42 protein-coding genes and 5 tRNA genes (1 of these 47 running past the window's edge) are annotated in these 57,671 nt (G+C 41.1%); 22 read left to right on the top strand and 25 right to left on the bottom strand.

Annotated features, from left to right (window positions below; genetic code table 11):
- The 11 genes from VJ786_RS06505 to VJ786_RS06455 form a co-directional block, all read right to left on the bottom strand.
- Positions 1-630: the 5' portion of an ATP-binding cassette domain-containing protein gene (locus VJ786_RS06505; protein ID WP_099365911.1), read on the bottom strand. Its footprint begins 189 nt before the window's first position; 630 of the gene's 819 nt are visible here — the first part of the coding sequence; it begins with the start codon at positions 628-630; its stop codon lies beyond the left edge, outside the window.
- Positions 631-781: 151 nt separating this feature from the next.
- Positions 782-2,377, bottom strand: a complete 1,596-nt coding sequence (locus VJ786_RS06500; protein ID WP_336557458.1) for a M28 family peptidase — start codon at positions 2,375-2,377, stop codon at positions 782-784.
- A gap of 15 nt (positions 2,378-2,392) precedes the next feature.
- The gene (rpiB, locus tag VJ786_RS06495) at positions 2,393-2,830 is read right to left on the bottom strand and encodes a ribose 5-phosphate isomerase B (RefSeq protein ID WP_099365909.1); all 438 of its coding nucleotides are present in this window, start codon (positions 2,828-2,830) and stop codon (positions 2,393-2,395) included.
- Between the two features lie 27 nt (positions 2,831-2,857).
- Positions 2,858-3,727: a twin-arginine translocase subunit TatC gene (gene tatC, locus VJ786_RS06490; protein ID WP_099365908.1), complete on the bottom strand. Its 870-nt coding sequence runs from the start codon at positions 3,725-3,727 to the stop codon at positions 2,858-2,860.
- A gap of 91 nt (positions 3,728-3,818) precedes the next feature.
- Entirely contained in the window at positions 3,819-5,180 is a 1,362-nt protein-coding gene (gene accC, locus VJ786_RS06485; RefSeq protein ID WP_099365907.1) for an acetyl-CoA carboxylase biotin carboxylase subunit, read from the bottom strand.
- Between the two features lie 4 nt (positions 5,181-5,184).
- Entirely contained in the window at positions 5,185-5,658 is a 474-nt protein-coding gene (gene accB, locus VJ786_RS06480) for an acetyl-CoA carboxylase biotin carboxyl carrier protein (RefSeq protein ID WP_099365906.1), read from the bottom strand.
- 66 nt (positions 5,659-5,724) lie between these two features.
- Positions 5,725-6,714, bottom strand: coding sequence for a beta-ketoacyl-ACP synthase III (locus tag VJ786_RS06475; protein ID WP_336557457.1), 990 nt, complete (start codon positions 6,712-6,714; stop codon positions 5,725-5,727).
- Between the two features lie 5 nt (positions 6,715-6,719).
- Entirely contained in the window at positions 6,720-7,658 is a 939-nt protein-coding gene (gene plsX / locus VJ786_RS06470; RefSeq protein ID WP_099365904.1) for a phosphate acyltransferase PlsX, read from the bottom strand.
- Positions 7,659-7,764: 106 nt separating this feature from the next.
- On the bottom strand, positions 7,765-7,956 hold the full coding sequence (gene rpmF / locus VJ786_RS06465) for a 50S ribosomal protein L32 (protein ID WP_099365903.1): 192 nt from the start codon (positions 7,954-7,956) through the stop codon (positions 7,765-7,767).
- Positions 7,957-7,970: 14 nt separating this feature from the next.
- Positions 7,971-8,513: a YceD family protein gene (locus VJ786_RS06460; RefSeq protein ID WP_099365902.1), complete on the bottom strand. Its 543-nt coding sequence runs from the start codon at positions 8,511-8,513 to the stop codon at positions 7,971-7,973.
- Between the two features lie 74 nt (positions 8,514-8,587).
- Positions 8,588-9,238 (bottom strand): epoxyqueuosine reductase QueH, encoded by a 651-nt coding sequence (locus VJ786_RS06455; protein ID WP_099365901.1) that lies wholly within the window; start codon positions 9,236-9,238, stop codon positions 8,588-8,590.
- A 123-nt stretch (positions 9,239-9,361) separates the two neighbouring features.
- On the opposite strand from VJ786_RS06455, the gene VJ786_RS06450 reads away from it, so the two are divergent.
- The gene (locus tag VJ786_RS06450) at positions 9,362-10,429 is read left to right on the top strand and encodes a hypothetical protein (RefSeq protein WP_099365900.1); all 1,068 of its coding nucleotides are present in this window, start codon (positions 9,362-9,364) and stop codon (positions 10,427-10,429) included.
- Here the strand turns inward: VJ786_RS06450 and VJ786_RS06445 are convergent.
- The 11 genes from VJ786_RS06445 to VJ786_RS06395 all read right to left on the bottom strand — a co-directional run bounded on the left by VJ786_RS06445 (position 10,406) and on the right by VJ786_RS06395 (position 32,746).
- Complete coding sequence (locus tag VJ786_RS06445) at positions 10,406-11,260, bottom strand: transglutaminase-like domain-containing protein (protein WP_099365899.1); 855 nt, start codon at positions 11,258-11,260, stop codon at positions 10,406-10,408. The genes VJ786_RS06450 and VJ786_RS06445 overlap by 24 nt on opposite strands.
- Positions 11,261-11,296: 36 nt before the next feature.
- Positions 11,297-11,956, bottom strand: coding sequence for an ABC transporter ATP-binding protein (locus VJ786_RS06440; RefSeq protein WP_099365898.1), 660 nt, complete (start codon positions 11,954-11,956; stop codon positions 11,297-11,299).
- A 292-nt stretch (positions 11,957-12,248) separates the two neighbouring features.
- Positions 12,249-14,645: an FtsX-like permease family protein gene (locus VJ786_RS06435; protein ID WP_099365897.1), complete on the bottom strand. Its 2,397-nt coding sequence runs from the start codon at positions 14,643-14,645 to the stop codon at positions 12,249-12,251.
- Positions 14,638-17,040: an ABC transporter permease gene (locus tag VJ786_RS06430; protein ID WP_336557456.1), complete on the bottom strand. Its 2,403-nt coding sequence runs from the start codon at positions 17,038-17,040 to the stop codon at positions 14,638-14,640. The genes VJ786_RS06435 and VJ786_RS06430 overlap by 8 nt, the downstream gene beginning before the upstream one ends.
- 459 nt (positions 17,041-17,499) lie before the next feature.
- Positions 17,500-19,896 carry an FtsX-like permease family protein gene (locus VJ786_RS06425; protein ID WP_336557455.1) on the bottom strand — a complete coding sequence of 799 codons (2,397 nt, stop codon included), beginning with the start codon at positions 19,894-19,896 and terminating at the stop codon, positions 17,500-17,502.
- Between the two features lie 353 nt (positions 19,897-20,249).
- The gene (locus VJ786_RS06420) at positions 20,250-22,703 is read right to left on the bottom strand and encodes an FtsX-like permease family protein (RefSeq protein ID WP_099365894.1); all 2,454 of its coding nucleotides are present in this window, start codon (positions 22,701-22,703) and stop codon (positions 20,250-20,252) included.
- Between the two features lie 249 nt (positions 22,704-22,952).
- A complete protein-coding gene (locus VJ786_RS06415) occupies positions 22,953-25,352 on the bottom strand; it encodes an ABC transporter permease (RefSeq protein ID WP_099365892.1) in 2,400 nt (799 codons plus the stop codon).
- A gap of 246 nt (positions 25,353-25,598) precedes the next feature.
- Positions 25,599-28,004 (bottom strand): ABC transporter permease, encoded by a 2,406-nt coding sequence (locus tag VJ786_RS06410; protein ID WP_099365891.1) that lies wholly within the window; start codon positions 28,002-28,004, stop codon positions 25,599-25,601.
- 216 nt (positions 28,005-28,220) lie between these two features.
- Positions 28,221-30,578 carry an ABC transporter permease gene (locus tag VJ786_RS06405; RefSeq protein ID WP_099365890.1) on the bottom strand — a complete coding sequence of 786 codons (2,358 nt, stop codon included), beginning with the start codon at positions 30,576-30,578 and terminating at the stop codon, positions 28,221-28,223.
- 189 nt (positions 30,579-30,767) lie between these two features.
- A complete protein-coding gene (locus tag VJ786_RS06400) occupies positions 30,768-31,445 on the bottom strand; it encodes an ABC transporter ATP-binding protein (RefSeq protein ID WP_099365889.1) in 678 nt (225 codons plus the stop codon).
- A 47-nt stretch (positions 31,446-31,492) separates the two neighbouring features.
- Positions 31,493-32,746, bottom strand: coding sequence for an efflux RND transporter periplasmic adaptor subunit (locus VJ786_RS06395; RefSeq protein WP_099365888.1), 1,254 nt, complete (start codon positions 32,744-32,746; stop codon positions 31,493-31,495).
- Positions 32,747-33,036: 290 nt separating this feature from the next.
- Here VJ786_RS06395 and VJ786_RS06390 point away from each other — a divergent pair, with 290 nt between their 5' ends.
- The 4 genes from VJ786_RS06390 to VJ786_RS06375 all read left to right on the top strand — a co-directional run bounded on the left by VJ786_RS06390 (position 33,037) and on the right by VJ786_RS06375 (position 37,638).
- Positions 33,037-34,278 (top strand): TolC family protein, encoded by a 1,242-nt coding sequence (locus tag VJ786_RS06390; RefSeq protein ID WP_336557454.1) that lies wholly within the window; start codon positions 33,037-33,039, stop codon positions 34,276-34,278.
- Between the two features lie 15 nt (positions 34,279-34,293).
- On the top strand, positions 34,294-35,646 hold the full coding sequence (locus VJ786_RS06385) for a sigma-54-dependent transcriptional regulator (RefSeq protein WP_099365886.1): 1,353 nt from the start codon (positions 34,294-34,296) through the stop codon (positions 35,644-35,646).
- Between the two features lie 4 nt (positions 35,647-35,650).
- A complete protein-coding gene (locus tag VJ786_RS06380) occupies positions 35,651-36,970 on the top strand; it encodes a sensor histidine kinase (RefSeq protein ID WP_099365885.1) in 1,320 nt (439 codons plus the stop codon).
- A 128-nt stretch (positions 36,971-37,098) separates the two neighbouring features.
- Positions 37,099-37,638 carry a hypothetical protein gene (locus VJ786_RS06375; protein ID WP_336557453.1) on the top strand — a complete coding sequence of 180 codons (540 nt, stop codon included), beginning with the start codon at positions 37,099-37,101 and terminating at the stop codon, positions 37,636-37,638.
- Positions 37,639-37,667: 29 nt separating this feature from the next.
- Here VJ786_RS06375 and VJ786_RS06370 read toward each other — a convergent pair whose 3' ends face one another.
- Complete coding sequence (locus tag VJ786_RS06370; protein ID WP_099365883.1) at positions 37,668-38,837, bottom strand: BamA/TamA family outer membrane protein; 1,170 nt, start codon at positions 38,835-38,837, stop codon at positions 37,668-37,670.
- 287 nt (positions 38,838-39,124) lie between these two features.
- On the opposite strand from VJ786_RS06370, the gene VJ786_RS06365 reads away from it, so the two are divergent.
- From VJ786_RS06365 to VJ786_RS06295, 15 genes are all read left to right on the top strand, one after another.
- A tRNA-Thr gene (locus VJ786_RS06365) sits at positions 39,125-39,197 on the top strand.
- Positions 39,198-39,221: 24 nt separating this feature from the next.
- Positions 39,222-39,305: transfer RNA gene (locus VJ786_RS06360), tRNA-Tyr, on the top strand.
- Between the two features lie 54 nt (positions 39,306-39,359).
- Positions 39,360-39,432: transfer RNA gene (locus VJ786_RS06355), tRNA-Gly, on the top strand.
- A 106-nt stretch (positions 39,433-39,538) separates the two neighbouring features.
- A tRNA-Thr gene (locus VJ786_RS06350) sits at positions 39,539-39,610 on the top strand.
- Positions 39,611-39,682: 72 nt separating this feature from the next.
- Positions 39,683-40,870, top strand: coding sequence for an elongation factor Tu (gene tuf, locus VJ786_RS06345; protein WP_099365882.1), 1,188 nt, complete (start codon positions 39,683-39,685; stop codon positions 40,868-40,870).
- Positions 40,871-41,024: 154 nt separating this feature from the next.
- Positions 41,025-41,095: transfer RNA gene (locus tag VJ786_RS06340), tRNA-Trp, on the top strand.
- A gap of 25 nt (positions 41,096-41,120) precedes the next feature.
- Positions 41,121-41,315, top strand: a complete 195-nt coding sequence (gene secE / locus VJ786_RS06335; protein ID WP_099365881.1) for a preprotein translocase subunit SecE — start codon at positions 41,121-41,123, stop codon at positions 41,313-41,315.
- 23 nt (positions 41,316-41,338) lie between these two features.
- Positions 41,339-41,884 carry a transcription termination/antitermination protein NusG gene (gene nusG, locus VJ786_RS06330; RefSeq protein WP_099365880.1) on the top strand — a complete coding sequence of 182 codons (546 nt, stop codon included), beginning with the start codon at positions 41,339-41,341 and terminating at the stop codon, positions 41,882-41,884.
- A gap of 515 nt (positions 41,885-42,399) precedes the next feature.
- Positions 42,400-42,843, top strand: a complete 444-nt coding sequence (rplK, locus tag VJ786_RS06325) for a 50S ribosomal protein L11 (protein WP_099365879.1) — start codon at positions 42,400-42,402, stop codon at positions 42,841-42,843.
- A 22-nt stretch (positions 42,844-42,865) separates the two neighbouring features.
- Complete coding sequence (rplA, locus tag VJ786_RS06320; RefSeq protein ID WP_099365878.1) at positions 42,866-43,564, top strand: 50S ribosomal protein L1; 699 nt, start codon at positions 42,866-42,868, stop codon at positions 43,562-43,564.
- A 2-nt stretch (positions 43,565-43,566) separates the two neighbouring features.
- Positions 43,567-44,085 carry a 50S ribosomal protein L10 gene (gene rplJ, locus VJ786_RS06315; protein ID WP_099365877.1) on the top strand — a complete coding sequence of 173 codons (519 nt, stop codon included), beginning with the start codon at positions 43,567-43,569 and terminating at the stop codon, positions 44,083-44,085.
- Between the two features lie 80 nt (positions 44,086-44,165).
- On the top strand, positions 44,166-44,543 hold the full coding sequence (gene rplL / locus VJ786_RS06310; RefSeq protein WP_099365876.1) for a 50S ribosomal protein L7/L12: 378 nt from the start codon (positions 44,166-44,168) through the stop codon (positions 44,541-44,543).
- Positions 44,544-44,719: 176 nt separating this feature from the next.
- Positions 44,720-48,514, top strand: coding sequence for a DNA-directed RNA polymerase subunit beta (gene rpoB, locus VJ786_RS06305; RefSeq protein ID WP_367575541.1), 3,795 nt, complete (start codon positions 44,720-44,722; stop codon positions 48,512-48,514).
- A gap of 75 nt (positions 48,515-48,589) precedes the next feature.
- Positions 48,590-52,867 carry a DNA-directed RNA polymerase subunit beta' gene (gene rpoC / locus VJ786_RS06300; RefSeq protein ID WP_099365874.1) on the top strand — a complete coding sequence of 1,426 codons (4,278 nt, stop codon included), beginning with the start codon at positions 48,590-48,592 and terminating at the stop codon, positions 52,865-52,867.
- Positions 52,868-53,026: 159 nt separating this feature from the next.
- A complete protein-coding gene (locus tag VJ786_RS06295; RefSeq protein ID WP_257213696.1) occupies positions 53,027-53,704 on the top strand; it encodes an MgtC/SapB family protein in 678 nt (225 codons plus the stop codon).
- A gap of 41 nt (positions 53,705-53,745) precedes the next feature.
- On the opposite strand, the gene VJ786_RS06290 is transcribed toward VJ786_RS06295, so the two are convergent.
- Both VJ786_RS06290 and VJ786_RS06285 read right to left on the bottom strand, forming a co-directional pair.
- Complete coding sequence (locus VJ786_RS06290; RefSeq protein ID WP_257213695.1) at positions 53,746-54,393, bottom strand: bifunctional 4-hydroxy-2-oxoglutarate aldolase/2-dehydro-3-deoxy-phosphogluconate aldolase; 648 nt, start codon at positions 54,391-54,393, stop codon at positions 53,746-53,748.
- Between the two features lies 1 nt (position 54,394).
- Positions 54,395-55,384 (bottom strand): sugar kinase, encoded by a 990-nt coding sequence (locus tag VJ786_RS06285; RefSeq protein ID WP_099365873.1) that lies wholly within the window; start codon positions 55,382-55,384, stop codon positions 54,395-54,397.
- Between the two features lie 77 nt (positions 55,385-55,461).
- Here VJ786_RS06285 and VJ786_RS06280 point away from each other — a divergent pair, with 77 nt between their 5' ends.
- Both VJ786_RS06280 and uxuA read left to right on the top strand, forming a co-directional pair.
- Positions 55,462-56,283 carry an SDR family oxidoreductase gene (locus VJ786_RS06280; protein WP_099365872.1) on the top strand — a complete coding sequence of 274 codons (822 nt, stop codon included), beginning with the start codon at positions 55,462-55,464 and terminating at the stop codon, positions 56,281-56,283.
- 6 nt (positions 56,284-56,289) lie between these two features.
- Positions 56,290-57,462: a mannonate dehydratase gene (gene uxuA / locus VJ786_RS06275; protein ID WP_336557452.1), complete on the top strand. Its 1,173-nt coding sequence runs from the start codon at positions 56,290-56,292 to the stop codon at positions 57,460-57,462.
- The last annotated feature ends 209 nt before the right edge of the window (positions 57,463-57,671 follow it).

Genomic DNA, 57,671 nt, shown 5'->3' with positions numbered 1-57,671 from the left:
GCTTTTATCTAAAATTAATTCACCATGATGAAGGATCAAGAGGTGATCGAGCAGCTGATCGATATCTCGGATTTGATGGCTGGCAATGACCACTGTTTTTTCAGGAGTGAGGCTATTGGCCAATAGCCTTCTGAATATAGTTTTGGATGGGATATCTAATCCATTGGTCGGTTCATCCATCAACAGAACGGCCGTATTACAGGCTAATCCAAATGCCAGATGTACTTTTTTACCTTGACCTAAGGAGAGACTGCTTAGGTGACTATTAGGATCAATTTGAAATTCCTGTAAATAGTTTTCAAATTCGGTATAATTAAAATTGCTGTAAAAATTACCGTACATCCTACCGAAATCATGGACATACAAATAAGGCAGATTGGTCGTGTCTCCCAAATAAAATACCTGGTCGAAGTATTTCCCTGAACGTTCCTTGCTATTTATCCCTCTGAATTTAATATCACCTTCTTTGGGGAGAAGAAGACCTTCCATCAATTTGATCAGGGTGGTTTTTCCTTCTCCGTTCAACCCCAATAATCCGTAGATAGTTCCAGGTTGGAGATTTAAAGAGATATTTTTTATTATTTTTCTTTTTTTGGTATACCCATAGGATACCGAATTGACGGTTAACATAGGCTTATTGTTTTAGTGTATTAGTATGTTAGTACACTACAAATATAAGCTAGGATTTTTAATTTCCAAGAATTATTTAAAAAAAAGCTGTCCTGGAGATTTTCATTCCAGGACAGCTCAAAAAGCCTTTAAGGCTAAATTATCTTATATTTTATCTTCCGCTAGCAGGAGGAGGGGTTTTATCAACCACTAATTTTTTATCGCGGTTAGCGATTTCCCATGCCGTATGGAACACTAATTTCTCGCGTTTTGCCATCATAGGGAAGTTGATTTTATCTACCGTATCGTTCGGCGTATGGTAATCTGGATGTAATCCGGAGAAATAGAAAATCACTGGAATATTGTGTTTAGCCAAATTGTATTGGTCTGAACGGTAATAGATGCGCATAGGATCCTTTGGATCATCGTACATATAATCCAATTCCATCTGTGTGAAATCCTGGTTTGCTTTCTCATTGATCGCTTTCAATTCGGAGCTCAACATTTCTGATCCGATGGCATGGATATAATTATGGTTTCCTTCCAAATGTTTATTGTCGATACGGCCGATCATGTCCATATTCAAACAGGCTACCGTATTTGCTAATGGGAAAACTGGGTTCTGGGAATAGAAATCGGATCCAAGAAGGCCTTTTTCTTCCGCTGCAAAAGCCATGAACAAGATGGTTCTACGAGGACCTCTACCTGCTTTTTTTGCAGCTGCAAAAGCTTTCGCAACCTCCATCACACCTACCGTTCCAGAACCATTATCATCAGCTCCTGGAAAGAAAGTGCCATCTGGCAATACACCATCATGATCATAGTGACCGGAGATGATCAATACTTCATCCTTAAGGTCAGTTCCCTCGATAACACCTAGTACATTTGGATCGAATAGATTTTCTTTTTTAGAACCCATGCTCGCATTCAAGGATGCTTTCAGGACCGAAGAATTAGGTTTTTTTGTCGAGCTAACAGTTTGCTTGAATTTACTAATCGATGTATTGTTTGCAGCCAATATCTGGTTAGCAGTTGCTTCTGTAATATTTACTACTGGAGCTGCGGTGCTGTTATTTGTAGTTTCTTTATCTGATGATTTCAACCTGTAACTTCCGCTGGTCATTCTTGATCCAAAACGTTTGATCATTTCCGCTGCTTGAGAGTTAGCGGACAAGATCAAGGCTGGGTTTTGTTTCATGACTTCTTGAAGTCTTTTAGAACGACTGGTCGACCAATCCGATAAGGTGGAAGTTCCAGTGATCAATGAGTTTCCGGAGGCATCCATAGGTTCGCCTTCGTTGATGACCAAAACTACTTTACCAGCTAGATTCTGTCCAGCATAGTCACTATAAGATGGCGTATTAATTCCATATCCAACGAATACAATCTCTGAAGCATTGAAGTTTCTGAAAGCATTGGATCCTGTTACATAAAAATCTTTGGCATTGACCAAGGTTTGGTTGTTCAGGTTGAACTGCTCCACCACATATGAAGATTTAACAAGGTTCACAGGCTGATAATAAGAACCATTTACAGCTGGTTTTAAACCTAGTTCCTGGAATACCTTGGCGATGTATTCTACGGTCTTTTTACCACCTTCTTGCCCAGTTCCACGACCGGCAAATTCTTTCGAAGCAAGAATGGTAAGATGTGACTTTGCAGATTCTTCGGTTAAAAGGTCTGCATACTTCTTTTGAAGGGTATGTTGATTGACCGAACAGCTGAACAGCGTAGGGATCAACAAGGATACAAAAAAGAACTTTTTCATATGGTTTTATATTGGTTATGAACAGGAAATCTTATTTACGCGGTTAGCGTGGCGGCCACCTTCAAAGTCAGTGGTCACGAATGTACGAACAATACGTTTTGCTAGATCTAGATCGATAAAACGAGCTGGGATACATACAATATTAGCATCGTTATGCTGACGAGCCAATGCAGAGATTTCTTCCAACCAGCAGATTGCTGCACGGATTCCCTGATGTTTGTTCGCCGTAATGGCAACTCCGTTTGCACTTCCACAAATTAAGATACCCAAATCGTTCTCTTTGGTCTCTACACTGCTTGCCACAGGATGAGCAAAATCTGGATAGTCTACTGAATCTGCAGTACTCGGACCAAAATCTTGAACAGTATATCCCAATTCTTCCAAAAATGGAATCAAGGCTGCTTTGTAATCTACACCGGCATGATCACTGCCAATTGCTATTTTTTTAGACATAATCTATAAGTTATGGATTTCTATAATTTATGAATTGTAAAACTCTTTTTCTTCTTGTTCTTTTCGCTTCTTCACATTTGCGGAAACCATGATACTCACCTCATACAGAATGAACATTGGAGCACTCACAGTCAGTAAGGTCAGGATATCTGCCGTAGGCGTAATGATTGCTGCGATAGTTAAAATGATTAAGATAGCATATCGACGGCTAGCACGCATGAACTCTGGGGTCATAATACCAATCTTTGATAAGATGAATATCAGGATAGGTAATAGGAAGATAATTCCACAACCTAAGGTCAGGGTTGCAATGGTCGATAACCAGTTATCCGTTGTAAAGTTGTTATGGATCTCAGGACTTAGGGTATAGTTTGCTAAGAAATTGATGGATAAGGGTACTACAATGAAATATCCAAACAATGCACCTAAGAAAAATAATATGGTGGCATAAAATACGAACCCTTGTGCTGATTTTCTTTCAATTTTGGTCAATGCTGGTTTTATAAATAACCAAACTTCAAATAGAAGATAAGGAAATCCCAAGAACAAAGCAATTAATAAAGATCCGTTAATAGTAAGCATAAATTGGGATCCAACCTCTGTGGAAATTAAATTGAAATTTAAATTCTTAACGCAGAACCCTTCCAGGTTTAGGGCATCGCCCACTTTGCACATCATTTGATACGTCCAAAATTCTGGTTTTTTAGGCCCCATAATGATGGTATCAAATAGTTGTTCGAAATAAGAAAAGGAAATTATCGCAAATATGGAAATAGCAATTACCGATCGGATGATATGCCATCTCAGAACTTCAAGGTGGTCGAAGAAAGACATTTCTGCCTCAATATTCTTTCCTTTATCCTTGATCGCCTGTATAAGTTTGATATTCTTTGACATGTAATTTTTTTACGCGTAATTTAAGTCGTAATAAACAAAAATACCATTCTTCTGCAGAAGAATGGCATCTTTTGTATTTGTAAAGTAAATTTTATACACTTTCCTCATCAGGATACTCCGTAAGATCGAAAGTTTCCATGAATTTGGTGGTAAAATTACCCGCTCTAAAGTTCGGATCATTCATTAAACGCAAGTGTAATGGGATGGTTGTCTTCACACCTTCGATCACGAATTCGCTTAATGCACGAGACATTGTATTGATTGCTTCCTCACGTGTTTGAGCCACACAGATCAATTTCGCAATCATGGAATCGTAGTTTGGTGGAATCGAATAGCCCGAATAAACATGCGTATCAACACGAACCCCATGTCCTCCTGGAGAATGGAAATTGGTGATCTTTCCTGGTGATGGACGGAAGTTGTTGAACGGATCCTCTGCATTGATACGACATTCGATCGCATGCATGGTTGGCTCATAACTTTTTCCTGAGATAGGAATGCCTGCTGCCACTTTGATCTGTTCTTTGATCAAATCGAAGTTGATCACTTCCTCTGTAACCGGGTGTTCTACCTGGATACGGGTGTTCATCTCCATAAAATAGAAGTTACGGTGTTTGTCAACCAAGAACTCGATGGTTCCTGCACCTTCATATTTTACCGCTTGCGCACCTTTGATGGCTGCTTCACCCATCTTCGCACGAAGCTCAGATGTAATGAATGGGGAAGGAGCTTCCTCAACCAATTTCTGGTGACGTCTTTGGATGGAACAGTCACGCTCTGAAAGGTGACATACTGTTCCATATTGATCTCCGATTACCTGGATTTCAATATGGCGAGGGTCTTCTACAAATTTCTCCAGGTAGATGCCGTCGTTTCCGAATGCAGCACCTGCCTCTTGACGGGCAGAATCCCAAGCAGGTTCAAATTCTTCATCTTTCCAAACAATACGCATACCACGGCCACCACCACCGGCAGTAGCTTTCAAGATGATAGGATATCCGATCTCATTGGCAATTTTGATCCCCGATTTAACATCAGGAACCAAACCATCAGAACCAGGGATAGTAGGTACTCCTGCATTCTTCATGGTTTCTTTGGCCGAAGCCTTATCGCCCATGCGTTCAATCTGTTCCGCAGTTGCACCAATAAACTTGATGCCATATTCTGCACAGATTGCCGAGAATTTCGCGTTCTCCGATAGGAAACCATATCCTGGGTGGATTGCATCTGCATTGGTCAATTCCGCTGCAGCAATAATATTTGGAATATTTAAATAAGAATCTTTACTTGCTGGAGGGCCGATACAAACTGCCTCGTCCGCAAAACGAACGTGCAAGCTGTCGCGATCGGCTGTAGAATATACAGCCACGCTCTGAATCCCCATCTCTTTACAGGTACGGATGATACGAAGCGCAATTTCCCCTCTATTGGCAATTAATATTTTTTTGAACATATTTCTAGCTAGGATCTACTAAGAATAAAGGTTGATCGTATTCAACTGGTTGCGCATCATTTACTAAGATCTTCACAATCTTACCCGATACTTCCGACTCGATTTCGTTGAATAATTTCATCGCTTCAACAATACACAATACTTTTCCAGGAGCGATTTCATCGCCAACATTCACAAAAACAGCTTTGTCTGGACCTGGAGAACGGTAGAATGTACCGATGATAGGAGATTTCACAGTAATGTATTTTGAGCTGTCATCAGCAGCTGGAGCAGCCGGTGCAGCAGCAACAGGTGCAGGAGCAGCTTGTGGTGCTGCAACAGCAGGTGCTGCGGCAGGAACAGTTGCAGTTACATAAGTAGGCTCCTGATTTGTTTTTATTGTAATTTTGAAATCTTTTTCTTCGATTGATACTTCATTCACACCTGATTTTGAAACGAACTTAATCAGATCCTGAATTTGTTTGATATCCATACTCATATGCTAGCAGGTTTTGTTTAATTATTGTAAAAATGATTAGCTATAAAGGTAATAAAATCTATTGTATTAGTATGCCCATTTCAAATAAATAGAGCCCCAGGTAAATCCACCTCCAAAAGCCGCTAATATCAAATTATCGCCTTTTTTCAGCTTGTTTTCCCATTCCCATAGACATAAAGGAATAGTTCCACTGGTTGTATTTCCATATTTTTGGATGTTCACCATCACCTTTTCCTCAGGTAGTCCAGCGCGTTCTGTTGTGGCATCAATAATGCGTTTGTTCGCTTGGTGAGGAACCAACCAGGCCACATCTTCTGAGGTCAAGTTGTTTCTTTCCATCACTTCCGCAGCAACTTCCGCCATATTGGTAACCGCAAATTTGAACACTGTTCTTCCTTCTTGGTAAGCATAATGTAAGCCTGCATCCACTGATTCATGTGAGGCAGGGTACATAGAACCTCCACCTTTGATGTTCAGGTATTGTCCACCAGATCCATCTGTTTTTAAGATAGAATCGATTACACCATTTCCTTCTTCGTTTGGTTCCAGCAAAACTGCTCCACAACCGTCTCCAAAAAGGATACAGGTATTTCTATCTTTATAATTGACTACAGCTGACATTTTATCGCCACCTACAACCAATACTTTTTTGTGCTTGCCCGACTCAATGAACTGAGCTCCGGTAGTTAATCCGAATAAAAATCCAGAACAAGCGGCTTGTAGATCGTATCCCCAAGCGTTTTTGGCGCCGATTTTATCGGCAAGGATATTGGCAGTTGCTGGAAACAACATATCTGGAGTACTTGTACAGAAGATGATCAATTCAATTTCTTCAGCAGAGATTCCTCTTTTTTCCAATAATCCTTTTACTGCTGGAACGGCAAGGTCTGATGTTGCTTTTCCTTCGTCTTTTAAGATCCTTCTTTCGCTGATACCTGTACGTGTAACGATCCACTCGTCGTTGGTATCCACCATGGTTTCCAACTCTTTGTTCGTTAGGATATAATCAGGAACATAACCATTAACAGCTGTAATAGCTGCATGAATTTTTGACATATTTCTTAATTAAAGGCAGATTTGATCCTATCCACAAAGTTGGATGCAATCATATCTCTAGACAATAAAACCATATTCTTAATGGCTTCCGGAGTTGAAATTCCATGGCCAATGATTACAGGTGCATTTACCCCCAAAATCGGGCTGCCCCCATAACGTTCATAGTTAAACCTATCGAAAAATTCATCCTTAAACCCTTTTTTCAGGGTTACCACATAGAAAGACTCTGCCAGTTTCAACACCACATTACCGGTGTAGCCATCACAGACAAATACATCTGCATGGTCGCTGAAAAGATCACGTCCTTCCGCATTTCCGATAAAATTAATGTTGTTGTTTTCTTTAAGAAGAGCGTATGAGGCAATAGTTAGGTTATTTCCTTTTTCTTCCTCTTCTCCAATATTGAGTAGTCCCACTTTTGGAGAAGAAATACCATACACATGTTCGGCATAAAGGCTTCCAAGGATGGCAAATTGGTTTAACATTTCAGGTTTACAGTCGGCATTGGCTCCAACATCCAGTAGGATTCCAAAACCGCTTTTCAACTTCGGAACATTGGTTGCAATGGCAGGTCGCAGTACCCCTGGTACAGTCTTGACGCTGAACATCGATCCGACCAACATAGCTCCTGTGTTACCTGCCGAAGAGAACGAGTCGATCTCTCCGTTTTTAAGAAGTTCAAATCCCTTTGCAATGGAGGAATTTGGCTTTTGTGTGATCGCTTTAGTAGGGTGTTCATGCATACTAATCCCTTCAGGTGCATGAACGTAGTCAAATTTGGAGGGGTCAGAACCGGCCGCTTCAATCGCTTTTCTACAGGCCTCTTCATCTCCGAACAGGACAATTCGCTGTGATTCTTCCAATACTTTCTGCGCATCAATTGCGCCTTTTATGTTCGAATCAGGTGCGAAATCTCCCCCCAACACGTCTAATCCAATCTTCATTCGTTATTATTTATAATATTCAATAATACGCAAAAAACATCCCAAGTGAAAGTGAATAATATAAAAATATTACACTTTTTTGGGATGTTTACTTAGAAAGATGTCTTTAGACAGCAGCAGTAGTCTCAACGATTAATTTACCGTTATAGTATAAATTACCGTCTACTGTATAAGCGTGGTGTGGTCTGTGAACTGCGCCAGTTTCTTTACAAACTGTCAACCCTGGAGCTTCTGCTTTATAATGCGTTCTTCTCTTGTCTCTTCTAGATTTAGAAATTTTACGTTTTGGATGTGCCATTTCGTATTTTAATTTTAGTTATTTTTAATTTTTTTCAATGCTTCCCAACGTGGGTCAATGTTTTCATTATCTCCACCTGATGAATCATCCTCGTTATTTTCGTTTTCGATCCTGCTCAACATTTCTGGGTCGCAGGAAACGCCAATACCTTGTTCCGAACATTTCGTGTATGGTGGAACCGCGACATTGATATATTCATATAACAACGGCGCAATATCCAATTCGTAATCACTTTTGGAAAGCATGATGACCTCTTCGGTATCATCGTTCCAATCTTCTTCACTGAATTTGACCAATGCACGTTCCTTGATGTGAACAGGGGAGTCGAATGTGGATAAGCAAACATCACAAGTCAGTTCAATACTTCCTTGGATATCAAAATTTGCAATCAACATATTCTCCTGTTTCTGCAAGTCGACCACTACTTTCAGGTCGCCTTTTTTCACTAGGGAATGTTCGTAACATTCAAAGAACTTCTCATCAATTTCAAAGTCAAAGCTGTGTTTACCTGTCGAAAGTCCTGAGAAAGGTATTCTATACTGTTTTAGATACTTCACAATCTTGCATTTGAGCCTGCAAAAGTAACGATTAATTAAACATAAATGAAATTTATTTTAAAAAATCCTACAGGCTATTCGTAATAATTTTTACCAAGTTCAATTTTTGGACGATCGTTGGCCATACGCCATTTGTTAGTGTCCCGCAAAGAATAAGCACAACCGCAATATTCCTGCATATAGAAACGCTCTCTTTTGCTGATTTCCAGCATTCTTTCTGAGCCGCCTTTCTTACGCCAGTTGAAAGTCCAGTAATCCATATCCGGATACCTGGAAGCCGCTCTAACACCGCAATCATTGATCTGGTCCATGTTTTTCCAACGGGAGATACCCAAGGAAGAAGAGATGACGTCAAAGCCATGGGCTGCCGCATATTCTGCCGTTTTCTCAAAACGCATGTCAAAGCACATGGTGCAACGAATGCCTTTTTCAGGTTCATTTTCCATCCCTTTGGCGAGTTCAAACCAATGGTCCACATCATAATCTGCATCTATGAATGGAATGTTGTGTTTTTCTGCAAAGCGGATGTTCTCCTCTTTCCGAAGGTCATATTCTTTTCTTGGGTGGATGTTCGGATTATAGAAATAGATAGTGAAGTCTATTTTCGAATCAATCAATGCTTCCATTACCTCGCCAGAACATGGTGCACAGCAGGAGTGAAGCAATAATTTCTTGCCTTCATTCGGAAGCGTTAGCTTCTCCCTTACAAATTCTTTCTTCTCCATGTGACAAAACTATTCTGCAATAGTACAAAAAACCAAGTATTTAATCAAATTAACACTTCTTCACATGCGCCAAGGATTGCTGAAAGGGATATTTTTATACATTTGTAATATAATAGGTTCCCGATGAAACAAAGATTACTTTACGCTTTATTTATTTTGTTAGGTTTTGGATTGATTACTTCCTGTGAAATGGATGATGATGAACCCGCTAAAAGTACGTCCATTTCTAGGTTGTATATTTCCTATTCCAATTGGAACCCGAATGTACAAGGGACACCGATCAATAACATGGCGATTGTTTCCAATGCCGATTCTACCAATTTCGGAGATGCAAGGACAACATCCTTTTACCTTACCCCATCATCAGGTGGGTCTACCATTTATTTCCACCCGGCCGCGAGAACGGTATTCCATGCGTCCTTGAATATTTCTGCTGTGGATACCATTATCCATACCGCGACCATTGGAGAGACCGGTGCACCAGCAAATAATCGTAAAATAATGAGCAAATTGCTGATGAAGCCAAGAGGGTTGGTTTTCCATCCTCATTTGGATCGATTATATACTGTTCAGGTGAATGAAGGAAGTTCCTATGTGTATGTTTTTGATAGACCACGTGGGATAAACCAGGTCGTGATTCCTGCACAGACCATCGAACTGGCTGATCAGTTGAATGCCTGGGATGCCACCATTGTGAATTCAAAATTAATCCTTAGCCGTACAGGAAAGGATGGTGGATTGGATATTTTTGATAATCTTGTTCCACGTAGAGAACCATTGATCCCGAACTTAAGCCCTTCCAAAAGCTTGAAAATTGTAGGTACTTCCAATATCCAGGGGATTTCGATCGATACGGTCAACAACATGATGGCAGTAGCCGATTATCCGGATAACAATTCGGTAGCTGGGGCAGGTAGGATCTTGATATTTGATAATTTTACTTCCTTGCTGGAGGGTTCAGAGACGATTACTCCTTCCAGAATCATCACTGGAGCAAATACAAAATTAATTAGACCATCGGATGTGGACCTGGACTTTAGAAAGGATAGTAAATATTTTTATGTGGCAGATCCGGGATCTTCTTTAGTGTATCGATTTCTGAAATCAGCGGATGGGGATGTAGCACCTGAATCCCAATTTTCTAGAGCAGGATTGAATCCAGTGAGTTTATCCCTCGACGCTCGAAATTAATTGCAGCATCAATTCCACTTCTAGTTTTTTCTCGGCATTGTCCACATGGTCATACGCAGCAATCAGGTTGCGAAGCACTCTGCGGATAATCGCTAGGTTATCACAGGGCAAGGTGTATTCATCCGATAAGGGGAGATTCAGCTGCCTTAGGAAAGCAAATATATCCTCCTCCCGCATAATCTGACCGCGGTTGAATACATTGATATAGAAGAGTACCTTATCCTGATTATCTCCATCTGCATAGGCCAGAACAAAGTGCTTCGGAAGGTTTACCCCAAAAATAGGGATATCCAATTTTTGTGCTACCAAAGCATAGATACAGGCAAGGCTGATCGGATTCCCCTTTTTGCTCTCCAAGACTTTATGGATAAAGGAATTCTGAGGATCGTGGTAATTTGTGGTATTTCCTGATAGGCCAAATTCCCTAAAAATGATATTGTTCAATAATTTCACCTTTTCTACCGGGCTCATATCGTACATCAGATGATACCAGGCATTCCGGCGTAACTCGGCCAATTGCACATACACCTGTTCATCATTCAGGTTCGGATATTGATATCTATTGATGATCAACAATCCTTCAAGAAGATCTTCTGCATTATTTAATTTCCAGAGCTGTAGGTCGTTCTTGACCTGATCAAATTGAATCTTATGAACAATGTTTTCGATTCTGCTCTGAGAGAGGGGATCAAATGAGGACTCCCAAGAGCTTTCCAAGAGCGGAATAACTTCGGGACCACAGGTGATAAGTTTGTGTTCGATTTCTCGGAAAATATCCGTGTCCGGATCGTCCAAGAGATAAATTAGTGCCTTTATTTCTTTTTCGTTCACATTGAAAATTACAAAAATAAAGGCACAACTCAAAAATTATTTCAGCTGCCCATCCAACATATGGATAATTCTTTTGCCATATTCGGCATTCTTTTCGGAGTGGGTAACCTGAATGATGGTGACACCATCATCATTTAATTGTTTAAATAATTCCATGATCTCTTCTCCTTGTTTTGAATTGAGGTTTCCGGTCGGTTCATCGGCCAGCAATAAATTGGGGGATCCTGCTAATGCCCGGGCTATACCAACGATCTGTTGTTGGCCCCCAGATAATTGGGCGGGGAATAGGTCTTTTTTACCTACGATATTGAATCGATCCAACAGATCGCTGACGATACTTTTTCGTTCAGAAGAGGAGATGTTTTTATAGATCAATGGGGTTTCGATGTTTTCATAGACTGTTAGTTCATCGATCAGGTGATAGGATTGGAAAACATAACCCATATGGGACTGGAACAGTTGGGTCCGTTTCTTCGGTTTCATGGTTAAAACATCTTCATCCATGAAGAAGTATTTTCCTTCATTAGGTCCATCCAACATCCCGATGACATTGAGTAAGGTGGATTTTCCAGAACCTGATGGCCCCATGATGGAAATGAAATCACCTTCTTGGATGGTGAGGTTGATGTCCTTTAGGATGAAGGATTTGGTGCCTGCTACACTGTACCATTTGAAAATATGTTCTAATCTTATCATGTTTAAATTTAAAATTTTAATGTTAATTTTTTGTATTGTGGTTTTTGTTCCTCTTGCATCATTGGTACTTTCGCGTCATTGCGAGGTACGAAGCAATCTAACTAACCCTGTCATCCTGAGCATCGTCGAAGGATCTGTACGGTTGGTGGTAAACGTTCAGATACTTCGACTTCGCTCAGCATGACAAAAACGAAAGATTGCTTCGTCGTGCCTCCTCGCAATGACGAACCCCACTCAACCTCTCAAACCCTTCCAATACACCCTACACAACGCCACACCCTTCCAATACCACCTATAAATCCCTCAAAGTCTTCACGGGGTTTTGCAACCCAGCCTTTATCGTCTGTAAATTCACCGTAACTAAAGTAACCACAAAAACCAACAATGCCGCCAAGCCGAAAAACCACCACGAAATCTCTATCCTATAGGCAAAATCCTCCAGCCATTTATTCGAAAAATACCATGCTATCGGACTTGCAATCAAAACCGCCAAAAATATAATCAGCACATAATCCCTATTAAACAAGTTGGAAATACTCATAATCGAAGCCCCAAGCACCTTCCTTATCCCAATCTCTTTTGTCCGTTGTTCTACGCTTTGCAATATTAAGCCAGAAACACCCAAAGCAGAAATAAAAAGCGCCATTCCTGCAAACAACAAAAACAACTGGGCCTGTTTACTTTCCTTCACATACGTTTTTTCATACAGCTCATCCACCCAATTATAGTTTAAATACCTTCCAGGATAGAACTGATCCATCACTTTCTGTACCCCTTGCATGGCCAACCTTTCCTGCCCAGGTTTTACCTTGAGTAATATCCCTGCATAGGAAGTTAATTGATGTGCACTAATTACCGTAAATCCTATTTTCTTATGGAAAGACTCACTATGAAAATCTTTTACTATCCCAACAGGTATAACCTTCAAATCACGATGTATCTGCCCCAATTCGCTAATATTCAATTTCATGGCAGTACTTTCTGTCAGCAATACCTTCTTAATTCCATCAGTTTCTTCCCCTTCCACAGCATCTGGGTCTGCTATTTCCACATAGTCCGACTCATTTAAAAACCTACCTTTCAAAAGCTCCATATTCAAAAGCTTACCCAGATCCACATCGCCATTAATATAGTTTACCTGAATTTTATGCTCCGCATTGTCGGGGTCTGGGATGAATTTTGAAAAATTTCCTGACCCGTTACTTGGTGTCCAGCCTGATACACTAACCGTTTCTATGCCAGGTAAATTTGCCAATTCGTTCTTTACAGCAGCACTTTTCTCTCCAACGCCAAAATGACCTATACCCATGACATGGTCGACATTGATTCCCAAAGATTTTTCCTGAACCAATTTCAGTTGAGATTTGATCGTAATCAAGCCAATGATTACGATCAATGAAATGGAAAATTGAGTAATGATCAATGATTTCTTGACCCATACATCAATCACCTGCGATTTACTGATTTTATTTCGTAAGGCCTCTGCGGTATTCACCCTAGAGATGATAAACGCGGGATATATGCCGACAAGCACACTCAGCAACAAAATAGTGGGAAAGTACAGGGCAAGCATAGGAATTAATTGCGCTCTAACATAAGCTAATTCATACCCTAAGAATTTTTCCAATACCGGGAGGGAAAGAAAATAGAACAACAGCGAAATACATGCAGCGATGAAAAATAGCATAATAGTTTCCTTTAATAGATTTACTATCAAGCTGCTTCGCTTTGCCCCCAATATTTTATGTAGGTTGATCTGTTTGACCCTTTTTAAGGTTTTTGCAGCAAAAATATTGATATAATTGATGCAGGAAATCAAAAGTACCAGCGCTGCAACAGCCATCAATATTTGGCTTGCTTTTTTATTCCCACTGATGTTCGTTCCATCGATAGGTTCCATATACATCGCGGTTATTGGCTGAAGTCTGAACGATGTTTTGGAAGCCATCTCTGGACCAAGGAAATTAGCATACCACTGGCTTGCTTTTTTCGCCAAAGCATCTGCATCGGTACCCACTTTTAATTTCAAAATCTGTTGGCTAAAAAAGCCCCATCCTTCCCGATTTAATGGGATTTTAGGTTTACCAGTCAGGTAGATAAATTCGGTTCGGAAAACCGAATTATAAGGCATATTATCCATAACGCCAAGGATCACATATTCCGATTTTTTGTCAGAATAGGAATCAGCAGATAAAATGGTTTTTCCTATGACATTTTCCCCTTTAAAATAGCGTTCCTTAAAAGATTTACTGATCAACAGATTTTTCTTACCTGCAACTAGGTTTTTGGCACTTCCTTCAAGAATATGCACATCCAGTAGATCAAATACATTGTTCTCCGCTTCCAAACCTTCAATTTTTATTGCAGGTTCTGCCTCGCCCTGTAAATTGAGGTAGATCTGCCCTTGGCGCATGTGTGAGGCAGCCTCAATCTCCGGAAAAGATTTTTCCAGCTCGGTACCGAGATTGACATAAGCGGTACCATTTTCATTTTCTACACCTGCGGTAGAATCGATCGTGACAATACGGTATAATTGGGAGGAATTTGTCCAAGATTTATCATAGGATTGTTCCTCAAAATAAACACTGGAAATCAGCAAACAGATCAAGAAACCAAGGGACAGACCTAGGATATTGATCCAAGTAAAAGTCCCGTTCTTTAAAATATTACGAAATATCAATCTATTCATCACGCAAACTATCTACAGGATTTGCTCTTGCGGCACGTAAAGTTTGCCAAGCAATCGTACTCCAAGCTATAAAAACGGTTATTAAAGCGGCCAATGCAAACATCCACCATTGGATGCCGATTCGGAAGGCATACATTTCCAAGTATTTGTTCATCATCCATAAAGCTATCGGTGCTGCAATCAGAAAGGCTATCCCAACCAGCTTAATAAAATCTTTGGATAATAATAGGATCAAACTGGCGATCGAGGAACCCAATACTTTCCGGATACCTATCTCTTTTACTCGTCGATTGATGGTCAATAATGCCAAGGCAAATAAGCCCATGCAGGAGATAACAATTGCGATACCAGTTCCTACCATCACAATGCCGGAGAAGCGACGATCATCCTTATACATATTCTGGGTGTTTTCATCCAGATAGGAAATAGCAACTGTTGCTTTAGGGTTCACTGTTTTCCAAATTTTTTCTACGTTGGCCAGTGTTTCCGATAAATCCTGGGTTTCAACCCGTACAAAAATATAGTCTACGGCAAATACACTTGGATTGATAGATAAAGTTAGAGATTCTACTTTTTTGCGTAGATCCTGAAAATTAAAATCATGGATTACACCGATCACCAAGGATTTTCCATTCAAATTAATCTGTGTTCCTAAAACTTTATCGATTCCACCCATCTGTTCTGCCATTTTTTTATTGAGGATGACTGAATTGGTATCCGTGGCAAAACTTCTGTCAAAATCTCTTCCGGCCAATAACTTGATATCCAGTGTTTTTAGGTAATCGTAATCTATTCGCATATAATTGGTCGTGATCTCCCGGTTGTCTTGGTTGAAACCAAACACACTTCTTCTGGAAGTACCATCATTTCCCAAACCCATATTCACATCCGATCCACTGACAGCTTTCACCCATGATTCTTTTTCTAAGGCTACCCGCATTCTGTTCAAGGCATCTTCATGGTCAATTCCACTTCCAATAGGGATACTGATCACTTCGGATTTATTATAACCCAATGGCCGATTACTGATGTAGTTCAATTGTGAACTGATGACGATGGTCGAAACGATCAATAAAATAGCTATTACAAATTGCAAAACGGTTAAGGTGTTCCTGATTCTAGAAGATTTTACCGAAGACCCGCCTTTTAAGGAATGGATGATATTGGAGTTGGCTATTTTCCATGCCGGGTAACCACCAGCAATCAAGGTAATAACTAAGAAAATACCAAGAAATATCAAGAGGTTAGTGGGTGAAAATATATCCAGGATAGTCAAACGGTAATTCATGCTGGCATTATATTCTGGCAATAGCGCCCAAGCAAGCAGGCCGCCGAACACTAGAGCAATAATGCACAATAGAAAGGCCTCGGTCCATAACTGAACCACCAAGTGTTTAATAGTTCCTCCCAATGTTTTTCGGGTACCGATTTCCTTGCTTCGCAATAAGGAATTGGCAAGGGATAAATTGATGAAATTCGAACAGGCAATGAAAACGATCAAGCCGGCAATGGTTAACAGTATCCAAGGGAAGGAGGCTGATGGCCCATTGGCAATCCCTAAATTGCTCAGATGAAAATCCGCAACCGGTATGATCTGCAAAGAAAAGTATTGCCCATCTTTGTCGGCTGTTGCACCATCCCTTTTCAGGTTTTCAATATTGCTCTTGTAATATTGCTGGGTCAATGATCTGATTTCCTTTGCGAATTTCTGTTCATTGATTTTTCCATCCTTTAGCTTAACTATCACTTCGTGATTGACATTATCCCATCGATCCTTATCGTCCTGGTAATTGGGTTTCTGCTCAAAGCGAACCAAACTAGTAAATTTTAAACTGGAATTATTCGGGGGAGTTTCAACGATGGCTGATATTGTTTTTGGAATCCAAGTGCCTTGGATGTATACTTCTACCTGTTTTCCTGTGGCATCCAGGCTTCCAAATAGTCTTTCAGCCATGGATTCATCAATGACGATATTGCCAAGATCGCTCAAAGCCTTTTGGTCTCCTTTGATGATGGGGAAACTGAGGATGGAAAGAAACTCTTCATCCACAAACTTATTGGAGGATTCAATTTCCTTGCTACCATTTCGGATGACCACATTGCCATTGGCAATTCGGGTCACTGCTTCGACATTCGGAAGTTCTTTTTTGAGCAATGGACCTAATGGAGCCGGCATGGAGGTGTTGTATTCCACCCCGCGTTCGGGTTGGCTCTTACTATATAATAATCCGATGCGATCAACATCCTTGTAGAAGGAATCGTAGGAAAGCTCAAACCTGGCCGTTAGGAAAAGGATAATGGCCGATCCCAAAGCAATCGCTAAACCCAAGATGTGGATTAAGCTTAGTGATTTGGTTTTTAGGATACTCCTCCAAGCAGTTTTTATGTTCAACATTGTTGTAGTATTTAGTATATAGTAATTAGTATTTAGTATTTAGTATTAAGACAATTGCCTTGCCAGTTGGGTATGTGGTTGATTTTTAGATTGTTGTTAGTTTGTTTTTGGGTTGATATTGTTCGATAATGAACAGTGTTTGTACGGATTTGAACGGTTTGATGATTGTATTTCCCCCGTCATTGCGAGGAGGTTTTTCCCCGTCATTGCGAGGAGGTACTTTCTGCGTCATTGCGAGGAGGTACGACGAAGCAATCTTTACCCATGTCATGGTGAGCGTAGTCGAACCATCTGTTCGTATGCATTACAGCGTACAGATCCTTCGACTACGCTCAGGATGACATGCGGGAAGATTGCTTCGTTCCTCGCAATGACGCTGGAAGATTGCTTCGTTCCTCGCAATGACGTTGCCCTCGCATTGCCCTCCCAATGGCATTGCCATCGCTCCCCCGCGCCGGCCTACTCATCCCTCAAACTATCCACCGGATTTGCCCTTGCTGCCAAATACGTTTTGGATAATAAAATAACCGTTGCTACCAACAACAAACCCATTGCTGATACCGGAAAAATCCACCAGCTGAAAGCTGTTCGATAATTGAAATCCTCCAACCATTTATTGCCAACATACCATGCTATTGGGAATGCCAGTAAACATGCAATAGCCACCAGACTCAATAAACCCTTCAATAACATCATAAGGATCTGCGAGATGGAAGCACCCAAAACCTTTCTAATACCGATCTCTTTAGTACGTTGGTTTGCTGTAAACAATCCCAATCCAAAAAGACCCAAACCAGCGATAACAATAGACAACGTAACTGCCCAGGTCAATAATTTCGACAATTGCTGTTCCTTCTTATATAATCCTTGAATCGTTTCATCTACAAATTTAAATTCGAATAGATCCGTCGGGAAAACAGCATTAAATTCTTTAGCAATCTTATCGGTTGTCCCTTTCCAAGTTTCAGGATGATTTTTATTCAATTTAATATGCATTACATACCCATCCCGGTCCCCTGCATAAAGAATTGGTCGGTTTTCAACGCGAGCATTGGTGATGTCGAAATCCTTCATGACCCCAACAATCATCATACTTTTTTTATTCAAGGTTAATCCCAAAGCCTCCTGAGGAGATTCCAACTTCAACTTTTCCAAGGCTTTCTCATTGATCAAGATCTCCTGCAGGGAATCCCGCATCATCACATTCCGGCCAGCAATCAATGGGATTCCATAAACATGAAGGTACTGGTCATCCCCACTTCTGAAATCCATATCAATGGACTCTTCCGTACTGGAATTGTCTAGCGTAATACTGGTTTTTAATTCCCCATTTAAAATAGGCGCTTGATTACCAAAACTGATACCTTGGATCTCAGGAATAGATCCCAACCTTGTTTTCAATATATTTCCTTTCTCGGAGTTCTGATAATTTCCTGGAATAAAGAACGTCAGGACAGCCTCTTTTTGAAAGCCCAGATCCTTATTGGAAATATAGGTCGTTTGTTTAACCACCAAGAATACCGCAATCAGAAACACCTGTGCCAATGCAAATTGAAAAACGGTCATTACCTTTCTTACCCAGCTACTACGTGAAAGATTACTGTTCTGGTTTACTTGATTTTTGAGGGCAAGGATAGGAGAGTAGCCTGTTAAGACCCAGGCCGGATAAAAACCTGCCAAAAGGGTTACTAGCAATAATTGTCCAACCAAAAAAGCGATTGCCAGTGGGCTTGCCAAAGCGGACAAGGATAAACCTGCGGGAATAAATCCTTCAAATGCTTTCAGCAGGATTGGTGTGAAAAGAAGGGACAGTAAGGTGGCGGTCAAAGCTATTAAAAAGGTTTCTGTTAGGAATTGTCTGGTCAATCTGGCCTTTGAACTTCCAAGTGTTTTACGAATACCTATCTCTTTGGCTCTCTCTGTAGATTGGGCAGTCGTCAAGTTGATGAAATTGATGATTCCCAAGGCCAATAAGAAGATAGCCAAAATGATCATGTTTCTTAGTGTGCCAGCTTTGGTCGCATTATAATTGAAATCACTGTTGAAATGTACATCCGATAAGGGTTGTAATTTGAAATCATCAACAAAGTTTTCCTCAAGGTTTTTATTTTTCCTATTGATGGCAATGATGGTTTTTTCAAAAGTTTCTGCGTCCACACCTGGTTTTAATTTGACCAATGCATTGGTATTATCATTGTAGCTGTTCCAGGAATCATAAGCAAAAATCGTGTTGAGAGATGAGTAGCTTGGAATAGTAGCGGTTGATAAAAATGACTGGAACTTAAAATCTGAGTTTTCGGTCATTTCTTTAACCACACCGGTTACTTGTAGATTGATCGAATCTAGAAACACGACCGTTTTTCCAAGCACTGCATCGGGGGTTTCTTTTGGAAAGAACCTTTCCAGGTTGCGTTCTGTCAATACAATGCTATTGGGTTTATTTAGGTCCTTAACATTTCCTGCTATCCAGGTATGTGGATAGAGTTCGAAGTATTTGTCATTAACAAAGGCTATTTTATTGTCCTTGAAAAATACTTTCTCTTCGCTGTTTGAAGTGGTAGGGATTTTTATTTTTTCCAAGAATGATTTGAAGATAGGCGCTATGAACTCCTTATTGGAAGCTTCTTGGTCGATGGTTTCAATCAATGGTGCTACTAGACCAGAAATCTTAAATGTTCCATCGGTGACAATGCGGTATACCCTTTCTTTATCTGGAACATGCTTATCAAAACTATAATCATATTGCACAAAGAGAAAGATAACCAGTGTGGCGCTGATACCTATCGCCAAACTGAGGACATTGATAAAGGTCATCAATTTGTTCTTTTTTATGGTTCTTATGGCTGAAGTAAGCATAATTAAGTTTTTATTAGTTAATTTTTTATTTTTTTATTCTCGCTATAACGTCATTGCGAGGAGACTATCTCGTCATTGCGAGGAGGTACGACGAAGCAATCTTTCGCCATGTCATGGTGAGCGTAGTCGAACCATCTGTTCGTATACTTAACAGCGTACAGATCCTTCGACTACGCTCAGGATGACATGCGGGAAGATTGCTTCGTTCCTCGCAATGACGCTGGCGTCGCAATGACGCGGGAAGATTGCTTCGTTCCTCGCAATGACGCTGGCCTCGCAATGACGCTGGCGTCGCTCTCCATTCCCTCGCTCTCCATACCCTCGCACTCCATTCCCTCGTTCCCCGCGGCCGGTTACTCATCCCTCAAACTATCCACCGGATTTGCCCTTGCGGCCTTAACAGCTTGATAACCTATCGTCAACATCGCCGCAAAAATCGCCAACATCCCGCCCAACAAAAACGGTAACCATGAAATCTCAATTCGATAAACAAAATCATTTAACCATTTGCTACAAGCCCAATAAATAATCGGACTTGCTATAACAAAAGCCAGCAAAATCAATTTCACGAAATCCTTAGACAGCATCCCAACTATCCCCGAAACCGATGCCCCTAACACTTTCCGAATTCCAATCTCCTTGCTCCGTTGGAAAGTACTCAACGTGGCCAATCCAAATAGCCCTAAGCAACTGATCAGGATCGCGATTCCGGTACTGATATTAGTCATCTTCGCCAATTGCTGTTCCTTTTTATAAAGCGCCAGCACCAGCTCATCGTAGAATTTATAACTGAATTCTTCCGAAGGGAAAAACTTACTCCATCTCTGCTGTATATTCTCAATAATATTCGGCCAATCCGATTTCTTAAGATTATCCAATTTGATGTTATACATTTGAAGATCCCTTTCATCATAAACCAAAGCCGTTGGTTCTATTGGAGTATAAAAATCACGGGAATGAAAATCTTTGATTACCCCAACAATAGGATACATCCTATTCGTCTGTCCTATAACTTTTCCGATTGCTTCTTCAGGCGTTTTGAATCCATAAGCCCGCACTGCAGTTTCATTGATCAACAACCCATTGGTTGTATCGGATGGAATAAGATTCGAACCGGCAATCAATTCCAGTTTATAGAAATTCAGGTAAGCGGTATCAATGGTTTTTGTGTACACAGTCCTCGCGATAGGCGCTGATTTATCCGCTGGATAATACCGCATTTCTCCCGAGGCATAATTATCCGAAAAGGGCTCTGAACCGAAAGTTACATTGGTCACTCCGGGCACTTTTCTGATTTCATCCAACAAAGCATGTTTCTTGCTTTGGAAATTTTTCGATTTATAGATTTTATAAGAGACTTGGGCAAGAATCACAGCGTCCTTGTCAAATCCAAAATCCTTTTTGACCACATAATTTAATTGTTGGCCAATAATAATGGCCCCAACGATAAATATTTGTGCAATGATGAATTGAAAAATGATTAAGCCTTTACGCAGGTTTATTTTTTCTTTTCCTACAGCAAGCAGATTTTTAGATCTAAAGATGTCAATAGGATTTACCTTGCCCATCATCCATGATGGATAAAGACCAGCGAACAAAATCGTAAAAATTAACAAGCCGCCCATTATGCCAACAAATAATGTAGGATCTGCATAGGCTTTATTGCTTTCACTGATCAGATCTCCCAAAAGATAGATTCCTAATTGGGAAACAAAGAAGGAAAGAAAGGCTGCAATCAGGACAACAAGGGCAGTTTCACACATCATCTGAAGAATAAAGGACCGTTTTGAACCACCTAATGTTTTACGAATTCCGATCTCTTTATGGCGCTGAGGCAATTGTGCTGTGCTCAGGTTGATATAGTTGATACAGGCCAATACCAATAAAAATATGCCAACACCAATTAATGAATATATAATCCGCTTACTTGTTTTGGGAACATCTCTTTCCATCATCGCTGTTGAAAAATGAGATTCAAGGAGCGGCATGGTGATTAAGGTCCGTGTAAAGTTATAATCAAGTAATTCCTTGTTTTTAATTTCAATCCATTTGGCATCCGAAAATTGTTGTACTTTCTGGACCGCTTGATGCACAATTCCTTCAGATTGGGCAGAAACATAGAGCTTATGCTGGCCATTAGTATGTGTCCAGGTCCTTAGGTTCTTATCCCGTTCTGTTTCCCTGATCAATATGAATTCCTGCCCAGTGAATTCAGTGGGATAGGAAAGGTCAGCCACAATTCCAGAAACTTCTTTTTTTAGGCTGTCATTGTAGATAATGGTTTTTCCTAGGATTTCCGCATTGGACAATTTTGGGAAATAATGCTTTGCTCTTTTTTCGGTCAGGACAACTTGATGGGGCGAGGTAAGTGCAGTCTCTTTATTACCTTCAAGCCAATTATACTCGATAAGGTTGAAATAATCTTTATCTGTTTCGATAGTAGCCGTCTCATCAAATGTGGGTTCTTCCTGTTTTTTCTCCTGACCATTTGTTGCTGGGATGGTTACAGTTTCTACAAAATACCTGAAGACAGGGACAACTTCATCCAATCCAAAATTATTGGCTTTCAAATAAAAATAGATCGGTCTGGATACACCTGAATGTAGGTCGTCCCTACCTTCCGCCTTAAAATGACTGATGATACGATAGATGCTTTCTTTCTTCGGAAGTTCCTTTTCGAAGGATAGTTCGTAACTCACATATTTATAGATCACCCAGCAGGAACTGATGCCTATGGTTAGACCTAATATATTCAAAAAGCTGAATAGCTTATTTCGAATTAATTGTCTGATCGCGTTTTTAAACATATGGTGTGATGTTTTTATGTTTTATTGTTTATTTTTTTTCGTTTTCTGCGTCATTGCGAGGAACGAAGCAATCTTCCCGCATGTCATGCTGAGCGAAGTCGAAGCATCTACATTTGGTACACGTACAGATCCTTCGACTGCGCTCAGGATGACAAAGGCGAAAGATTGCTTCGTCGTACCTCCTCGCAATGACGGCGAGAACCCCATGACGCAAAGTCCCGCAATGACGTAGCCCCTCTCCATGCTCAATTACTCATCCCTCAAACTATCAACCGGATTCGCTCTGGCGGCTTTCAAAGATTGAACTCCCATGGTAATAAAAGCAATCAGCAAAGTAGCAATAGCCGGAATACTGAACATCCACCAACTCAATTCAATCTTAAAAGCAAAATCTGTCAACCATTGATTCATAGCCCACCAAGCAATTGGTGTAGCAATAACAATAGAAATCAAAATTAACTTGATATAATCCTTTGATAATAGCCTAATAATTCCCCCAACGGTACTACCCAAAACCTTCCGAACACCGATTTCTTTCGTTCGTTGTGCAGTAGTTATGGTCACTAAGCCCACCAATCCCAAACAGCTGATCAAAATGGTAATACCAGAAGATAAATTGATGATCTTTGAAAACCGCTCCTCTTTTTCATACAGTTGCTTGATCCGATCATCATAAAACTCATAGCTAAAAGCAGTTGCTGGATAGTATTTTTCCCATTCCTTTTGAATGATTCCAATGCTAGACTTCCAAGTCGAAGGATCATTGTTTAATTTGATGGCTATATTTTGTAATTGACCACGTTTATTGGAGGCAAGGAAGGATACAGGCTCCAATGCCACATGCATACTTTTACTATGGAAATTCCCAACCACACCTGTAATCTTTCGGTCTTTATCCCAAGCATTTACTTCCTGTCCGATAGCTTCTTGCGGCGATTTATAGCCCAGATCATAGATGGCTTTTTCATTCAAAATAATTCCTGTACTGGTATCGGAGATCGTAAGTGCTCGTCCAGCGAGCAATTTCATGTCATAGACATCAAAATAGGAATCACCCACTAGCTTAAAGGGCATATTAACTTTCATTAATCCAGTATCCGAAGAGCGGTTGACAAAATTTCCCCAATGATCATTACTTAGGGGAAAATGACCTAGCGCAGCCTGTTGGATTTCCGGATATTTGTTGAGTATTTCCTTAAAGATTATGGGATTTTTTTTGCCATCTTCCTCTTTAAATGGTAAAGACAAGGTAAGTAAAGCGTTTTTATTGAACCCAAGATCACTGCTCAACATATGTTTCATCTGAAAGCCGATGATAAAGGTTGCAACCACAAATACTTGTGCAATAATAAATTGGAACACGATCAATGCTTTTCGGACAGAAATATTACCAAAAGAAAGTTTAGCATTTTTATTCACCTTCAAAACATCAATTATTTGGACTTTATTGATGAGATAGGTTGGGTAGATGCTGGAAAAAAGGGTGATCAGCAGCAGCAAGGCCAACAAAAAGAGGAAGATCAATCCAGCATGGCTGAAATTTTCTAAGTCACTTGGCAAATAATGGCTGAAAAACCGTTCGAATAACTTGGTAAGCGGCCAAGACAATAGGAGAGAGGCACTGGTAATCATCAACGTCTCTAAAAAGAAATTGACAGTTACTTGTTTCCCTTGTTGACCTAATGTTTTTCTGATGCCGATTTCCTTGGCTCTTTGGGGGATTAAAGCCGTACTAAGGTTGATATAATTAATACTGGCCAAAAGCAATAGAAATAACCCTATACCGATCATGCCATAGACCACGTTTTTATTGGTGCTGTTGGAAAGAATGGTGTTAAAATGTGCTTCAGATAGTTTTGCAAGTTGTAATTCCCCCTTCACGTTATACTCCGACCATTCCTTTTCGGTTAATTGCATGAGTTTGTTCTTTAAATGCAGGAGAACAGGCGCAATATCTTTTTCATTATTGATTTTGATAAACAGGTGATTGTTGGAATTGGAGGATGCCCAGGACTGATCTCTCCATTCTGAATCTTTGACCAGCTGGAATTCCTTGGCGGTAAAAGTACTTGGATAATTTAGGTCTTCAACAATTCCCGAAACAGCATATAAGGTCGTGTCATATAGGATTTGTTTGCCGATTATTTCATTCGGTTTGAGATTCGGGAAGTAGATTTTTGCTCTTGACTCTGTAAGCACAACCTTATCAATGGAGTTTAAGGCTTGTTTTTCATTCCCTGCCAGCCATTGGTAATTAACCATCTTAAAGTAATCAGGATGGGTACTGTATATCCTTTCATTTTCATTGAACTCAGCTTTTTCATTGCTGTTGGAATTGATGGTGATCTTTTCAAAATAGCGGTTGAACATCGGGATACTCAGTTCGACCTGTGAAAGATTGTTCTTTACATAATCCCATAGCGGAGCCGGTGTACCATCGAAGCTGTTGACCTCATTGTTGTATTCGTATTTAGAATAAACTTTATAGATCTGCTCGCGGGCAGGGTTTGGTTTATCAAAACTGAATTCATAACTCACAATTTTAAATACAATCCAACAGGCACTTATCCCGATGGCAAGACCAACGATATTCAAAATGGTGAAAAACTTGTTTTTCCATAGTTTCCGAAGGATGTGGTTTAATTTCATGGTTATTTATGTTTTGTATTTAATGTTCTATGTTTTATTAATGAGTATTTCATTGTGTTTTAGTACTTCCGCGTCATTGCGAGGAGGTACGACGAAGCAATCTTTGGACTTTGTCATCCTGAGCGCAGTCTTTTTGTCATCCTGAGCATCGTCGAAGGATCTCTACGGTTACAAACGAACAGATGCTTCGACTGCGCTCAGCATGACATGCGGGAAGATTGCTTCGTTCCTCGCAATGACGCTGGCCTACTCATCCCTCAAACTATCCACTGGATTCGCAATAGCCGCCCTCAACGTCTGAAAACCAATGGTCAAAGCCGTGATCAACAACGTTATCCCGGCAGCAATTACAAATGCCCACAAAGGAATCTCTATCCGATACGCAAAATCATTCAACCACTGGTTCATAAAATACCAAGCAATTGGCGAAGCAATCACAAAAGCGATCAATATCAATTTAAAATATCCTCCCGTCAGCAAATTACTGATGTTAAACACCGAAGCACCAAGTACTTTCCGGATACCTATCTCTTTACTCCTTTGCTCTGCCGTAAAGGCCGCCAATCCCAACAAGCCTAAACAGGCAATACCGATCGTAAGAATCGAAAAACTAATTAAAACCTGGTTAGATCGCTTTTCAGCCTCATATTGCATAGCAACATGATTGTCCACAAATGTGTAATCAAATGCCGATTCTGGAATATGGGTTTTAAATGCCTGTTCAACCTGGGCTAAATATTCCTGGGTATGCTCCGCTTCGAACCGGATCATTAAATACCTGATCCCTTCCGAAGGAACATTCATCCGATTGAAATAATATCCACCAATATTTTCTTTTAAACTCTTGAAATTAAAATTTGCAACTACCCCTTGGATTATCGATTTTCCAGCACTTTCTGCGTTTAAAAGTTGACCAACTGCATCCTCCGGTTTTTGGTATCCCAAATACGCCAAAGCCACTTCATTGATCAATACATAGTTTACCGTATCCCCCAAAGAAAGCGACCCAGGCAGGTCACGTCCTGCCAAAAGCTTTAATCCAAGGGTCTTTACAACAGGACCATTAGCCACATTCGTAAATACTGGTAAGCCAGCAGGATCTGAATTGCCTGATTTATGAATGTTTTTTCCACTTTCGCCCAATCCAGGAATGGCTTGGGTGCCTGTAATTGCCGTAGTCCCTGGAATCTGGTTCAATCCATTTACCAAGCTTTCATAGCTCTTCGTGGTCTTTATCGAAATGGTATTGATTGCTAACAACTTTTCGGGATTAAAACCAATATTTCTATCCGCAATGTATTTCATTTGTTGGATCATAATGATCACAGAGATGATCAGGATGATGGAAGAGGCAAACTGAAAAACGACCAAGCCTTTTCTCGCAGGTTCTACCAAAGCTGCGTTTCTACTTTTCCCTTTACCCATAAGGTTCAATGAACTGATACTCGATAGGTAAAATGCTGGAAAACTACCCGCAAACAGGGTGGTGATCATTAAACAAGCAAGAAGGATCAACAGGATTTCTATAGAAAGGAAATGCTGGTAGGAGAGTTCAGCCCCTGTAATGTTATTGAATAATGGAATGCCGACCAAACAGAGGATAAACCCTATACTGATGGATATGCCACTTAGCAGCATGGTCTCCATTAAAAATCGGGTTCGAAGTTGTTTTTTAGAGGCTCCAAGTACTTTATTGACACCAACCTCTTTGGCATACAAAGTTGTTTTTGCCGTAGCAAGATTCATGTAATTGATGCAGGCAATCAAGAGTACCAGACCCGCTAGATAAAGTAAGTTTTTTACCCTATCGATATCGCCATTTTTAGGACTGTTTCCTTCTCGAAACGATTTGGAATAAAGATGGACCTTATGAAGGGGCTGTAGATAAAAATCCGTAAAATATTGATTGGATTTTTCGACATGCTTGTCGATCAATGCGGTGGAGAGTTCTGAAATGGTTTGGGGATCTGCTGTTTCCTGAATCTGAATATAGGTTTCGTAACTGGCATTACTCCAATAAACGTTTTTTCCCATCCAGCTATCCATAATGTTAAAAACCATTTGGCAATCCAAGCTACTGTTCTTAGGTAGATCCTCATAAACGGCCGATACTTTTAGGGTATCCCTTTGGTTGAGGATGATCAATTGATCTATGGCAGATGCATCTCCAAACAAGAGTTCTTTTCTGGATTTGGAGATGGCAATGCTATTGACATCTTTAAAAACAGTGTTCTTATTTCCTTCAATAAATTGGAAATCAAAAATGGAGAATAGAGAAGCATCAGCGAGATAAACGTTCTTTTCGACAAATGTTTTTTCCCCTACCAGGATGGAAGAAGGGGTTCCGAAATCATTCTTTACCAATCGGGTGAAGTTGACAACTCCTGGAACTTCCTCTTTGATGGCTGGACCAACGGAATTGGGTAAGTTTACCCAGATTTCCTTATCATATTCTGGAGTAGTCTGCATGTTAACTCGATAGATATGTTCTCCCTTCGGGAAGAATTTATCATAGCTTAGTTCGTATAGTGCATAGCCGATTAATAATAAGGCAATCCCCAAACTGATGGATAAGCCAAAGATGTTAAGCAAACTGAAAAACTTGTTTTTCTTGATGCTTCTCCACGCTATTTTTAGGTAATTGAGTATCATTATTTGGTTTTATGTTAGTATTAAATGTTATTTTTTTTTCGTCATTGCGAGGAGTTCTACGTCATTGCGAGGAGGTACGACGAAGCAATCTTTGGACATGCGGGAAGATTGCTTCGTTCCTCGCAATGACGCTGGCCATTGCAATGACGAAAGCCCTCGCAATGACGCGGGGCCTACCCTTGACGCTGGCCCTCGCAATGGCTGACCCTATTCACCCTACTCATCCCTCAAGCTCTTCACCGGATTTGCAATTGCCGCCTTAATAGATTGAAAACTCACCGTAAAAATCGTTATCAAAACCGCCCCGATTCCAGCTATTAAAAACACGCCCCAATGAAGCTCAATGCGATAACTATAATTAGATAAAAATTTATCCATAGCCCAATATCCTATCGGGAATGCGATCAAACATGAAACCAGCACCAAACCCACAAATTCTTTTGAAAGCATACGAGTAACCGAAAATACCGAAGCCCCTAAGACCTTCCGTATTCCGATTTCTTTGGTTCTACTTTCTGCCATGAAAGCCGCCAAACCAAACAATCCCAAGCAAGAAATAAATATCGTCAAGCCCGCAAACAACGTCGCCAATTTTCCAGTCCTTTCCGTTTCCTCAAATTTCCGAGCATAAGCCTCATCAATAAATTTATAATCAAATGGAAAATCCGGATTATATTTTTTCAATACCTTTTCCGTTCTATCCAAAGCTTCCTTACTACTTAATTGCGGATTGAAGCGGATATGCATCGTGTTCATATTACTGGAAGCACCCTCGATCAAAAGTGGTTTAACTGGTTCAAAAGGCGATTCTTGGATAAAATCCTTAATCACCCCAATAATTTGGAATTTACTCGATCCATCCATGAAATATTGCCCGATCGGATCTTTAAACCCCATGGCTTTTGCTGCGGTTTCATTAATGATAGCTGCAGTGGAGTCCGTAGCATAACTACCCAAATCAAAGTCGCGACCGGCAACCAATTCAAATCCTGCCGTTTCCACCACCTTATCATCCGCTGTCTGACGGTTGAATTGAATAATCGCATTCGGATCTTTTCCTTCCCAAGTGAATCCATTCCAACCACTCCAACGCTCCGTCAGTGGAGACATCATTCGTGTAACCGATTGTGCAATGCCCTCAGCAATCAATTCCTGTTTAATTAAGACCGCATTTTTAGAAATATTCCCAAACTCAGGTAGGAAAATCAGGTTCTCCTGCTTATAGCCATAATCGCGATCCTGAGCATGTTGGATCTGTTTCCGAATCACTAGTGTGCTAATGATCAGCAAGATGGCAATAGCGAATTGCGTGACTACCAAAATCTTTCTCGGATTGAGTTTATAATGTATATGCCTGAAACGTCCTTTTAAAACTTTTATAGGATTGAAGGAAGATAGGAAGAAGGCTGGATAGATTCCTGCCAAGATGCCTGTCAGGATAATAAATCCAAGGAATAGCACCCAAAAACCAAATTCTTGGAACGAGATCTGCATCTTTAAACCTACCAATTCATTGAAGCTTGGTAAACAAAGGAAAACCAATAATAAGGATAGGATTCCGGAGAAAGTTGCCAAAAGCAGCGACTCCGACAAAAATTGGAGCACCAAACTTGATTTCTGTGCGCCAACCACTTTCCTTATCCCTACCTCTTTGGATCTCTTTTCACTTTGCGCTGTACTGAGGTTCATGAAATTGATGCAAGCAATCAATAGGATAAATACCGCGATCACGATAAAGATCCGCACCATTTCGATCCTGCCACCAACTACTTCGCCATTCTCATATTTATTGTACAGAAAAACTTCTGAAAGTGGTTTCAGGAAAAATTGTGCCTCAGTATTGGAATGTTTTGCAGGTAGGGCGGTGAACTGCTTGTTAATTTGATCTACATTTGCGTTCTTCTCCAACTCTACATAGGTATAAACTGAACTATTGCCCCAATTTTCATCTGATTGCCCTTGTTTTTCCATTAAAGACCAAGGCAGGTAATATTCATATCCTTGGAAGCCATTGTCTGCTCGCCCTGCCTTTAACACCGCACTCACGGATAATATTTCGGTACTATCAATATGCACCGTTTTTCCTACAACATCTACGGATCCAAACATGTCTCTTGCCAGTTTTTCGGATAAGACGATTTGATTGGGTGCAGTGAGGACATTTGCTGGATTTCCACTGTATAAAGGGAAATCGAAAATGCTAAGAAAGCTGGGGTCAACGAATGCACCAATTCCGGCTACCAATTTTTTGTCGCCAACCTGGAATAGAAATCCTCTTGTCCCATTTAACCGGGAAGCTGATTTGACTTCAGGCACATCGGTTTTCAGTGCTGGTACGAGGGGTTTCGGGGTACCAAACCATACGGCGATATCATTGTCGGTGGGTTCTTTGGTTCCAACGGCATAGATCTGATCCGATTTTGGGAAATTGTTATTGATGGAAAACTGGTGGTTTACCCATAGTAAGATCAACATCGAAGCAGCCATTCCGATGGCTAAGCCTATGATATTGATAGCTGTAAAACCCTTGTTGGATTTTAGATTCCGGAATGCAAGTTTGATGTTGTTGTTCATGAGTTAATTGTTTTATTATTATTTTTTGTTTTCGGTTTCGCGTCATTGCGAGGGTTACGTCATTGCGAGGGACGAAGCAATCTTTGGACATGCGGGAAGATTGCTTCGTCGTGCCTCCTCGCAATGACGCGTATGATTACTTCGTCGTGCCTCCTCGCAATGATGCGAAAAATCCAATGACGCATCAACTTAAACCCCTACCGTCTCCAAAATAACCTGCCCATCCAGCATCCTAATCACCCGATCCGCAAATTTTGCATCATGCTCCGAGTGGGTCACCATAACAATCGTAGTCCCTAATTCATTCAATTCCGTCAACAGGTGCATCACTTCATTACCATTGCTCGAATCCAGGTTTCCCGTAGGCTCATCCGCCAAGATCAATTTAGGATTATTCACCACCGCCCGGGCAACTGCAACCCTTTGCTGCTGACCACCCGATAACTGCTGTGGGAAATGGTTCCTACGGTGCATGATCTGTACCTTCTCCAACACCTCTTCCACTCGTTTCTTCCGTTCTGCAGCCGGCACATTCGTATACACCAATGGCAGTTCCACATTTTCAAAAACGGTCAACTCATCGATCAGGTTAAAACTCTGGAATACAAATCCGATATTATGTTTCCGCAAATCGGAACGCTTACCTTCTTTAAATTTCGCTACTTCTATATTATTGAACAGGTAACTTCCCTCGTCCAGATCATCCAATAATCCCACGATATTCAATAAGGTGGATTTACCACAGCCCGATGGCCCCATAACAGCCACGAATTCCCCTTCCTTTACATGAATGTTCACATCATTCAAGGCCACGGTTTCCACCTCTTCGGTGCGGTAAAATTTTTGCAGATTGGTTATTTTAATCATGTTTCTCTAATTATGGAGGTGTACTATTTTTATGAATTGTTATAGGTTTATTTTTTGATATTCAGTTCCTGAATCTTATCATAGCTTTCATAGCTGGATACGATTACTTTGTCTCCAACTTTCAAACCGCCCAGAACTTCATAGAACTGTGGGTTCTGTCGGCCTAATTGGATATCTGCCCGATAGGCTGTCGTTCCATTTTTATCCAATTTGAAGATCCAATTTCCGGCAGTCTGCTGATAGAATCCTCCCTTGGCCAATAATAAGGCTTTGGTTTCATCACTCAGTGCCAAACGGATGGATAGGGTCTGTCCACGGCGGATACTTTCCGGTCTTTCCCCCACAAACTCCATATCAACCTGGAAACGACCATCCTTAACCTGGGTATACACTTTCTTGATGCGTAGATCATAGGTTTTATCCCCAATGGTAAATTGCCCCTGTAGATCAGGGAAGATCCTGTTGATATAATGTTCGTCGATATCCGCACGGATCTTAAATCCGGTCAGTACATCGATCTGCCCCAACCTTTCCCCGGCCGATTTATTCTGTCCGATCTCTACATCAAAGGAAGTCAATTGTCCATCGACTGGCGCTCGGAGGATCAGATCACCCACTTTCTGGCGCATCAAGGCCAAACCATTCTGGGTTCTCTTATAGGTCTCCCTGTCCTGAGCCACCTTCTGGTTGTTGGATACTTCATCCTGCTTCAGGATCTGTTTGGTTAAGTTTACCCGTTCCTTTTGATAATTATAATCGTTCAATGATTTTTGGTATTCCTGCGATCCGATCGCCTTCTCGGCCAATAATTTTTTGTTCAAGGTATATACCCGATCAGCTTCCTTTAACGCCTGTTCCACATCCGCCATTTGGTTTTTATTGCTGATGGAAACCTGCTGTGCATTGGTCTGGGCAATCTGTGCTTGGGTCAATAGATTCAATACCTGCGTTTCCTGTTGGATAAGCGATAGTTCCAAATCCGTATTGGATAAGCGCATAATGGGATCTCCCTTCCTTAGGTGGGCACCATCTTCCACATATTTTTCTTCCACACGGCCACCTACAGAGGCATCCAGGTAGATACTACTGATGGGCTGCACCGTTCCATTGATAGGAATGAATTCTTGGAAGGATCCTTCCTTTATCTCTACGATGGAAATTCGTTCCGCATCCACATTCAGTTTACTATTGCCACTCGTGAAATAATAGCTTGCTCCAATTAAGGCCACAACTGCCACGATCCCGACAAGGGTTAATATTCTTTTAGAGTTCCAGGTCTTCTGTTCAATCGGTCTGTCCATTGATAAATCTTTGTATTTGCTATTTGCATAGACAAGGTTGTGCCAAACTTATAAGTGGTTGATTATCAGCTATTGTTATAAGCAATTAGGGAAGTGACTGTTCGTTAATGAACAGTTGCCTGTTCGCTCATGGACAACCATTCCAATCCCTTATTTTTAAGTGTTTGATTTTCAGCTTTCTAAATATTTGGCACAGGCTGTGGGATGTCTTGGAAAATTAATTCATGAAAAAAATATCCACAGTTTTAATAATTTTTGTTTGTTGTTTAGTTTGCACGGTTAAAGGACAGGTGAGCGACCTGTCCTTGACCGATTGCATTGCGCTGGCGATCAAGAACAATCCTACATTAAAGCAAGGGGAACTACAGGTTTCCCGCGCGGATTTATATTATAAACAGGCAAAATATAACCGTTTGCCAAATCTGAACGGCAATATCTCCCACGATCTTACCCAAGGTAGATCCATCGATCCGACAACCAATCAATACATAGATAAGAGCAACAGTTCAGGGAGACAATCCCTGAACCTGAGCTTGCCCATTTTCAATGGTTTTGCCATTCTCCATGATATCCGGATGCGTTCGAATGCAAAGGATGCAGGAAAACTGGAGTTTGAGGGACAACTGAATGAGCTGAAATTGAATGTTATTGAAGCCTATATCAAAGTTTTGACCGCTCAGGATATGTTGAAACAGACTGAAGGGCAATTGACCGTTACCAAGGAGCAGTTGCAGCGATCTGAAATCATGCATAGGGAAGGGAATATCAATCCTGGTGATTTTTATGACCTCAAGGGGCAATATAGTGCAGAATTGAATGTCTTGGAACAGACCAAACAGTCCCTAAACAATGCACGGGTTTCCCTTGCAGCCCTATTGAACATCGCACCGGAAGATTTGCCTGGATTAAGGTCTGTAGATACCGCTCCGAAAGCCCAAACACAATCTGCCAAAGAGCTGTTCGAAAAATCCCTGTTCAATATGCCAAATTATAAGGCGATGGATTGGCGGATCAAGGAAATGGAAGAGAGTGTGAAATTAGCAAAGGCAGATTATTTTCCATCCTTATCCTTATCAGGAGGAATGAGTACCAATTATAGTCGCGAAGGGGGATCCTTTTCCAGTCAATATAAAAATAACCTCTACAAAGGTATCGGGTTGAACCTGAGTATCCCTATTTTCAATAAGTTCCAGACCAGGACACTGGTTCGCTTGGCAGAGGTTAATCTGGCAAGTGCAGAATTGGATCGGGAAATCCTAAAGAATGAATTGAGATCCAAAACCGCCCAAGCGGTATTCGATCTCGCGATCACCCAGGAAAACCTGCAGAATCTTCGGGAACAAGAACTGAACTACACGGAAGCTTTTCGGATTTCTACGGTTCATTTTGAAGCGGGAAATAGTAACTCTGTACTTTTTTTGACAGCCAAGAACAAATTGGATGCGGTAAAAAGCCAATTGATCATCAAGGAATATGAATGGTTGATGCAAAAATATATCAATGATTATTACGCAGGTTCATTGGATTTATAAGTAACTTAGCGAGGTATGAAAAAGGCAACCATTTTAGTTGTTGATGACGATCAGGATTTATTAACCGCTACCCGAATATTATTGAGACCAAACGTAAAGGAAGTGCTGGTAGAGCATAATCCCGAACGATTGATCCATATCCTGGAGCGCAATAAAGTGGATATGGTGCTTTTGGACATGAATTTTAAGAGTGCCATCAACACCGGCAATGAAGGGCTGTTCTGGCTTGCCAAGATCAAATCCCAATTCCCACATATCCATGTTTTAATGATCACAGCTTATGGTGCGGTGGATCTGGCGGTAAAATCCCTAAAACAGGGGGCGGCAGATTTTATCGTGAAACCTTGGCAGAACGAACAATTGCTGAATACCATAAACCATGTTTTTGAGGAGAACCAACAGGTACAAAAAGTACATCCTGTTTTTGTCAATAAAGAATTCGATGGTATAATCGGGAAATCCGCCATTATGGAGGATCTACAATACAAGATGGATAAGGTAGCTCCGACCGAAGCCAACATCCTGATCTTGGGAGAGAATGGTACGGGTAAGGATTTGATCGCCTCGGCCATTCATCAACGCTCTTTAAGGAGTAAAAATGCCTATATTAAAGTGGACGTAGGTTCATTGACCGAAACGCTTTTCGAAAGTGAACTTTTTGGTTATAAGAAAGGGGCTTTTACGGATGCTCGAGAAGACAGGAAGGGTAGGTTTGAGCATGCAGATGGTGGAACCTTGTTCCTGGATGAGATCGGCAATATCGCTCTGCCACAACAGGCTAAATTATTGAGTGTACTCCAGAATAGGGCGGTGGTTCCCTTGGGAAGTAGCCATCCCATATCGGTAGATATTCGCCTGTTGAGCGCCACGAATGTGCCCTTGAAAACCTTGGCGGATGAAAGCAGGTTCCGAAAGGATTTGATCTATCGGATCAATACCTTAGAGATCCAAGTTCCCGCACTTCGCGAACGGGTAGAAGACATCCCTTTGCTTGCCCAGCATTTTCTGGCTTTCTACAATAAGAAATACCACAAACATATCGAAGGCTTGGAGCAGGATGCGGTTCAGAAATTAAAACAATACCATTTCCCGGGCAATGTTCGCGAGCTACAGTACAGTATTGAACGTGCGGTGATCATGTCGGATGGGGCTAGCATACGGGCGGAGGACATCCTGTTTTCACCTATTGAACAACAGCTGGAGCAACCCAAACCCGTGGAGTTTGCATCCCATAACCTGGAAGAAATGGAAAGAAAGGCCATCAAATCGGCCATTGAAAGATATAACGGCAATATTTCAAAAGCTGCAAAAGAATTGGGTCTGACCCGAGCGGCACTCTATAGAAGATTGGAAAAATACAATATTTAATACCATGCGCCTGGCTATTTTCGATTTCCTGAAAATGCTCTTCCTCTTGGCGCTTGCCGTTGGGGTAGCCCTGCTTATTTTCAAAGGGTATTATGGTTATGCGGTCTTATCGTTCTTTATGCTCAGCATTTTTGGTTACCGCCTATTCGCTGGCCATCGCTTTTTATATACCCAGTTGCGCGAATTTTCGGAAGCCGTAAAGTATCGGGATTTCACCCGACGTTTTGTGGTGAAACGTAAGCACAGCGTCGAAGGTAAGTTATTTGAGGCGTTCAACCAGATCAACGAGGTCTATAAGAACATCAGTATAGATCAAGCCCTGCAGCAACAATACCTGAACAAGGTGATCAATATGCTGGATACGGCGATCCTATTTTACCATGTGGATAGTGGAAAGGTGATGTGGTTGAACGATGCCTTTAAGGAGCTGTTTCAGGTTCCACACCTCGGCAATATTTCGGGCATGAAAAAGAGACATGCGGAATTGTATGAGAAAACCATGCTCCTAAAGTTGGGCAAGCACCAGATGGAAACTGCGCATTCGAGTAAGGGAAAGATCAAGCTGTTCATGCAGAGTTCCGAATTTGAAACCCAGGAAGGTTTATTCCGCGTAGTGGTTTACCAGAACATCAACGAGGCTATTGATGAAACGGAGACCAAGGCATGGCATAAACTCTTGCGTGTACTGACCCATGAGATCATGAATTCCATTGGCCCCATCAGTTCACTTGCCGACACCCTGCACCATCGACTGGAAAACTGGACTTCCGAATCGGATCTCGAAGACCTGAAGGTTGGTATCTTTACCATCAAAAGAAGGTCAGAAGGGCTGCTGCAATTTGCCAAGAGCTACCGGATGATCAATAAGGTGGACCAACCGCAATTTGCCGATGTACAGGTGGTTCAATTGTTCGAAAACATTTACCAACTCTTGGAACCCACCCTTCTACAGAAAAACATTGACCTGGATATCGTGATCAAAAATACCCGACTGGTTATTCAGGCAGACGTGAACCTTTTGGAACAGGTCATCATTAATATCCTATTGAACGCCATTGAGGCGGTTAAAGATCAGCCTGAACCTTACATCACACTTTCCGCTATTGAACAAAAGGATAATATACAGATCCGGATCAAGGATAATGGGATCGGGATGTCTCCAGAGATCCAAGACCAGATCTTTACCCCATTTTTTACGACCAAAAAGACGGGTACAGGGGTTGGTCTAACCCTCAGCAAACAGATCATGCTCATGCACCATGGCAACCTCGCCGTGGATAGTAAAGAAGGCGAGGGCAGTACGTTTACCCTGCAATTCCCTTAACCTTAAAAAATCGATGTTTTCAGTATGTAAATGACTAGGTTTCGCTATGAAATCAAGGTTTAAGTAGGGTAGAAGCGTGTTTTTATATGCTTACCATACTGTTTACATACTTTTAGGTTACTTTCACCATGGTTTCACTCCGAATGAAATATTGTTTTTCATTCGATTGCTATACCGATTATTACCTTAATTTTGTCCTCATGCGCCACCTGTATGATTACATTTACCATTACCTGATTTCGAATAGCCGACATGGTACGCATTCGCCTTTTGTCTATGCTTTAGCAGATCAGGTGATCTACCAAAAGGATTATGAAAGGAAAGGGGAGGTGGCTGTTCCGGCTAGCATACCGGCCCACCAAAAGGAATTGATAAAGAATATCCTTTCTTTTTGGGGAATAGCGAAGTTAGGTGATGATTGGAACGATGTGGAAGCTGAAGCGTACTGGCTGGAGAAATTGCCAGCACTGGATGATGCGCTGCTTCAGGTCTTAACGTCAGGGAAACCTCTTTTTGTGAAAAACCCTTATTCACGGCAAAATAGAGCGCTTTGGAGGCAAATGTTGCAGAAAAAAGAGGTTACCGTAAGTATCAACCTGTTCCATTTTGGCATATTGCTGTATAGACCCGTTCAACATAAAGAGGACTTTCTGTTGAGGCAGGTATAGATCCAGGCGATTGAATTTTCCAACCTATCCTAAAAGGCTTCGCTGATGCTCAGGTAAAATCCAGACTGGCGTTTCTCTCCGGGTCTTTTTTCGCCATAAGAATAATCGAAGCGGATACTGCTGCTGTGTTCCAGACTGAAGAAATAACGCAATCCGCCGCCGTAGGATGGAAGGAAGCGTGCTTTATGGTCTTCGGAGAAGGTGCTTCCGGTGCCAAGAAATCCGGTAACCCCTACGCGTGGATGGAACCTGTACCTCAACTCAGCTTGGGCGGTCAGGTAATTCTTATCTTTATACCGTCCCAGGTAATACCCTCGCATGGTCATATCTCCACCCAGATCCCGCATCACATAAAAAGGTACATTCTTCCCGTATGTTCCGCGATAAAGCCCTTGGGCAGCCAAAACCAATTTATTTGCTAATGGATAATATCCCCGGATATCGATTTCTGCTTGGCTTCCCGTGAAATCATCATCCTGAAAGAATTTTGGTGCATAGGCATATTTAACCCTTCCATAGAAGCCTTGGCTGGTATAGGTGGTGTTGTTACGGGTATCGTATAGTACAGAAGCTCCCAGCGCGGCATATTGCCCGCCATCCTTACCCAACACTTCAGGGGAGGTGAAAATGCCATCGGCTTCAACATCCTGGAATTGGAAATGTTCATAATTGACATTGACGCCTGCATAGAGGTTGGGGATGATCTTCTTCTCCACATCCAGTTTTACCCGATAGAGTTTCTGTTCCAGGTAATCCTCATCGGTCTTCCAGGTATCATTTCCGATCCCATAGAAGTTGAAGGGCCAATCGCGATAACGGAGTTCCGAAAGGATATGGTATTCGTTCTTCTTTGTCCAGATATCGGAAAGCAACTTGATGTTCTTCTGTTTTTTGGTAGTCAATGTACCGATCAGGGTGATATTGGAAGTGCGGCTTTCCAGGTTTTCCTTATCCATATAGAAGTTGTAGGTACTGGCAAGACCATATTCAAAGCCGGTCTCCTGGGCATAGCCCACAGCAGGCAGGACCATGAAACTAGCGGATCGGCTGGAGTCTTTTTCGGAGGAGATGAATTTTTTTATGATTTTTTGGATGATATTTTTCTGTTCTTGTGCTTGGGAGCTGTTACAATTTGCGGCGAAAAGGACGCTTGCTGTAAAAAGAATGCGGAAAAATTTCGTGTGAAAATGCTTAATCATGCACAAATATAGGGGATAAGTTGACATGAAAAATGAAAATTATTTACTTGCATATCAACGATATGATTTTCAATGGCAAAAAAAACCGGCAAATATTTTTGATATATTCTGGCGTTAGCTATCTTTGCATCATCAAAACGGGACAATAGGTCGAAAAGTTTTGGAAGTTCTTTAAGTGAAAAAAAATAAAAATAAAACTTGCGAATATCAGATAAATATTAGATTTTTGCACTCGCTATCTCCGGAAAGCCGTTCTTTAAAAAGAAAGTTTTATTAAATTAAAATCCGCCTCCTTAGCTCAGCTGGTAGAGCAACTGACTTGTAATCAGTAGGTCATTGGTTCGATTCCGATAGGAGGCTCAAAGCGACGCAAGTTGCTGGTCTGGAGGGGTTCCAGAGCGGTCAAATGGGACGGACTGTAAATCCGTTGCTTCGGCTTCGAAGGTTCGAATCCTTCTCCCTCCACCATGAAAATGGAGTTCTCCACTTACCTCTCGGGGTTTCTACAGTGGGAAACGACAAGCGGAAGTAGCTCAGTTGGTAGAGCGATAGCCTTCCAAGCTATAGGTCGCGAGTTCGAACCTCGTCTTCCGCTCAATTTATAAAAACAAATCTAAGTCTCTCTTCTTTTCAATGAACAAATTAAAAGGGTAGAGACTTATCTTTGTAAATGGGTTTTTAACCTGTTAAAAAGGTTTTAAGCCGAAGTAGCTCAGGGGTAGAGCACTTCCTTGGTAAGGAAGAGGTCGTGGGTTCAAATCCCATCTTTGGCTCGAATACATAAGTTTTATTAACTTTGTAAGATAATTAAAGGAAATATTTTATAATTACTAATTCGCATAAACATGGCAAAAGAGAAATTTGACCGTAGTAAACCGCACTTAAACATTGGTACTATCGGTCACGTTGACCACGGTAAAACAACTACAACAGCTGCTATCACTAAAGTATTAGCTGATAAAGGTTTTTCAGAAGCTCGTTCATTTGATTCAATTGACTCTGCTCCTGAAGAAAAAGAGCGTGGTATTACAATTAACACGGCACACGTAGAATACCAAACAGCTAACCGTCACTATGCACACGTAGATTGTCCTGGACACGCGGATTACGTGAAGAACATGGTAACTGGTGCTGCACAGATGGATGGTGCTATCATCGTAGTTGCTGCTACAGATGGTCCTATGCCTCAAACTCGCGAGCACATCCTATTGGCTCGTCAGGTAGGTGTTCCTGCGTTAGTAGTATTCTTGAACAAAGTTGACTTAGTTGATGACGCTGAGTTATTAGACTTAGTTGAAATGGAAGTTCGTGAATTATTATCATTCTACGAATTCCCAGGTGACGATGTTCCTGTAATCAAAGGTTCTGCATTAGGTGCTTTGAACGGTGAAGAGCAATGGGTTGATTCAATCATGGAATTGATGGACGCTGTAGATAACTACATTCCAATCCCTCCACGTTTGACTGAACTTCCTTTCTTGATGCCTATCGAAGACGTATTCTCGATCACTGGTCGTGGTACTGTTGCAACTGGTCGTATCGAAAGAGGTGTAATCAACTCTGGAGATCCAGTAGAAATCTTAGGTATGGGTGCTGAGAACTTGAAATCTACCGTAACAGGTGTTGAGATGTTCCGTAAGATCTTAGATTACGGTGAAGCAGGTGATAACGTAGGTTTATTGTTACGTGGTATTGAGAAAACTGATATCCGTCGTGGTATGGTTATCTGTAAACCAGGTTCAGTAACTCCTCACACAGACTTCAAAGCTGAGGTTTACGTATTATCAAAAGCTGAAGGTGGTCGTCATACTCCATTCTTCAACAAATACCGTCCTCAATTCTACTTCCGTACGACAGACGTTACTGGAGAGATCACTTTAGAAGAAGGTACAGAGATGGTTATGCCAGGTGATAACGTTACGATCACTGTGAAGTTGATCAACGCTATCGCGATGGAAAAAGGTCTACGTTTCGCTATCCGTGAGGGTGGTCGTACAGTAGGTGCTGGTCAGGTAACTGAAATCTTAGCATAATCTGTCGATTACAACATAAAAAATAAGCTAATTGGCTCAGGCTGATTAGCTTATTTTTTCTAACAATGGAGCTTGCGATAAACTCCATTAAAATTGAAATAATATTTGTTGTAATGCGGTTTAAACGCTATATTTGCAACATCATAAAAAATACACGGGCATAGTTCAATGGTAGAATAGAGGTCTCCAAAACCTTCGATCAGGGTTCGAATCCTTGTGCCCGTGCTTAATAAACTTAGAAAACAATTAAATGGCAAAAGTACTTGATTTTTTTAAGGACTCTTATACAGAGATCACCGAGAAAGTGACTTGGCCGACTTGGTCACAATTGCAGAGTCATGCTATTATTGTACTTGTTGCTTCCATTATCATCGCATTGTTGATTTTCGTAATGGATAAAGCATCGAGCAACATTATGGAGTTGTTGTACAATACAGCTTCTTAATTTTTCTAATTCGAAAGAAGACTATGGCAGATCAAAGTTTAAAATGGTACGTAGTTCGTGCTGTTAGTGGGAAAGAGAAGAAGGTAAAGCAATATCTTGAGGCAGAAATCAATCGTTTAGGAATACAGCATTTAGTAACGCAGGTATTGATCCCTATGGAGAAATACTATCAGATGCGTGATGGTAAAAAAGTAGCGAAAGAGCGTAACTATTACCCTGGATATGTATTGATTGAAGCAGCTTTGGATGGAGAGATTGAGCACGCGATCAAAAACGTAAATAGCGTAATCGGATTTTTAGGTGATAAAGCAGGTAATGCGATCCCTTTGCGTCCGGCAGAAGTAAACAGGATCCTAGGTAAAGTGGATGAGATGGCCGAGCAAGGCGAGTCTATCAACGTTCCTTACTACGTAGGTGAAACAGTGAAAGTAAGCGATGGTCCATTCAATGGATTCACCGGTGAAATCGAAGAGGTTCATGAGGATAAGAAGAAATTGACCGTAATGGTTAAGGTATTTGGAAGAAAGACTCCTCTTGAATTGAACTATATGCAAGTGGAGAAGGAATAATCCGGATCGAAGATAATATAGAGACAGCAATAATGTCTATCAAAAAAAACCGATATTGAGAAATATCGGTTTTTTGTTTTTTTTATAAACTTAATATCTGTATATATTGAGATATGATTATTTGGATAAGCTCGCAAATAGATCATCCATATTTGTAAAACCTTTGAGTTTTTTAGAAACAGAAAGTGTTTCCTCGATGGCTTTCTTAGTCTTATCATTAGGTTTATTAGAATGAATGCTCTCAATTCGTAAAGAGGATGATTTCTTTGAATTATTTGTATTCATCTTGCTATCATTTTAAATACAAAGCTAATCTTAATTCCTTGCTATAACAAATAGCAATCCATCGCCTCAAATAAAAAGTAAAAAATATTTTCATCTTAAAGAATTTATATATATCTTTGCACCTCGTTTGATTGCAAAACTTAGGTTTAAGGTCGAACGAGAAAAAGTAAATGTTACGTTATTGCTTCCAACTTACTAACAAACATTTAACAAATTAAATCACAAAAAAAATGGCAAAAGAAGTCAGTGCGTTAGTAAAATTACAAGTGAAGGGCGGTGCTGCAAACCCATCTCCACCAGTAGGACCTGCATTAGGTGCTAAAGGTGTGAACATCATGGATTTTTGTAAGCAATTCAACGCTCGTACGCAAGACAAACCAGGTCAAGTATTACCTGTTGTAATCACTGTATATGCCGACAAATCTTTTGATTTTATCATCAAGACTCCACCAGTAGCGGTTCAGTTAAAAGACGCAGCTAAATTGAAAAGTGGATCAGGCGAGCCTAACCGTAAGAAGGTGGCAAGCATTACTTGGGATCAAGTAAAGCAAATCGCTGAAGATAAAATGCCAGATTTGAATGCATTTACCGTAGAGTCAGCTATGAGAATGGTTGCCGGTACAGCGCGTAGTATGGGTATCACAGTATCTGGAGATGCTCCTTGGAAAAATTAATTAACGAAATCAGTTTAAGAAAGTGGCTAGATTAACAAAAAATCAAAAAGCGGCACTATCCAAAATTGAAGCTGGTAAGGCGTATACTTTAAAAGAAGCTTCGGCTTTAGTTAAAGAAATCACCAATACCAAGTTTGATGCTTCAGTGGATATCGACGTTCGTTTGGGCGTAGATCCTCGTAAAGCAAATCAAATGGTTCGTGGTATCGCAACATTACCTCACGGAACTGGTAAGACAGTTCGTGTTTTAGTTTTATGTACTCCTGATAAGGAAGAAGAAGCTAAAGCAGCAGGTGCGGACTACGTAGGTCTTGACGACTACATCAGCAAAATCGAAGGTGGTTGGACTGACGTTGACATCATCATCACTATGCCTAGTGTTATGGCGAAAGTAGGTAAATTGGGTCGTATTTTAGGTCCAAGAAACTTGATGCCTAACCCTAAAACTGGTACAGTAACTACCGAAGTTGGTAAAGCTGTAACAGAGGTTAAAGGTGGTAAGATCGATTTCAAAGTTGACAAAACAGGTATCATCCACACTTCAGTTGGTAAAGTGTCTTTCGATGCAGATAAAATCTATGATAACGCATTAGAGGTATTACAAACGTTAGCGCGTTTGAAACCATCTGCAGCTAAAGGAACGTACTTCAAGAGTATTCACATTTCATCAACCATGAGTCCAGGTATTCATGTAGAAACTAAATCAGTAGTAGGAATTTAATCATGAGAAAAGAACTTAAACATGAAATTGTTCAAGCCTTGGCTGAGCAGATTAAATCTTACGGTAATTTCTACATTACGGATACGGCAGATTTAACTGTTGAGAAGGTGAATGGCATTCGTCGCAAATGTTTCGAGCAAGGTATCGAGATTCAAGTGGTAAAAAACACCTTGATCAAGAAAGCCTTATTAGAAGCAGGTGTTGATTCAGAAGAGATCTTTGGCGTATTAAAAGGAGCATCTACAATGATGTTTGCCGAAACCGGCAACGCTCCTGCGAAATTGATCAAACAATTACGTAAAGAAGGTGACAAGCCTGTATTGAAAGCAGCATATATTCAAGAGACTGCTTTCGTAGGCGACAACCAACTTGATGCATTAGTGAACCTTAAATCTAAAGAGGAACTTATCGCAGACGTTATTGCTTTACTTCAATCACCAGCGAAAAATGTTATTTCTGCTCTTCAATCAGGCGGCAATACAATTTCCGGCTTAGTAAAAGCTTTAGAAGAAAGAGGTTAACGAGACCTACTCACAAAAACTCGTTGCATTTTAATTAACAATTATTTTTTAAAAAAGTACATTCAAAAAATCAAAATAAAATGGCAGATTTAAAACAACTTGCTGAACAGTTAGTGAACTTAACAGTAAAAGAAGTTAAAGAATTAGCTGATATCTTAAAAGACGAATACGGTATTGAGCCTGCTGCTGCTGCTGTAGCTGTTGCTGCTGCTCCTGCTGGAGACGGCGCTGCTGCTGCTGAAGAGAAAACTTCATTTGACGTTATCTTGAAAGAAGCTGGTGGTCAGAAATTAGCTGTAGTTAAATTAGTTAAAGATTTAGCTGGTTTAGGTTTGAAAGAAGCAAAAGACTTAGTTGACGGTGCACCTAAAGAATTAAAAGCTGGTGTTTCTAAAGACGAAGCTGAAGCTTTGAAAAAACAACTAGAAGAAGCTGGAGCTGTAGTTGAGATTAAGTAATCTCGCATAAAGCACCAAAAAATTAGACTCTGATAGTGAAATCTATCAGAGTCTATTCCTGTTTATAATAAATGATATGAATCTGCGCTTTCGCTGAGGCCAGATTGGAAGACAACATCAGCTATGTTAGCTCAGTTTTTTTAAACTAAATTCTTATTCCCTTGGCAAACAATAATATGCAACAAGAAAGAGTAAATTTTGCGACCAGTAAGAAGGTAATTGATTATCCGGATTTCTTGGACGTACAATTGGAGTCTTTCAAGGAGTTTTTTCAATTAGAGACTACTTCCGACGATCGCCATCAGGAAGGGCTTTACAAGGTTTTCGCCGAAAACTTCCCTATTTCTGATTCAAGAAACATCTTTGTGCTAGAGTTTTTGGATTATTTCATTGATCCACCGCGCTATGATATCCAAGAGTGTATCGAACGTGGTTTGACGTATAGCGTACCTTTGAAGGCAAAATTGAAGTTATCTTGTAATGATGAAGAACACGAAGATTTTGAAACCATTGTACAAGATGTATATTTAGGAACTATCCCTTACATGACTCCAAAAGGTACCTTTGTGATCAATGGTGCCGAGCGTGTAATCGTTTCTCAATTGCACCGTTCTCCTGGTGTGTTCTTTGGTCAAAGTAGACACACAAATGGTACTAAACTTTATTCTGCTAGGGTAATTCCTTTTAAAGGGTCTTGGATCGAATTCGCAACAGACGTGAACAACGTGATGTATGCTTACATCGATCGTAAGAAAAAATTCCCAGTTACTACCTTATTACGTGCTATTGGTTTCGATTCTGATAAGGATATCTTAGAATTATTCGACCTTGCAGACGAAGTAAAGGTTAGTAAAACGGGTCTGAAGAAATACGTTGGTCGTCGTTTAGCGGCTAGGGTATTGAACAAATGGACAGAGGATTTCGTAGATGAGGATACCGGTGAAGTGGTATCTATCGACCGTAACGAAATCATCCTTGAACGTGAAACAGTTTTAGAAGAGGACCACATTGATTTGATCATCGATGCAGGGGTAAAATCTATTATCCTGACCAAAGAAGACGAATCCAACAATGCGGACTATTCGATTATATATAATACTTTACAGAAGGATACTTCGAACTCAGAGAAAGAGGCTGTGGAGCACATCTACCGTCAATTACGTAACGCTGAACCACCTGATGAGGAAACTGCTCGTGGTATCATCGATCGTTTGTTCTTCTCTGATAAACGTTATGATTTAGGGGATGTAGGTAGATACCGCATCAACCGTAAATTGAACTTAGGAACGGATTCAGATACCAAAGTATTGACACGCGAGGATATTATCGCGATCGTTAAATACTTGATCAACCTGATCAACTCCAAAGCTGAGGTGGATGATATTGACCACTTATCAAACCGTCGCGTACGTACGGTAGGTGAGCAATTATACGCGCAGTTCGGTGTGGGTCTTGCTCGTATGGCGCGTACAATCCGCGAACGTATGAACATCCGTGACAACGAAGTGTTCACACCTACTGATTTGATCAATGCACGTACATTATCATCAGTAATCAATTCATTCTTCGGAACAAACCAGTTATCTCAGTTCATGGACCAAACGAATCCATTGGCGGAGATTACACATAAGCGTCGTTTATCAGCGTTAGGTCCAGGTGGTCTTTCTCGTGAGCGCGCAGGTTTCGAGGTTCGTGACGTTCACTACACGCACTACGGCCGTCTTTGTACGATCGAAACGCCTGAGGGTCCGAACATCGGTTTGATCTCTTCACTATCTGTACACGCGAAGATCAACAACCTAGGATTTATCGAAACACCATACCGTAAAGTTGAAGACGGTAAGGTAGTGGTTGATCAGCCAGTTGTTTACTTGTCGGCAGAAGATGAAGATGATAAAACAATCGCACAAGCAAACGCATTGTACGATGATAAAGGTAATTTCTTGGATGCGAAAGTAAAAGCAAGATATGAGGGTGACTTCCCGATTATCGAGCCTGAGAAATTAGACTATATGGACGTTGCGCCTAACCAGATCACCTCTATTGCGGCTTCATTGATTCCTTTCTTGGAGCATGATGATGCCAACCGTGCATTGATGGGATCGAACATGCAGCGCCAGGCCGTGCCTTTATTACGTCCTCAAGCACCGGTTGTAGGAACAGGATTGGAAGCTCGCGTAGCGAAAGATTCCCGTACCTTGATCAATGCTGAAGGAAACGGTGTAGTAGAATATGTAGATGCACAGGAAATCCACATCCGCTACAACCGTAATGAAAACGAGAAATTGGTTTCATTCGATGAGGATGTTAAGGTTTATAAATTAACAAAATTCAAGAAAACCAACCAGAATACTTGTATCAACTTGAAACCGATCGTCATCAAAGGACAAGAGGTATCTAAAGGTCAGGTATTGTGTGAGGGATATGCAACAGAAGACGGTGAATTAGCATTGGGCCGTAACCTAAAAGTAGCGTTCATGCCTTGGCAAGGATACAACTTTGAGGATGCGATCGTAATCTCTGAGCGCGTTGTTTCTCAGGATTTGTTCACTTCATTGCACATTGAGGAATTCGAACTGGAAGTTCGTGATACCAAACGTGGTGAAGAGGAATTAACAGCTGATATCCCGAACGTATCTGAAGAAGCTACGAAAGACTTAGACGAAAACGGTATTATCCGTATCGGTGCGGAAGTTGGCGAAGGCGATATCTTGATCGGTAAGATCACTCCAAAAGGAGAATCTGATCCTTCACCAGAAGAGAAATTATTACGTGCCATCTTTGGTGACAAAGCCGGCGATGTGAAGGATGCTTCCTTGAAGACTCCTCCATCCATCAAAGGGGTTGTTATCGACACGAAATTGTTCTCCCGTGCGAAGAAAATGTCTAAAGAAGTAGAGCGTAAAGCTTTAGAGAAATTAGAAGTTGCACACGATAAAAACATCAGAGCATTAAAAGACCGTTTAGTGGATAAATTGTTCACTATTGTAAATGGTAAGACCTCTCAAGGGATCTACAGTGTTTACAAAGAGCTTTTGGTTGCTAAAGGTGCTAAATTCACCCAAAAGATCCTTCAGGATTTGGATTACAACAATGTAAACCCAACTGGATGGACTACGGATGATGATAAAAACGAAATGATCAAGTATGCATTACATAACTACGGCATTAAAGTTAATGAGGAGTTAGGTGCATTCAAACGTGAGAAATTCGCTATCTCTGTGGGTGATGAGCTTCCATCAGGAATTGTTCAAATGGCTAAAGTTTATGTGGCTAAGAAACGTAAGCTTAAAGTAGGGGATAAGATGGCTGGTCGTCACGGTAACAAAGGTATCGTTGCACGTATCGTTCGTGATGAGGATATGCCATTCTTGGAAGATGGAACACCGGTAGATATCGTATTGAATCCACTAGGGGTACCATCTCGTATGAACCTTGGACAGATCTATGAAACTGTTTTAGGATGGGCAGGACAGAAATTAGGGGTTAAGTTTGCTACGCCGATCTTCGATGGTGCTGAAATGGACCAGGTAGAAGAATGGGTAGAGAAAGCAGGATTACCGAAATCAGGTCGTACCTATTTGTACAACGGTTTAACTGGAGAGCGTTTTGACCAACCTACAACAGTGGGTGTAATCTACATGTTGAAATTAGGACACATGGTAGATGACAAAATGCACGCACGTTCAATCGGTCCATACTCGTTGATTACTCAACAACCATTAGGTGGTAAGGCACAGTTCGGTGGTCAGCGTTTTGGTGAGATGGAGGTTTGGGCATTAGAGGCATTCGGTGCATCGAACATCCTTCAAGAGATCTTAACGGTGAAATCAGATGATGTTGTGGGTCGTGCGAAAACTTACGAAGCGATCGTTAAAGGTAATAACCTTCCAACACCATCGGTACCAGAATCGTTCAACGTATTGGTACATGAGCTTCGCGGTCTAGGTTTAGATATCACATTGGATTAATCAAGCAAAATTGAGCTTAAGAAGGGGTCAAATCCTTCTTAAGCTTTCACATACAGCTTTAACTTTTTACTAAGTATGTCTTACAAAAAAGATAATAAAATCAAAAGTAACTTTACATCGATCACGATCAGCTTGGCATCTCCAGAGACTATTTTGGAGCGTTCAAGTGGTGAGGTTACTAAACCAGAAACCATCAACTATCGTACTTACAAACCAGAGCGCGACGGATTATTCTGTGAGCGTATTTTTGGCCCTGTAAAAGATTACGAATGTCACTGTGGTAAATACAAACGTATCCGTTATAAAGGTATCGTTTGTGACCGTTGTGGGGTGGAGGTTACAGAGAAGAAAGTACGTCGTGAGCGTATGGGACACATCAACTTGGTGGTTCCTGTAGCGCATATCTGGTACTTCCGTTCTTTGCCAAACAAAATCGGTTATTTATTAGGTCTTCCTACCAAGAAATTGGATATGATCATCTACTACGAAAGATATGTGGTTATTCAAGCAGGTATCAAAGAAGATGATGGTATCTCCTACATGGATTTCTTGACAGAAGAGGAATATTTGGATATTTTGGATACCCTTCCAAAAGAAAACCAATACCTTGACGATACAGATCCTCAGAAATTCGTAGCGAAAATGGGTGCTGAGGCGCTAGAAGATTTATTGAAACGTCTAGACCTTGACCAATTATCATACGATCTTCGTCACCAAGCAGCTAACGAAACTTCTCAACAACGTAAGAACGAGGCTTTAAAACGCCTTCACGTAGTAGAAGCTTTCCGCGGTGCCAATGATCACATCGAGAACCGTCCGGAATGGATGATCGTGAAGATCGTTCCGATCATTCCACCAGAATTGCGTCCTCTTGTGCCTTTGGATGGTGGTCGTTTCGCGACTTCGGATTTGAACGACTTATACCGTCGTGTGATTATCCGTAACAACCGTTTGAAACGTTTGATCGAGATCAAAGCTCCAGAAGTAATCTTACGTAACGAGAAACGTATGCTTCAAGAAGCCGTTGACTCTTTATTCGATAACTCGCGTAAAGTAAATGCGGTGAAAACTGAAGGTAACCGTGCGTTGAAGTCATTATCCGATATCCTTAAAGGTAAGCAAGGACGTTTCCGTCAGAACTTACTGGGTAAACGTGTTGACTACTCGGCTCGTTCGGTAATTGTGGTAGGTCCTCACTTGAAATTACACGAGTGTGGTCTTCCAAAAGATATGGCAGCAGAACTTTACAAACCATTCATCATCCGTAAGATGATCGAAAGAGGAATTGTGAAGACCGTAAAATCTGCTAAGAAAATCGTTGATCGTAAAGATCCGGTAGTATGGGATATCTTAGAGAATGTTCTAAAAGGACATCCTGTATTATTAAACCGTGCTCCTACGCTTCACCGTTTGGGTATTCAGGCTTTCCAACCTACTTTGGTAGAAGGTAAAGCGATCCAATTGCACCCATTAGTGTGTACAGCGTTCAACGCCGATTTCGACGGTGACCAGATGGCAGTTCACTTACCTTTAGGTAATGCTGCAATTTTGGAAGCCCAAATCTTGATGTTGGCAGCACACAACATTCTTAACCCGGCAAACGGTTCTCCTGTTACAGTGCCATCTCAAGACATGGTATTGGGTCTTTATTACATTACCAAAGGCCGTAAAACAGATGATAGCCGTAAGATGAAAGGGGAGGGAAGTACCTTCTATTCTGCTGAAGAAGTAATCATTGCTTTGAACGAAGGACAGTTGGATCTTCACTCATTCATCAAGGTTAAGACACAAATCAAAACCAAAGAAGGTGAATTCAAACAAGCAATCATTGAAACTACGGTAGGTCGTGTGATCTTTAACCAGATCGTTCCGGAAGAAGTAGGTTATATCAATGAATTGTTGACCAAGAAATCTTTGCGTAATGTTATCGGTGAGATCGTTAAGAACACCGGTATGGCTCGCGCAGCGAAATTCTTGGATGATATGAAAGAGCTAGGATTCCAAACAGCATTTAAAGGAGGATTGTCCTTCAACTTGCAAGATTTGAACATCCCGGCTGCAAAAGCTGATTTGATCGCTCAAGCTACCAACGAAGTAGAAGAAGTAATGAACAACTATAACATGGGTTTCATTACCAACAACGAGCGTTACAACCAAATCATCGATATCTGGACACGTATCAATAACCGATTGACTGCACACGTAATGGATATCCTTTCGAACGATAACCAAGGTTTCAACTCTGTTTACATGATGTTGGATTCTGGAGCTCGTGGTTCTAAGGAGCAGATTCGTCAGTTATGTGGTATGCGTGGGTTGATGGCGAAACCTCAGAAGTCTGGTACTTCAGGTGGTGAGATTATCGAGAACCCGATTTTATCGAACTTTAAAGAAGGATTATCCGTATTAGAGTACTTTATCTCTACCCACGGTGCGCGTAAAGGTCTTGCGGATACGGCGTTGAAAACGGCGGATGCGGGTTACTTAACTCGTCGTTTACATGACGTAGCTCAAGATATGATTGTTGTTGAACAAGATTGTAACGGTTTACGTGGTATCTATACAACAGCATTGAAAGACAACGATGATATCGTTGAACCACTTTACGACCGTATCTTAGGACGTACGCCATTGAATGATGTGGTACATCCGGAGACAGAGGAAGTAATCGTAGCGGCAAACGAAGATATCACGGAAGAGATTGCGGAAGCAATTGAAAACGCTGGTATCGAAGGTGTGGAGATTCGTTCGGTATTGACCTGTGAGTCTAAACGCGGAGTTTGTGCTTGTTGTTACGGACGTAACTTAGCATCTGGTAAGCGTGTTCAATTGGGTGAGGCTGTCGGTGTAATCGCAGCACAATCCATTGGTGAGCCAGGTACGCAGTTAACACTTCGTACGTTCCACGTCGGTGGTACGGCATCCAACATTGCGGCAGAGTCTTCGATCATCGCGAAATACGATGGTAAAATCGAATTCGAAAATGTTCGTACGGTGGAGAAAGAAGGCGAAGATGGTCCATACCAAGTCGTATTAGGTCGTTCTGGTGAGATCAAAGTAGTAAATGACGAGAAAAAAGTTCTTTACCAACAGATCATCCCTTACGGTTCGAACTTATTCGTTAAAGAAGGAGAGAAAGTAGAAAAAGGAGCTAAGTTAGTTGACTGGGATCCATATAATGCGGTAATTATCTCCGAATTTGCGGGTAAGGTAGAATTTGATGCGATCATCGAAGGTATTACTTTCCGTGAAGAGTCTGATGAGCAGACTGGCCACAAAGAGAAAGTGATCATCGAAACGCGTGATAAGACGAAAAACCCTACCATTAAGGTATTGGATAATAAAGGCGAAATCATCCGTTCATATAACATTCCAGTAGGAGCTCACGTTTCTGTATCTGATGGTCAGAAAGTGAAAGAAGGTGCGGTATTGGTTAAGATCCCTCGTTCTACAGGTAAGACCCGAGATATTACGGGTGGTCTTCCTCGTGTAACGGAGTTGTTCGAGGCTCGTAATCCTTCAAACCCTGCGGTTGTAACTGAAATCGATGGTGTTGTATCATTAGGTGGTGTTAAACGTGGTAACCGTGAGATCTCTATCGAGTCTCGTGATGGCCAAGTGAAGAAGTACTTAGTACCTCTTTCTAAACACATCTTGGTACAGGATAATGACTTTATCAAAGCTGGTATGCCATTGTCAGACGGTCAGATCTCTCCTTCAGATATCTTATCGATAAAAGGCCCTTCAGCAGTACAAGAATATATCGTAAATGGTATCCAAGAGGTTTACCGCCTTCAAGGGGTAAAAATCAACGATAAACATTTCGAAACCATCGTTCACCAAATGATGCAGAAAGTGAATATCGAGGATCCAGGAGATACACGTTTCTTAGAAAAAGAAGCGGTGAACAAATGGGATTTCATGGAAGAGAACGATTCATTATACGACAAGAAAGTTGTTGTTGATGCGGGCGATTCCAAAACATTACGTCCAGGACAGATCGTGGCTATGCGTAAGCTTCGTGAGGAAAACTCCAGCTTGAAACGTCAAGACATGAAATTGGTAGAGGTTCGTGATGCTATCCCAGCGACTTCAAGTCCATTGTTGCAAGGTATTACCCGTGCTTCATTAGGTACGAAATCGTTCATCTCTGCAGCTTCCTTCCAGGAAACTACCAAAGTATTGAACGAAGCAGCAATCGCAGGTAAACGTGATAACCTATTAGGATTGAAAGAAAACGTAATTGTTGGTCACTTGATCCCTTCAGGTACAGGTTTACGTCAGTACAGCAATATCATTGTTGGTTCTCGTGAAGAATACGATCAATTATTAGCTTCTAAAGAAGAAGATTAATCGTTGATAGGTAGCGATGTTGGACTGAGGACCGGCAGAGCAAACATATACAAATGGTCTGGATTCGAAAGGATCCAGGCCATTTTGTTTTTATAAAAAATAGAAATTTGGATAAAATTCCAACTAATTGTTACATAATTTGTTTATTTGCTTTAAGCTATGTTTGAAATGGACCTGAATATCATCATCAATCAATTTGTATGGGAATGGAACGACTTGCTGAAAGCATGTCTTTCCCTTGTTGCCGGCTTTGTGCTAGGTTTTGAACGGGAATGGAAAGACAAATCCGCCGGTTTTAAGACCATTTCTATCATCTGTTTGGGGAGTACGCTATTTTCTTTGTTATCCTATAAATTGGGTGCAGGGGATTCCGAAGATGCTACCCGAATAGCCTCTTACGTGGTTTCTGGGATTGGTTTCTTGGGTGCAGGTGTAATCTTCAAGGATGGTGTTAATGTGAATGGATTGACCACAGCAAGTATCATTTGGATGTCGGCAGCCATTGGAATGGCAATTGGCTTTGGGGTATTCCTAACAGCGGCAATCTTCTTGTTCGCTTGTTTTATTATTATTGGTTCCGGAAAATTCATCAATAAACATATCATTAAGAGTGTGGGAAGGCAGGTAACCATTACCCTAGACCGTGAAGACCTGGATGCGAAAGATGAACTCATCAAGGAACTTAAACCCTTAACCAAACAGCTCAAGGTGAAAAAAGTCACCATGACCGAGGATGAACTTACTGTAATTTTGGAGGTATTGATCAACAAGGAAAATATCCGAAAATTCGAAAGGACCATTTTGGCCAATAGAAAGCTCATTGAGATCAGTATATAAGCTAAAATCGGCTGTAGCTTATTTGCGGGGTTGATGCTCAGCTATTTTTTGACCCAACTTAAAAGATTCCTACAATTTTGACTGATTGCCTGATAATCAAATCCTGTTTGGTTTTTCACAAATAATTTTGAACCCAATCCAACTGCCGATACGCCGGCTTCAAACCAGTTCTGGATATTGCTCTGCGTGACATCCACACCTCCAGTAGGCATAAACTTAACAGTAGGGAACAAAGGTTTGATGCTTTTTAGAAAGCCTGTACCTAAGGTTTCTCCCGGAAACAATTTGATGAATCCACATCCTGCATGCATGGCCGCTGCGATCTCAGATGGTGTCATACATCCAGGAATCCATAGTATACCTTTTTCTTTAGCCAGTTTAGCTAGCTCCTGCGTGAAAATAGGACTCACTAGAAATTCTGTTCCCAATTTGATGAATTTTTTAGCGGCTTCGGTATCCAGAATGGTTCCGATGCCTAATTTTAGATCAGGGAAATGTTCCACTTTATAAGCCATTAAAGCCTTGAAATTCTCCGTAGCAGCAGCTCCGCGGTTTACAAATTCAAAAACACGGATTCCACCTTCATAGCAGGCTTTTAATACATTTATACAGATTTCCACCTCATCATGGTAAAAAACCGGGATGACCGGATAAGCTGCTATGGTATCTAAGATTTGATTTTTCATCATGTTAAAATTTACCGTTTCCAAAATCACCTTCCACAAATAATTTCTGATAACCAGCGCCTGTGGCAGTATCTATGACTTTCTGGGCATCCCATTGATGGGAAAGCGCATGTATCAATCCCGCCATGAACGCATCCCCACTTCCAATTCGATCAATCACTTCTTCGGTTTCATAGACTTCGGAAATCACATCTTCCGTTTCGGTATGCAAGGTTCCATAAAAGAGGTTATGCGTAGGCCGATCCATAAACCTGAACGTGTTTGCAATGTATTTGACCTTTGGAAACACTCTCCGTATCTCTTGGGCATTCTGCTTAGCAAATTCGAAATAGGTTTCCTTACTACTGTTTCTATTTAGCTGTTCATCAATAGCAGTTCCTAGCATTTTATTGGATGCCCAGATGTTGCCCATAATGACATCACAATATTTGACCAAAGCTGGCATAATCGCTATTGGGGCTTTACCATATTGCCAGAGCTTACTCCGGTAATTGAGATCCACCGAAATCTGAATCCCTTTCTCGGAAGCTTTCCTTAGGAGAACTTCCATCAGGTCTGCCATATCCTGATTCAAAGCAGGTGTTAATGCCGACCAATGCAACCAAGAAACATCCTCCAATAAACTGTCGAAAGGGAAATCTTCCTTGCTCAATTGGCTAAAACTGGAATATTTACGGTCGTAAATCACTTCTCCCGAACTCAGTCCATTTGCTGAAAGTAAGATATAGCTTCCCAATCGATCCCCAGACCAAATAATCTTATTGGTTCCAACAGCTAGCCCATTCAATTTCTGAACGATTTCTTGGCTCAAACTGTTTTGTGGGAAAGCACTTACATATTCCACTTTATTTCCCATTTGGGCCAGTGAGGCTGCTACATTGGCTTCAGCTCCACCAGGGTAAATACGCAAGAGATTGTTGGGGCTGTCAAAAAAATGACTCCCAAGACTTTGTTGACGAATCAGGATTTCTCCAAAGGATAGTATTGTGTTCATTGGTTGAATTGATTGGCAAGTTAATTCTTTTTCTTGAGGATTTTCACTATTATTGGGTTAAAATCTAACCACATACTATGGGAATCCTAGAGAAGTTCTCTTTAAGAAACAAGAAAATTATTATTACAGGCGGTACAGGCATTTTAGGGAAGGCCTTTGTACATGCATTAGCAGAAGCTGGCGCATCAATTTGTATCCTCGGTAGAAGCCAAGAGAAAATTGATGAACGAATTAAAGAGGCACAGGCGCTAGGCGCAGAAGCCATTGGAATTATTGCTGATGTGATGGATGAGCAGGCTGTTCAGGCAGCGAAATCAGAAATCCTAGCGCAATGGGGTACCATTGATGGCTTGATCAATGCGGTTGGGGGTAATATCCCGGGTGCAACGATTGGCGACCAACAATCTATTTTTGATAATAAAATCCAAGACACCATTAAGGCCATCGAATTGAATCTTTACGGAACCATTATTCCAAGCATGGTGTTCGGTGAGATCATTGCTTCCAAGGGAAAAGGTTCCATCATTAATATATCTTCGCTAGCCGCGAGCAGACCCTTAACCAGGGTGCTGGGCTATACGGTTGCGAAGCATGGAATAGATGGATTTACCAAATGGATGGCTACGGAACTGGCCCTTCGTTATGGCGATCAGGTGCGTGTCAATGCGATCGCTCCGGGCGTATTCTTAACAGAGCAGAATCGGAACCTTTTGACCAACCCAGATGGTAGCTATACCGATCGGGCACAGAAGTTTATTAACGGAACACCTTATAGGCGATTGGGCGATCCTTCTGAGCTGGAGGGGACTTTGGTTTACCTATTAAGCGATGCTTCGGCCTTCGTAACGGGCGAAACAATATTTGTAGATGGTGGTTTTGATGCTTGGTGTGGCGTATAAAAAAAGATGAACAAGAAATTTTTAGAACAAACCTGGAGATGGTATGGTCCCAATGACCCCGTTTCCTTGAACGATGTAAAACAAGCTGGTGCAACGGGAATTGTAACAGCACTACATCATATCCCACATGGCGATGTTTGGCCGGTGGAAGATATTTTAGCACGTAAGAAACTGATTGAGGATGCTGGCTTGAGATGGTCGGTCGTGGAATCTGTTCCGGTACATGAGGCGATCAAGACCAATGCTGAGGATGCCGGTATTTATCTGGAGAACTATAGGCAATCCTTAAAGAACTTGGCTGATTGTGGCATTTATACCGTTTGCTATAATTTCATGCCGGTATTGGATTGGACTAGAACTCAATTGGACCTGGAAATGAAGGATGGATCCAAAGCTTTGTATTTTGATTGGATAGATCTGGCCATTTTTGATATCCATATCCTGAAAAGGGAAGGAGCATTGGATGATTATTCTCAGGAGATACAGGAACAAGCAGCAGATCGGTTGGGGGAGATGAGTAAAGAGGATTTGCTGAACCTTCAGCATAATGTGTTGATGGGAATTCCTGGTGAAGGGGATATTTCCTTGGAATCCTTGAGCAATAGCATCGAGACCTATGGGAGTATAGGCAGGGATGGATTGAGAAAGAATCTATTGTTGTTTTTGGAGGGGATAGAGGAGGTTTGTGAGGCTAATGGTATTAAGATGACCATTCATCCGGATGATCCGCCATATAGTATTTTAGGGCTTCCTAGGGTGGTAAGTAACGAGGAAGATCTGTTGTATTTGATCAATGGTCAGGAAAAGGAATTTAATGGGATTTGTTTTTGTACGGGTTCTTTGGGTGCAGGGCCGGCGAATGATCTTCCGAGGATCTTTGACCAGGTTAAGCATCGGGTGAATTTTGTGCATTTGAGGAATGTGAAGAAGGATGCATTGGGAAGTTTTTATGAGGCAGATCATTTGGATGGGGATGTGGATATGTATTTGATCATGAAGGCGCTGGTGGGAGAGAATCAGAAACGGGAAATGGCGATGCCTTTTCGTCCGGATCATGGTCATCAGATGTTGGATGATTTGGAAAAGGTGACTAATCCGGGGTATTCGGCGATTGGTAGGTTGAGAGGCCTTGCGGAATTAAGGGGATTGGAATTGGGGGTGATAAGGGCAGAAGGGTAATGTTTTTTTAACCGTCATTGCGAGGAGGTACGACGAAGCAATCTTTAAACTATTCGAAAGATTGCTTCGTTCCTCGCAATGACGGGTGGATTGCTTCTTTCCTCGCAATGATTGTTATGATTAAACCAACTATTTTTTTACTTTTTTCCTTCAATAGTTTTCCTATCCAAAAAGTTATTTCCAAAAAATTTTTAGAGCTTGATGGCTCA

This window comes from Sphingobacterium tenebrionis (assembly GCF_037126265.1).
GTDB lineage: Bacteria > Bacteroidota > Bacteroidia > Sphingobacteriales > Sphingobacteriaceae > Sphingobacterium > Sphingobacterium tenebrionis.
This window is presented reverse-complemented; position numbering and strand designations above follow the sequence as displayed.

Excerpts from the sequence above, each read along its gene's own strand:
- rpiB (WP_099365909.1), bottom strand. The coding sequence starts at position 2,830 with ATGTCTAAAAAAATAGCAATTGGCAGTGATCATGCCGGTGTAGATTAC.
- rpmF (WP_099365903.1), bottom strand. The coding sequence starts at position 7,956 with ATGGCACATCCAAAACGTAAAATTTCTAAATCTAGAAGAGACAAGAGA.
- VJ786_RS06285 (WP_099365873.1), bottom strand. The coding sequence starts at position 55,384 with ATGAACACAATACTATCCTTTGGAGAAATCCTGATTCGTCAACAAAGT.
- VJ786_RS06290 (WP_257213695.1), bottom strand. The coding sequence starts at position 54,393 with ATGATGAAAAATCAAATCTTAGATACCATAGCAGCTTATCCGGTCATC.
- VJ786_RS06450 (WP_099365900.1), top strand. The coding sequence starts at position 9,362 with ATGAAACAAAGATTACTTTACGCTTTATTTATTTTGTTAGGTTTTGGA.
- tatC (WP_099365908.1), bottom strand. The coding sequence starts at position 3,727 with ATGTCAAAGAATATCAAACTTATACAGGCGATCAAGGATAAAGGAAAG.
- VJ786_RS06375 (WP_336557453.1), top strand. The coding sequence starts at position 37,099 with ATGGTTTCACTCCGAATGAAATATTGTTTTTCATTCGATTGCTATACC.
- VJ786_RS06280 (WP_099365872.1), top strand. The coding sequence starts at position 55,462 with ATGGGAATCCTAGAGAAGTTCTCTTTAAGAAACAAGAAAATTATTATT.
- VJ786_RS06500 (WP_336557458.1), bottom strand. The coding sequence starts at position 2,377 with ATGAAAAAGTTCTTTTTTGTATCCTTGTTGATCCCTACGCTGTTCAGC.
- VJ786_RS06405 (WP_099365890.1), bottom strand. The coding sequence starts at position 30,578 with ATGAACAACAACATCAAACTTGCATTCCGGAATCTAAAATCCAACAAG.
- VJ786_RS06435 (WP_099365897.1), bottom strand. The coding sequence starts at position 14,645 with ATGAATAGATTGATATTTCGTAATATTTTAAAGAACGGGACTTTTACT.
- rpoB (WP_367575541.1), top strand. The coding sequence starts at position 44,720 with ATGCAACAAGAAAGAGTAAATTTTGCGACCAGTAAGAAGGTAATTGAT.
- accC (WP_099365907.1), bottom strand. The coding sequence starts at position 5,180 with ATGTTCAAAAAAATATTAATTGCCAATAGAGGGGAAATTGCGCTTCGT.
- VJ786_RS06395 (WP_099365888.1), bottom strand. The coding sequence starts at position 32,746 with ATGGACAGACCGATTGAACAGAAGACCTGGAACTCTAAAAGAATATTA.
- accB (WP_099365906.1), bottom strand. The coding sequence starts at position 5,658 with ATGAGTATGGATATCAAACAAATTCAGGATCTGATTAAGTTCGTTTCA.
- VJ786_RS06370 (WP_099365883.1), bottom strand. The coding sequence starts at position 38,837 with ATGATTAAGCATTTTCACACGAAATTTTTCCGCATTCTTTTTACAGCA.
- VJ786_RS06475 (WP_336557457.1), bottom strand. The coding sequence starts at position 6,714 with ATGTCAAAAATTCATGCAGCTATTACAGCTGTTAATGGTTATGTTCCT.
- VJ786_RS06410 (WP_099365891.1), bottom strand. The coding sequence starts at position 28,004 with ATGATACTCAATTACCTAAAAATAGCGTGGAGAAGCATCAAGAAAAAC.
- VJ786_RS06400 (WP_099365889.1), bottom strand. The coding sequence starts at position 31,445 with ATGATTAAAATAACCAATCTGCAAAAATTTTACCGCACCGAAGAGGTG.
- VJ786_RS06430 (WP_336557456.1), bottom strand. The coding sequence starts at position 17,040 with ATGTTGAACATAAAAACTGCTTGGAGGAGTATCCTAAAAACCAAATCA.
- VJ786_RS06455 (WP_099365901.1), bottom strand. The coding sequence starts at position 9,238 with ATGGAGAAGAAAGAATTTGTAAGGGAGAAGCTAACGCTTCCGAATGAA.
- VJ786_RS06440 (WP_099365898.1), bottom strand. The coding sequence starts at position 11,956 with ATGATAAGATTAGAACATATTTTCAAATGGTACAGTGTAGCAGGCACC.
- tuf (WP_099365882.1), top strand. The coding sequence starts at position 39,683 with ATGGCAAAAGAGAAATTTGACCGTAGTAAACCGCACTTAAACATTGGT.
- rplK (WP_099365879.1), top strand. The coding sequence starts at position 42,400 with ATGGCAAAAGAAGTCAGTGCGTTAGTAAAATTACAAGTGAAGGGCGGT.
- VJ786_RS06415 (WP_099365892.1), bottom strand. The coding sequence starts at position 25,352 with ATGAAATTAAACCACATCCTTCGGAAACTATGGAAAAACAAGTTTTTC.
- VJ786_RS06380 (WP_099365885.1), top strand. The coding sequence starts at position 35,651 with ATGCGCCTGGCTATTTTCGATTTCCTGAAAATGCTCTTCCTCTTGGCG.
- uxuA (WP_336557452.1), top strand. The coding sequence starts at position 56,290 with ATGAACAAGAAATTTTTAGAACAAACCTGGAGATGGTATGGTCCCAAT.
- rplL (WP_099365876.1), top strand. The coding sequence starts at position 44,166 with ATGGCAGATTTAAAACAACTTGCTGAACAGTTAGTGAACTTAACAGTA.
- rplJ (WP_099365877.1), top strand. The coding sequence starts at position 43,567 with ATGAGAAAAGAACTTAAACATGAAATTGTTCAAGCCTTGGCTGAGCAG.
- VJ786_RS06425 (WP_336557455.1), bottom strand. The coding sequence starts at position 19,896 with ATGCTTACTTCAGCCATAAGAACCATAAAAAAGAACAAATTGATGACC.
- nusG (WP_099365880.1), top strand. The coding sequence starts at position 41,339 with ATGGCAGATCAAAGTTTAAAATGGTACGTAGTTCGTGCTGTTAGTGGG.
- plsX (WP_099365904.1), bottom strand. The coding sequence starts at position 7,658 with ATGAAGATTGGATTAGACGTGTTGGGGGGAGATTTCGCACCTGATTCG.
- VJ786_RS06385 (WP_099365886.1), top strand. The coding sequence starts at position 34,294 with ATGAAAAAGGCAACCATTTTAGTTGTTGATGACGATCAGGATTTATTA.
- VJ786_RS06420 (WP_099365894.1), bottom strand. The coding sequence starts at position 22,703 with ATGTTTAAAAACGCGATCAGACAATTAATTCGAAATAAGCTATTCAGC.
- rpoC (WP_099365874.1), top strand. The coding sequence starts at position 48,590 with ATGTCTTACAAAAAAGATAATAAAATCAAAAGTAACTTTACATCGATC.
- secE (WP_099365881.1), top strand. The coding sequence starts at position 41,121 with ATGGCAAAAGTACTTGATTTTTTTAAGGACTCTTATACAGAGATCACC.
- VJ786_RS06295 (WP_257213696.1), top strand. The coding sequence starts at position 53,027 with ATGTTTGAAATGGACCTGAATATCATCATCAATCAATTTGTATGGGAA.